Raw genomic sequence first — 43,436 nt, 5'->3', positions numbered from 1 at the left:
CCAGCAGTGCGGCATGATGAAATCCTACCCATCCGCCTTTGCCATGCGTTATATAATCTATGAATGAATTTTCGGCCTCTTTCGTCCACCTATAAGGTGGATAGTCCAGCTGTATAATGACCTTAAACTTGGCTAGATAGTCTTTTGTCATCTTTTCTGTAGTATTGATTTCAGTAACACGGAAGCCTTCTTTTTCACCGGTTTCCTTCAGCCATGCTAATCCCGTATCGGTAAAAGAAGCATGTTGCCCGCCCCTTTCTGTAAGCACCAATACATCAAATACCTGTTTGGTCTGTGCATTTAAATAGGGTATTGTTGCGATTGCCAATACCCACAGGACTACCATATTTCGACATAAGAACTTCGAAATCCTTCGGTTCACATCTTTTTTCATTATGCTATGATCTATTTATCTTTTCTTACTAATATTCCGCCGTTAGTGAAAGCCATTTTCCAGCAGTGGTCATCCAAACTTCTTTGTAGGTCGCATTATTGGCCTGCGGCCAATAAGGAACGTCTTCGTTGTATCGTGTTTGGATACCGACAGGCATCTCACCTACCATCTCCCCCGGAAGCGGACAGTATTGTTGCGCAAAATTGGCTCCTTCGCCGTAAATCAATGATTGTCCAAAAGGGTTCTTACCGACCGTCCAATAGAGCTGTTCTCTTCCGATCTGCAACAGCTTATCATTTTTTAAATATTTGCCCAATAGGGCTGCGGCCTTGCCCTGGCTCAAATGAATTGCCGCATTTCCACGAAAGGAAAACCAGACTGGAAAACGTTTTAAATAATACGCTTCGTCCAATTTAACACCCTGCTTAAGCTGGTCTACAAAATCCTCTTTTGCTTTTTTACCCGCAAAAAGATGTTGTCTTTGAAAGCTGAGCGAATCTTGAGCCTCATCCACACGATAAACGCCCGCGGGCACCATGCCATAAGGAGCGGTATACTTCATAATCTGGAGTAGATAATCGCCATAGGCATGCAATGCTTGCTGCCAGCGCGCTTGATTCGGATGATGAGGTTGCCCTTCTGCTAGCGCGACCAATGCCTGAGCATACACCTGCTCCCGCGATTGATGATTCGCATGGACAACCACCTTTTGCGTTTTATCCCGATAGAAAAATCCTTTCAGGCCATCGGCATCCCCTAGAGGTTCTTTGCGCTGTGCCAACAATACCTCGTCCATGAAATCGGCTGCATGCTGTGCATATCTATCCTGCCCTGTCAATTTATACAGTTGACTCGCAGCCCAGGATGCTGTCGCCATAAATTGACTTTCGGATGTCGCATAGCTATGCTCCCAAAATATCGGAAAATGATCATAACCTTTCTCCCGCCACTTGGCCAATGCAAAATCAAAATCCTCCATGGCCGTTTTTTTAAGTTTCTCACTTAAAGCCGGATCTCGGGTTATACTCATGGCCGCATAGGCCTCGTAGGCCGCAAACAAGAAATTATCAAAAGGACTGTCATGTACACGCGCCTTCATGTCATCCTTATTCCCGATCAGGCCATCTGTCCAGATGACAATGCCGGCACTACTGGCCCTATACCCCTTCCCTAAGCGGGTTTTCAATATAAAATCTATGCCCCATTCAGCCTCTTCCATAAGCCGTAAATAAAGTGCCTGATTATCATCTTTCACTTTATTGGCCATTTCCAATAGCGAGAATACGACATCGCCTGTCTGCAGGCTCTGTTGTGAAAGATCACCTGCATCATGCCAGCCGCCATTATAGGCGAGTCTAAGTCCTTCAAAACTAGCTCCGATATCGGCATGACAGGAGCCATGCTTTTCCGACACCGGGTGCCCGTGTCTTAACCGCTTCGATCACTGCGTCCGAATCAATTTTGTATTTCTTCATCAACTCAGCTGGCGTACCAGACTCTCCGAAAGTATCGTGTACTGCAACAAATTCTTGAGGCGTTGGTCTTCTTCTTGCCAACATTCCTGCAACAGATTCGCCTAAACCACCTAGATAATTGTGCTCCTCAGCTGTTACAATTTTACAAGTTTTTTCAACAGACTTTAGAATGATTTCTTCGTCCAAAGGTTTGATGGTGTGGATGTTGATGATTTCGCAAGAGATGCCTTCTTTTTCTAAAGCATCAGCAGCCAAAAGACTTTCCCAAACCAAGTGACCTGTTGCAACAATCGTCACATCTGTACCTTCTTGCAAAAGAATACCTTTTCCGATTTCGAAAGGCATATCTTCTGGAATGAAAACTGGAACTACAGGACGACCAAATCTTAGATAAACTGGACCTTCGTGCTTCGCTGCTGCCAAAGTCGCAGCTTTAGTTTGGTTGTAGTCACAAGGATTGATCACAGTCATACCTGGAAGCATTTTCATCATGCCGATGTCTTCCAAAACTTGGTGCGTTGCGCCATCTTCACCCAAAGTAAGACCTGCGTGAGAAGCTGCTATTTTTACATTCTTGCCAGAATAAGCGATAGATTGACGGATTTGGTCGTATACACGAGATGTTGCAAAATTCGCGAAAGTCCCAGCAAAAGGAATTTTTCCATTGATAGTAAGACCTGCTGCCATACCCATCATATTGGCTTCTGCGATACCAACTTGGAAGAATCTTTCTGGTGCTTTCTCAATGAATTTTTCCATTTTAAGAGAACCAATAAGGTCGGCACAAAGTGCAACAACATTAGGATTAGTATCTGCTAATTCTGCCAATCCAGCTCCAAAGCCTGATCTTGTATCTTTTTTGTCTGTATATGTATATTTCATGAGGATTTCTATTTTTTAAAGAATCGTTAAACCCAATAAGTTTGTAGTATTCTTTTTTGTTTCGATTATTAGATTTTAGTAGTCAGCTATTTCGTCAAGTTGAAGTTGTTGAAGTGCACTTGCCAATTGCTCGTCGTTTGGCGCTTTACCATGCCAAGCGTGAGAACCCATCATATAATCGATACCTTGTCCCATTTCTGTGTGAAGTAGGATAGCAATAGGTTTTCCGTTTCCAGTTTCGGATTTTGCTTTTTCTAAAATTGCAATAACCGCTTCTAGGTCGTTTCCATTTTTTTCTTCAAGAACCAACCATCCGAAAGCTTCTAGTTTTGCGTGAAGATCACCAAGACTCAATACATCATCTGTATCACCGTCGATTTGTCTTCCGTTGTAGTCGATTGTTGCAATGATGTTGTCAACTTTTTTAGCTGCGCCATACATCAAAGCTTCCCAAATTTGACCTTCTTGCAATTCGCCATCACCATGAAGTGTGTATACAATTGACTTGTCACCATCCAACTTTTTAGCTTGTGCAGCGCCCAAAGCGACAGAAAGTCCTTGTCCTAAAGAACCCGAAGCGATACGGATGCCTGGTAATCCTTCGTGTGTTGTTGGGTGACCTTGTAATCTAGAATTTAATTTTCTGAATGTTGCCAATTCTGGAATCGGGAAGAAATCAAATCTAGCTAATGTACTGTAAAATACCGGAGAAATATGTCCGTTTGATAAGAAGAATAAATCTTCGTTTTTACCTTCCATTGTGAAAGGTAGTTTGTAGTTCATTACTTTTCCATAAAGGGCTGTGAAGTATTCTACACATCCTAAAGATCCGCCTGGATGTCCACTGTTAACTGCGTGAACCATTCTTACAATGTCTCTTCTGATTTGTGTACTCAAGCTTTTTAGCTCTTCGATATTTTTACTCATTTTTAAATTTTTTCGTGTTGCGAATTTACGATTTTAGTTTTTGTTTCAGAAACTTAACAGGTGTTAATTGCTTGTTAATTTAGACTTTAGCAACCTTCATTCATGCCGACCAAGATTTCGACAACGATATTGTTTTCCATTTTGAAAGTTAGGTAAGTGCCAGCATCATAATCATTTAATGTAAAAAATGATTGCTTGTCAGTTTTACCGTTTTCATCTTTATATTGATGAACTTCGAAATTAGCGTAATTTCTGTATGTGTCAATTAATTGATCTCTTGTGTTACCAACGCCCATTCCGCTTTTTGTTTTGAATTTTGGACTTTTCGTTTTAAGTGAATAGATTTGTTTCTGCATAGGCTTTTTGTCATCAACCCATTGGTCCATAAGCGATACTTCCACAGTTTCACCATTAAGGCTTACTTTGTTGGTTTTGTCATAGTCATCATAAGATTGAAGCGCTTTTTTAGCAATTTTATCCGCTTCAGTTTTTGGCATAAAGACTTTAAAATCACCAATTCTCAAAGTTGAAAGTTCAAAATTTTGTGCAAAGATAAATTGACACATTCCTAAAAGTAAAAAGATGCTAAGCTTTTTCATATTCGATAGTTCTATTGTTTTTAATTAAATATAATCCAATGAAAGTTAATAGTCCGTTTAACACAATTAACTCAACGCCAATGCGGTAAGATGTGTAATTGGTTACTAGATAATTGATAATGTAAGTCAAAACTGGCGCGATTAAAGTAACAGCCAGAATGCTTCCTTTTTTTGAAATTTGATATTTAGTAAAGATTCCGAAAGCAAATAATCCAAGAAGAGGTCCATACGTGTAACCTGCAACTTCCATGATGAGATAGACGATTGATTTATCATTAATTGCTTTAAAAATCATAATTAAAATAAAGAAAACAATCGTGAAAGTTAAATGCACCTTCATGCGAAGACGTTTTTTCTCTTTTTCAGACTTTGTTTGGTCTTCGTTAATGTTAAGTATATCCACACAATAAGAACTTGTAACCGCAGTTAAAGCGCCATCAGCTGACGGAAATAAAGCCGAAATAAGTCCAATAATAAAAATCACTGAGATGAAAATTGGAAAATAACCTTGCAATGACAGAGCAGGGAAGAGGTCGTCGCCCATAATGTTGGTCACACTTCCTGCGGCATCTTTCATCCCAAAAATATTTTGTATCGTTTCTTGACCGTTAACCAATTTGGTGATTTGTGCATATTCGGCGCCGTTTTGCATCGCAAATAGATACAAAAGTCCACCAAGAAATAAGAATGCAAAATTGACTATCAGCAATGTTCCTGCAAAAGTCAACATGTTCTTTTTAGAATTTTTAAGATTGTCAACAGAAATATTTTTTTGCATCATTTCTTGGTCAAGTCCTGTCATCGCAATCGTGATAAACATACCACCAATAATGGTTTTTAGGAAAAATGTTTTAGAATTAATATCCGTATTGATAAGGTGTGTATAGTTCTGTTTTTCTAAAAGTGAATAAGCATCTCCCATCGAAATACTAAGATGGTTAAGAATGTAAATAATACAAGCTGCCAAGCTGATAATCATAAACGAAGTTTGCAAAGTATCTGTGATGACAATGGTTTTAACACCGCCTTCAAACGTGTAAAGCAATACCATTAAAAGTAAAACTAAAGCCGTTACCCAAAATGGAATTCCGATTTGTTCTAATAAGAAAATTTGCAAAACATTTACTACCAAATATAATCTTGCAGTTGCGCCAATTGCTCTAGAAATAATGAAAAATACGGAGCCAATTTTGTGAGCTTCAACATTGAATCGTTTACCCAAATATGTGTAAATTGATGTCAAATTCATTCGATAATAAAGCGGAAGCAAAATAGCTGCAACGATGAAGTAGCCAATGAAAAAGCCGACAACCATCATATAATATTCGAAGCCTCCAAAAGGATAAGCGCCGTCAGTCATCTTACCAACCGTACCTGGAACAGAAATGAAAGTCACACCTGAAAGACTCGTCCCAATCATCCCAAAAGCAACGAGCCACCATTTACTTTTTTTGTTCCCGATAAAGAAAGATTGATTGTCAGAATTACGACTTGTAAAATAAGAAATCACGAGTAATCCGATAAAATAGGCGAATACGAATATTAGTAGTAAAGTTGCAGAACCCATTCTTAAAATTTAATTAAAAACAAAAATAAACTATTGCGGCGATTAATTGCCATTCCTGAGCTAGCTTTTTTAGCTAAATGGCTAATTCTAGTGAGTTTTCAGAAAAGCTAAATTTCGATTAATTGTGTGTGAATCCGTTTCTTGTAGTTTTTTGGATGTAGATTTTTGTATTATAAACTTTGTTAAAAATTAGTTTTAAATAATTATTGATGTTAATTTTGCAACAATGAAGACTTGGAATTTACAACGCCAATTTGTTAAAAGCTTAACTGTGTTATGTTTAAGCTTTGGTATTGTGATGGCTTCTTGCGGTATCAAAATCGCATTAACCCAAAGTCTCAACATCGAAAATTACTGTGGGCAAAGTCTAAAATCTATTGGTAGTTGTACTTTTACAGCTTTAGAAAATAAGCAGGAAAAAGTCTCGATTCAACAAAAGAAAACGGAGGATTTTAGCTTCGCTGTTTTTTCTAAAAATCTTTTCCAAGAAAATCTTCAACAGAAAACTTCGAGAACCGATTTTCCACTGTCGCGCTCGGTTCCGCTGTATATACTTTATCAGCAGCAGCGTGATGCACTTTTATCATAATTCTTTTATTCGTTTTTCTATTAAAATTTGAATCCATATTCAAATCAGAAATCATTTTAAATAAAGTATTATGAATCCGAAAATTAAAAATATAATGAGAAAATCACTTAATATCATGTTAATTGGACTTGCGATGTCCGTTATTTTTGTTCCTGAAGCTAAAGCTTATGTTCAACAAGGTTTGATGAAGTTAGGTTTCTTCCAACCAAAACTAGAATTACCAAAAGAGATTACTGGAAATACCGAGGAACCAAAACTTGTAAAAGAGTCTAATTTCCAAATGTCTTTTGTTGATTCAAAAGGAAAAACTTTAAGCCTTGCAGAGCTAGAAGGAAAAGTTGTTTTTATGAATATTTGGGCGACTTGGTGTGGTCCTTGTATCGCAGAAATGCCATCTATCCAAAAGCTTTATGATAAATTTAAAGATAAAAAAGATGTTGCGTTTGTAATTTTGGAAGCAGAATCTAACAAGGATAAGGCTGTTAAATTTATGGCAAACAAAAACCTAGATTTGCCAGTTTATTTTCCGAATGGCGCAATCCCAACAGATTTTTTCCGTGGAAGTCTTCCGACGACGGTAATCTTTGATAAAAATGGAAATGTTGCCCATATCACAGAGGGAATGGCAGATTATTCTGGTGATGATATTGTTGACTTCCTCAACGAAGTTCGAGCAATGAAGTAAGAAATTTTTCTAAAAAATAAAATCCGAGTTTAATGCTCGGATTTTTTATTGGGTAACATAAGATTGGTGATCCACCAAAGTCCAACAGCAGCAATCGCTAGGACGATTCCAGAACCAATCCATAGTGTGTTAAATCCTAGTTCGCTGGCAACATTAGTTCCTAAAATCGGCGTGATAATAAATGAAAACGAAAATGCCATGCCGTTAAGTCCCATATAAGCGCCTTTGTTGCCACCTTCCGAACGCTTTGCTGTCACCGTTGACATAAAAGGAAGTGCTAAAATTTCACCAACGCTCAAGATGGTCATGGATAATAACAAAATAATAATGTGATGGTCTATCGCTAACAAAGAATATGAAATCCCACAAGCTAAAGCACCAACAAATAATGATTGTGCGATTGTAAAATGTTTTTCGGCAAAGTTGACAATCAGCATTTCCAATACAACGATAATGAATCCACTATAACCCAAAATATAACCAATGCTGGTTTGGTCAAGATGCGCTACTTCTTTATAGAAAATCGGTATCGTATTAAAAAATTGGAAAAAACAAATTGAAAACAACATACAAAGCAGGGAAAAGATTATAAATTTTACATCTGTATAAGGTGATCTGCCATCTGTTTTAACAATATTTTCTTCTTTTCTAAGTTTTTGTTTAGCTTTAAAAATGATGTTTCTTTTTCTAAAAAATACAACATACATAATGCCGGCAATTAATGCTGCAACAGCATTAACACCAAACAAAAAGTTGTAGGAAATTGCAGATAGAATGCCACCAAGCGCAGGACCAATCGAAAAACCAAGATTAATCGCCATTCTATTTAATGAAAAAGCACGCGTTATATTTTCAGGTTTTGCATATTTGGTAATCGCCACAGAGTTGGCAGGACGAAAGGATTCGCTGATGATGCTTTGTATTAAAATAATAGTCATCATCCCTTCCAAAGTTGGAAAGAATGGAATAAGCAAAAATAAAGGCGCACTCAAAAACAAACTAAAACTCTGGACACGATATTCCCCCAATTTATCTGTGAGATAACCGCCAATCCAAGAACCGATAACCGAGCCGATGCCATAAAACATCAACACCAATCCCGCTTCTTTTAATTTGAATCCTAATTTGTCTGTCATGTAAACACCTAAAAAAGGTAGTACCATCGATCCTGATCTGTTGATTAACATGACGATCGATAGCATCCAAGCCTCCTTGGACAAACCTTTAAAGGAATCTACATATACTCTGAAAAGTCCCAATATTCTGTATTTTTTGCAAAGTTAGGATTTATGGATTGGATATAAAACCGAAAGCGACCTCAATTTTGAAGTCGCTTTTTAATATTCGGTAATGTTGGATTAGTAGGCTGTTTCGTGGACTTTAACCGCACGACCGCTTGGATCATTCATTTTTTTGAAAGCTTCATCCCATTCCAATGCGATTGGTGTAGAACATGCCACCGATGGAACCGACGGCACACAAGATGCTGCACTGTCACTTGGGAAATGTTCCTCGAAAATACTTCTGTAGCGGTATTCTTCCTTACTCATTGGCGTGTTGATTGGGAAGCGGTATTTTGTGTTGGCCATCATTTCGTCACTTACCGTTTCTTCTGCAACTTGCTTCAAAGTGTCGATCCACGAATATCCAACACCATCACTGAACTGTTCTTTTTGACGCCAAGCAACACTTTCTGGTAAAAGGTCTTCGAAAGCTTTTCTTAGCACCCATTTTTCCATGCGCTCAGAAGTAATCATTTTATCTTTTGGATTAATGGTCATTGCAACATCCATAAATTCTTTATCCAAAAATGGAACACGACCTTCAATGCCCCAAGCCATCAAAGATTTGTTGGCACGCAGACAATCATAAAGATGAAGTTTTCCTAGTTTTCGAACATTCTCTTCATGGAAAGCTTGTGCAGATGGCGCTTTGTGGAAATATAGATAGCCACCAAATAATTCGTCGGAGCCTTCACCAGATAATACCATTTTTATTCCCATAGATTTAATCGCTCTTGCCAAAAGATACATCGGCGTCGATGCACGAATCGTCGTAACATCATAAGTTTCTAAATGATAAATAACATCGCGAATTGCGTCCAAACCTTCTTGTACAGTATATTTAACTTCATGATGAACAGAGCCGATATGTTCTGCAACTTTTTTTGCAGCTACCAAATCTGGAGAAGTTTCTAGTCCTACCGCAAAACTGTGTAATCTTGGATACCAAGCTTCTTGCGTGTCGCCACTTTCGATGCGTTGGCGCGCAAATTTTGCTGTCACTGCTGCAATAATACTAGAATCCAAACCACCAGAAAGCAATACGCCATACGGAACATCGCTCATCAATTGTCGATGCACGGCGTCTTCTAAGCTTTTTCTAATTTTTGAAATATCAGTTTCATTGTCTTTAACATGGTCAAAAGATTCCCAATCGCGATGATAGTATTTTTGAGGTTCGTGACCCTCTGAACTGAATAGCAAATGTCCAGCAGGAAACTCTTCGATTCTGTTGCAGAAACCTTCTAAAGCTTTTAGTTCTGATGCGACATAATAATGTCCTTGTTTGTCCCAAGCTTGATAAAGCGGAACAATTCCCATGTGATCGCGACCGATGAGGTATTCATTTTTTTCGATATCATAAAGTGCAAAAGCAAAAATTCCATTTAATTTTTCTAAAAAATCTTTCCCATATTTTTGATAAAGTGGCAAGATCACTTCGCAATCAGATTTTGTTAGAAAACCGTATTCTGGAAATTCTTTTCTAAGTTCTTGGTGGTTGTAGATTTCGCCATTAACGGCCAAAACCAGTTTTCCGTTGGTGGAAAACAATGGTTGTTTTCCAGAAGTTGGATCGACAATCGCTAATCTTTCGTGAGAGAATATTACTTTTTCGTTTTGGAATATTCCCGACCAATCTGGTCCACGATGTCTGATTCTCTTGGACATTTCTAAAATCTGAGGTCTTAGAGTTTCCGTTTTTTGTTTTGCATCAAACAAACATACAATTCCGCACATAATTTTATCGTTTTTGAAGTTTTGATTAATATTTATGCGTCAAAATTATATAAGTGATTATTTTTATGCAATGAAAATATTTATTTAGTTAATAAAAACTTAATAATAATTTAAATTTCGGTATTAATTTCGTTTTGTTTTTGATTTGTGCTAATATTTGCGAAATATATTTTTCCTTTGAGAAAGTATTTATGTGTAGCATAGTTTTAAAAAAAATAACAAAAAAGTTTGCTTTTAATAAAAAATGCGTTAAATTCGCTACCGTTAAGAATGAGAATTATCTGTTTTGATTTCTTAACATAGATCAATGGATTAGAGTTTTATAACTCTTAATTTAGGATCTCAATAATTTTTTTCATCATTTGTGTTTTTGCCTCCACCTCGTGTGGAGGTTTTTTTTATGCCCAAATACCGATGGATAAAAGGCTGTTACGGGTAGACTTCCTTGATGATTCGTTGTAATTCTTGATGTTCCGCAGGTGTCATTTTTTTCCAAATAAATCCATTTTTCAAGTCTTGACCTATTTTTTGGGGAAAGACACCAACTTTTTCGTAGTCGCGAAGATAGTCGGGAGAGATGGCAGGTAATGCTGTATCAAAAGAAAATGGATAATCTTTTACAATATTGAATTTCAGATTCCCGATTTGATAAGTTTTGTATTTGTTTAAATTAAAATTTGCTGGTCGTAGAAACTGCAACTTTTCCCAACCCATCATCATATTACCCAGATTAAAACTCGGAATGCTGCTTTGTAAACTTTTAGGAAATGTCAAGAAAACTAAGATTATCGCAGAAAGTCCTACAAAACCTAGTTTTGCAAATGGATACCAAGTTTTTGAAAATAATAAAATCCCTGTTACTAAAAATACATCCAAAAATAATCGGTATTGCGCTGAGAATACCAGAATCAAAAAGCTTTTGATGAAAATACAAATTACTAAAAGACTGATGATTTTTTTCTTTTTTAAAAAAGCAAAAACGCCCAACACGATTAAAGTTAAAACAAATAATTTGTGAATAACACCTTTGATGCCATCAAGATTGATCCAATTAATAATGTAATCTGCGCAACTAAATTTCTGTATTTCTTGGTACTTGTATTCTAAATCATAGCTTAACTCGGTGCTGGTTTGTTTAGAAAGTTCTAATAACTGGTAATTCGGTTGCCAAGCTAATCCAAGATCTGGAAAACCAATTGGGAAAAATGGATGTCCAAAAACCCAAATATTTTTAATTAAATAAATAGATAAAAAGCAAACTGCTGGTAGTAAAGCGAGAAGTTTATTTCTTTTAATTAACCAAAAATAAATGAAGCAAAATATGACTAGCCAAAAGGAAGTTGGTTTTATACTAAATGCAAAACACGACAACATAAGCAAAAATTTTGCATGTCGCGATTGGTTCAAAACTTCTTTAACAATGATAAAGCTTAATACTAATGTTGGTAAATCTGGACTCGGAGATTGCGCGAATAGAAAAAATATTGGCATAAATAGTAAACCAATCCAAGCGCGGGTTTCGAATACATAGATTAAAAAAACAAACAGTAGAAAAGTATTTAACCTTAAATAAGGATCAACAAAATTTGAAAAGCCTGTTTGCAAAATATGCCAAGGCGAATATTGTCCCAAAAGCATATCGAGATTAGAAATGCCTTTTACCAAACCATATTCCTGAATCCATTTGATGGTCGGGACATAATATCCAAAGTGATCGAGAATGAAAGGGTAATAGCACCCTACAAGTACAATAGTTACTAAACAGAAATAAAAAAAACGCGACTGTCTTTTTAAAAATGAACGACAACGATGATAGGATTTAAAGTATATAAAACTTAGTATTCCTAAAGCTGAAAATGTAATTTCTACAAATTTATTAATAGGAAAAAAGAATGCGATAGCAGTCCAAATAATTGCTGTAATCGACAGACCAATTAAAATTGTAGTGCTAATTTTTTCTTCATAAAATGGCAACAATTTTTGATACAGATTTCCTAATCCATAAGTGATTATAAACAGCAAAGTTGTTGTCAGTAGAAGATACAGCATAAAAAAAGATTGCCTAAAATTAGACAATCTTTTCATAAAAATATATAACTAACTACTACTTTCTTTGTACACGACCAGATTTTCTGTCTTCGGATCTACCGATGGCATAACCTGTTGCACCACCAGCAACACCACCAATTACAGCGCCAAGACCTGGGTTTTTTCTAGAAATAACTGCACCTGCTACTGCACCACCAATAGTCCCAATAATAGTACCTTTAGCTGCAGAGCTCATTCCTTTTTTCTGTGGAGCAGTGGTTGTTGTACCAGAAGATGCGCCAGCATTTGAGTTCCCAGAAGTGCTAGCATAACCATTATTGCTATAACCAGAAGAACCATAGCTTCTTTTTGTTTTGGTTTTCGTCTTAGGTGCTACTGCTGTATTTTGTACCAAAGCTTTTTTGTTGTCATCTGCTTTGGCGATGCTATCTTTCATTTTGGTTTTCTCGAATTCCATTTTTTCTTTTTCGATAGCTAATTTTTGTTTTTCAATGTCCAATTGTCGAGCTTGATATTCTATCTTTTGTTGTTCTAGTGAAGCTTCAACTTTCTTATCGTCTTTATTACAAGACACGACTAACATTAACGCTGCGAATCCGCTTAAAAATATCTTTTTCATAACAATCTCCTTTTATAATTACTCCTTTAATATTAATAACGGAATAATTTTGTTTATCGTCTTTAGTAAGACAATTACGATTCCAAAGAGGTTAAAAGAAATGTTAAAAATCTTAAATTTTGTTAATAAAAATAAAAAAAGCTCCGAAATTTCGGAGCTTTTTTGAGTATTGTATTTTTTAGAATAACTCTTTTCTGATAATGTTTTGCGAGCGTTCTGGACCAACAGAAACAAGATAAACATTGATGCCCAAATATTCTTCGATAAATTCGATGTAGCGTTGAGCAGTTTGTGGAAGCTCATCATAACTTCTTACCTTTGTAATGTCTTCGTCCCAACCGTCAAGTTCTTTGTAGATTGGCTCGTAGTTGTACAACTTAGTTGTCGAAGAAGTGAAATAGTCGATGATTTTTCCATCTTCAGTTTTGTAATGCGTTGCAATTTTTAATTTGCCAAGACCAGTAAGAACATCAAGTTTTGTAATGACAAGGTTGTTGATTCCGTTAATCATACAAGCATGCTTCAAAGAAACCAAATCTAACCAACCAGTTCTTCTTGGTCTACCAGTAACCGCACCGAACTCACCACCAATTTTTTGAATTTCAGCACCAAGTTCGTTATCCAATTCTGTTGGGAAAGGTCCATTACCAACACGGGTACAATAAGCTTTTGCAACACCAATTAGGTTCTCCAAAGCAGTTGGTGGAACACCTGCACCTGTACAAACACCACCAGTTGATGGCGACGACGAAGTTACATAAGGATAAGTTCCAAAGTCGATATCTAGCATTAATGCTTGTGCACCTTCAAATAATACATTTTTACCTTCTTTGATGGCTTCGTTAAGTTCTAATTCTGTGTCAACGATTCTATCTTTTAATTTTTCACCAAGTTCTAAAAACTCGTTGTAGATTTCGTCAAAAGATAAAGTCGGTTTGTCGAAATATTTCTCGAAAAGACTGTTTTTAACCTTTAGGTTAGCTTTGATTTTTTCAGCAAGAATCTCTGGATTCAAAAGGTCAATCATACGGATGCCAACTCTTGAGATTTTGTCCTCGTAACAAGGTCCAATCCCTTTTTTAGTTGTACCAATTTGATTTTCGCCAGACAACTCTTCCTCACGATAAGTATCAAGCAAAATGTGGTAAGGCATGATAACATGCGCTCTACGGCTGATAAAAACATGATCAGTTTTTTGACCTTTGTCTTCGATTTGTTTTATTTCACGCAAAAAGGATTTAGGATTTACCACAACACCATTTGCTAAAAAGCATTTTCCGCGGCATTGTAAAACACCCGATGGTAATAATTGTAATACGAACTTTTCGTCACCAACATATACCGTATGACCAGCGTTGTCACCACCTTGGAAGCGCACAACATAGTCCGATTTTGCTGATAAAACGTCGGTTATTTTTCCTTTTCCTTCATCTCCGTATTGGAGACCTACAACTACGTAAGTTGACATATATTTTTACTTTTTTTATTAGATTTCTACAAATTTACTTTTAATTCAGAGCTTTACAAAATTATATTAAAGCTAATTTTTAAATTATTTTTTAATAGTCGCTAACTACATTTTTTTTCCCATTAGAAAATCTTATCTTTGAGTATCAACAAAAATAAAATTACAAAATGCCGGAGTTTCTTCATCCCGATAAAGACAATTATTCGCCTGAAGAGTTGATGAGTGAGGAGCAGATACGTCCCCAGTCGTTTCAAGATTTTGCGGGACAACGTAAGACTTTAGAAAATCTAGAAATCTTTGTCGCAGCAGCCAAAAATAGAGGTGCTGCATTGGATCACGTACTTTTACATGGACCTCCAGGTCTTGGTAAAACGACGCTATCGCATATTATTGCAAATGAGTTGGGTGTAGGTTGCAAAATTACTTCTGGACCTGTGCTTGACAAACCTGGAAGTCTCGCTGGTTTGTTAACCAATTTGGAAGAGAATGATGTTTTGTTCATCGATGAAATCCATAGACTTTCGCCAGTTGTAGAAGAATACTTGTATTCGGCGATGGAGGATTTCAAAATCGATATCATGTTAGAAACTGGTCCCAACGCGAGAAGTGTACAGATTGGGTTAAATCCTTTCACTTTGGTTGGTGCAACGACAAGATCTGGTATGTTGACAAAGCCTTTGTTGGCGAGATTCGGGATTCAATCGCGTTTAGAATATTATAATATCGAGTTGTTGTCGACGATTATTATTAGAAGTGCCCGTGTTTTGGGGATTAAAATCTATGAAGATGCAGCGATAGAAATTGCAAGACGCAGCCGCGGTACACCAAGAATTGCGAATGCTTTGCTGCGTCGCGTCCGCGATTTTGCAGAGATAAAAGGTAATGGCGAAATCGAAATTAAGATTACAAAATATGCTTTGGACTCTCTAAATGTTGACGAATTTGGATTGGACGAAATGGACAATAAGATTTTGTTGACGATGATTCAGAATTTTAAAGCAAAACCAGTTGGCATCAGTGCTTTGGCGACTTCCATTGGAGAAAATCCCGAAACTTTGGAGGAAGTTTATGAGCCTTATTTAATTCAGGAAGGTTTTATTATCAGAACACCGCGAGGTAGAGAAGTAACCGAAAAAGCCTACAAGCATCTTAATCTTTCGGTGCCACGCAAACCAGATACTTTGTTTTAAGATGATGAAAACCAGAGCGACTTTTGTGTTTTTAAAAATAATAGATAGAAAAAGCTAAAAAGTGTTTATACCTAAAAATTATAGAAGTGAAGATTTTTCTTTACTGCAACAAATTATATCAAACAATGCTTTTGGACTTTTGATTTCTAGTAAGGAGCAATTGTTGGCGACGCACGCTATGTTTATGATGCATGGAGATGCTGAAAATTTTTTGCTGGAAAGTCATATTTCTAGAGCAAATCCACAAGCGAAACTTTTGAAAGATGGCGATGAAGTGTTATGTGATTTTTTAGGTGCACATACCTATATTTCTTCATCATGGTACGAAAAGACGAATGTGTCAACTTGGAATTATCAAGCCGTTCAGATTCGCGGAAGGATAAAATTAATGAATGATGATGAGCTTTATCAACATTTGGATCGATTAACTAACAAGTATGAAACTTCTCAAAAATGTCCGATGTTGGTTAAAAATATGGGTGACGATTTTGTAAGAAAAGAAATGAAAGGTGCTTTTGGAATATTTATTATTCCTGATAAAATATATATTGCAAATAAGCTTAGCCAAAATAGAAACGACCAAGATTACAATAATATTATAAAAGAACTACAACAGTCAAATGATGCTAAAGCAAAAGAAATTGCTAATCAAATGACGCTAAATAAAAAAAGTTAGAACTATGAAGTTATATCCCATACAATGTGGAAAATTCAAGCTAGATGGTGGCGCAATGTTTGGCGTTGTCCCAAAATCAATTTGGAACAAAACCAATCCTGCTGATGAAAAAAATCTTATCGAACTCGGCACGCGCTCTCTGCTGGTTGAAGATGGTAAAAAATTAATCTTAATTGATTGCGGTCTTGGGAATAAACAAGATGATAAATTCTTTGGTCATTATTCGCTTTGGGGTGACGATAATTTGGATAAAAACCTTTCAAGATATGGTTTTGTAAGAGAGGATATTACAGATGTATTTTTAACACATTTGCATTTTGACCATTGTGGCGGTGCAATCGAATGGAATAATGACAAAACTGGTTATCGTTCGGCTTTTAAAAATGCACATTTTTGGACTAATGAAAACCATTGGGATTGGGCGGTTAATCCGAATCCTAGAGAAAAGGCGAGTTTCTTAAAAGAGAATATTTTGCCAATCCAAGAAAGTGGACAACTTAATTTTTTACCAATTCCAAAAACTGGAAATTACGGATTTGCGCCAGATCTAAAGATGGATGTTATTTTTGTTGATGGGCATACGGAAAAGCAAATGTTGCCTGTTATTCAATACCAAGAAAAAACGATTGTTTTTGCGGCTGATCTTATTGCAACAGCTGGACATATTCCGTTGGTCTATGTTATGGGTTATGATACAAGACCTTTATTGACGGTTGCGGAGAAGGAAAAGTTTTTAAAACAATGTGTGGACAATGACTATCTTTTGTTTTTTGAACATGACGCACACAACGAGTTGGCTAGTCTTAAAATGACTGAAAAAGGAGTACGATTGGATCAAACATATTCTTTCAACGAAGTTTTTGGATACTAGATGGAAGAGCAGAGGACAAGGAATATTATTGGACTGACTGGTGGTATCGGATCGGGAAAGAGTAGTGTTGCAGAGATTCTTGAGAAAGAAGGTTTTGCGGTTTACTATTCCGACGATCGCGCAAAAGATATTGTTAATGAAGATGAAGTTTTAATTCAAAAAATAAAAGAATTACTAGGAGAGGAGGCTTATGTTGACGGCGTTTATAATCGGAAGCATGTTGCGGATATTGTTTTTAATGATAAGTTAAAACTGGAGCAGCTAAATCATTTGATACATCCTGCGGTAGCTATTGATTTTGAAAACTGGGTTATAAATCATGACGCACGATTCTTGTTTAAAGAAACAGCTTTATTGTTTGAGCTTGGACTTCACAAAAAATGTTTTAAAAGTCTTTTGGTGACGGCTGACGAAAATACAAGGATAAAACGCGTGATGGATCGTGATGGTAAAACATACCGCGAAGTCGAAAAGGTCATCGAAAAACAAATGCCAGAGCGCGAAAAAATAAAAAAAGCAGATTTCGTAATTTATAACAATTCGAATTTTAAAGATTTAGAGATTGCAACAAAGGATTTTCTTGTTAAGCTAAACGCGATTTAAAATCTATTTTCCAGATCAAAGTATAAAAAAGCCCTTTCAATACTGAAAGGGCTTAATTTATTGATAAAAACTAATTATTAGTTCTTGATAAATTTAGTTTGAGATTTTTGACCATTAGACTCAATAGTGATGATGTATACACCTTTATCTAATTTAGAAACCTGAACTTTTCCGTCAGTCGCACCGTTTGCTACAACTTGACCAGCCATGTTAACGATTTGGTAAGTCGATTTTGAAGTAATGTTTGAGATGTTAATAACATCAGATGCTGGGTTAGGATATACTTGTAACTTGTTATTAGTTTGTACATCGTTAACAGCTAAAGTTCCGATGTTAAGGGAGTAGTCCTCAACTTGTCCATAAGTAGACGTTCCACAAGGTGTTGCGTTTGGACCAGAAGACGTATCATGTACTCTTACTCTCATTCTTGTTTTACCAGTTTTAGCACTTGCTGGAATTGTGATTTCACCAGTCCAAGGTGATTTCTTCTTAGTAGTGACTAATACTTGTTCGCCGGCATCGTCAAAGCTACCATTACCATCAAAATCAATCCAAACAAGTACTTGGTCAGTAGCATAAGATGTTGCTCCAGTTGCAGTAAATGTATAAGATTGTCCTTTTGCAACATTACCCACGACAGAAGTAAAGTCTTCATATCCAACTGCTGCTGTAGAAGATTTATTAATATCAGCAAAAGTTACATTGTCAATCTTTTCGTATGATGCATTAGTTGCAGAAGCAGAGCAATATTCTATTCCTTTTGTCTTAAAAGTAGCATTGGCAAATGCGCCAACTGTACCACTACATACTGCCGCAACACTTATGTCATAAGAAGTATCAAGTGTTAATTGATTCATCAGATAGGTAGCTGATGTTAGACCATTAGCTTCTGTCCAGTTAGTATCTGCAGATTTTTTATACTTGAAGTTGTAAGTTGCTCCAGAAATTGGTTCCCAAGCCGTTTGTGCACTTGTCTGTGTGATACCAGTTGCTGCAAGACCTGCTGGAGCAGTCTCATCGCATCCAGCCATTAAAGCAACGGTTGCACTAGATACTGCGTAGAAAACGTTTCCTAATGCAGATACTCTTATCTTAATGTTATCTCCCGATGCTAATGCTAAGTTCGGAAAGAAGACATTTGCTGATCCTGTATTTGGCGTTGAAGCAAGCAATGTTGTCCAAGTTGTACCATTGTCTTTTGTAAAGTCAATTTTTACATTTGCAACATTATATGGTGCTGCGCTTGTATTAACAACATCCCATATGATAGGAGATGATCCATTTATGTACGCTTTAGTTGTATTAACTTTAAAAGGACCGTCATTACCTACAGTTACTTTTTGCGCACCAAATTGTGTTTGTTGTTGCTTAACGTCTGGATTGTTGTCTCTAACTGTAACTCGGAAGTTCATTGGTCTTGCAACATTTGATACAGCTTCCCATTCTGTAGCACTACTCAAAGATCCTGCAAGTACCATAGATTCTTTCGGGAAATATCTTGTAGGACTTGAAGTTCCTGTGATTGAACGGAATTTTGGTCCTTGAATATTATCGCCAGTAACAGACGTAACAACTGCAGTCGCTGCGTCATATTGTTCCCATGTGTAAGTTAATGCATCATTTTCTGCATCAGTTGCAGAAGCTTTTAACACAAAGGCTGTACCTTTAGGAATTGTAACATCTGGCATTGCAGCAACTACAGGAGGATTGTTCGTAATTGGAGAGTTAACATCGCAAGCTTGTGTATTGACGTAATCTTGTACCTGCTTAACACTAATTGCGTGGAAGTATGGGTCAGAATGCATTTGCACATTTGCACCTGCTACGATACCTGCATAGCCCATAATTGTAGATCCAGATCCAGGTTCCATGTGTGCTACGCTTCCTGCATGGATACCATGCGCGAATGTATGCCAAGCACCAAATTGATGCCCCATTTCGTGTGCTACAAAATCAATATCGAAATTATCGCCTTCAGGACCTCCTGTTCCTGGAGATGTATATGCAGAGCCTTTTGAGGTGCTATCATTCGCAGGAGCTGCATCACGACAAACATTACCAATGTCGCCTGCAGATCCACCTCCACCTGATCTACCAAATAAATGACCTATGTCATAAGCTGCATTACCAATGGTATTGGTTAGGTTTGTTTGAAGTTCTTTATTCCAAAGACTTTGGAGTCCTGCTCCTGATGAGGCAGGGGAGTAAGGATCAGTATTGGGGTCTGTATAGATGAGTTGCGGAAAATCTTGAAGATTTAAGTGAATGGCAAAATCTCTTTCGAAAACACCATTAACACGTGTCATCGTTGCATTAATGGCAGTTAACGCTTGTGGAACTCCTCCAAAATATTGTGTGTATTCGCCAGTAACAGAAATAGCTAATCTATAAGTACGGTATTTTTTGTCACTTGCTTTCGAGAAATCTCCTAGTTGATTACTGAAATCAGAGTTTTTCGCTAATTTTTCAAGATCTTGTTTTGATGCAAAAGACTCATTTACTTTACATTCAAAAGCTTTCTCTGTTGAATTCTTTTGAGTCTTTGGGAAAACCCCATATATTGTTTTTGCAGCATTTTGTGGCTCAATAAACGAATACTGTCCGTTTTGGTAAAGCATCGACTGGAAGTCATTTGGTGCTGTACTAAATCTTACATACTTGGTTGGATCGTCAACGCCAACGCCACTGTAAGATCCTAACTCATATTTATCAGCTATAGATTGTACTACCACAGGTAGACTATAAACTGCAAATTTTTCCATCTTACCATCTAAAGTTGGTAATGACACAATAACAGGCTTTGCTCCTTTACCCATTTCTTGCGCCCCTTTCAGTTGAGAACGTAATAGGTTTAGGTCTAATGAATAATAATGCTTGGCATTAACTTCTGAGCGTAGCTTTTCACCTTGCATAGAAGTAGGACTCCATTGTGCAAATGCTGTAGTGAAAAGTCCGCAAGCTAAAATACTAGTAAAGATTTTTTTCATAAACTTTTATTTAGTGATATTATTAATGCAACTAAAATACTAATATTTTTTTAACATATATTAAAAAAAAATAAAAAAACGCTTAGAAGCTCTAAACGTTTTGATTTTATCCTTAAAGAATTAATTTATCTTTTCGTGGTTAACTTACTATATACGAATAGTAGTATGACCGCACCCACAATTGAAAATACCCAATTCGAAAAACTCCAAAAACTATCAGGTTTCGCGAATCCAATAAGTCCTGCGATAAAACCGCCCAGCATACTTCCCAGTATACCGATAATAATTGTGATTAACCAACCAGAAGGGTCAGCACCAGGTCTTAACATTTTTGCGATAGCTCCGGCAATAAGCCCGAAAATTATCCATCCTAACCAGCTCATAATTTAATTTTTTTTAGTTAATAATTTAATGATTGTGTGTTTTGTAGAAAGAAAGATTATTTCTTCTTGAAAAACGAATCAACAAATTCTATACCATTAAATAATTGCAGGTCATGCATTTTTTCACCAACACCAATGTACTTAACAGGAATCTGAAATTGGTCAGAAATACCAATGACAACACCGCCTTTCGCTGTGCCATCAAGCTTGGTAACAGCTAAAGCATTAACTTCGGTTGCAGCAGTAAATTGTTTTGCTTGCTCAAAAGCATTCTGTCCAGTAGAACCATCCAACACTAATAAAACTTCGTGTGGCGCATCTGGAATAACCTTTTGCATAACACGTTTAATTTTAGAAAGCTCGTTCATTAAATTAACTTTGTTGTGAAGTCTTCCAGCAGTATCGATAATAACGACATCCGCATCTTGTGCAACTGCCGATTGTACAGTATCAAAAGCAACAGAGGCAGGATCAGATCCCATTGCTTGTTTTACGATTGGTACACCAACACGTTCGCTCCAGATAACCAATTGGTCAACGGCTGCAGCACGGAAAGTATCCGCTGCGCCAAGAACAACTTTTAAACCTTGAGATTTAAACTGATGTGCAAGTTTTCCGATAGTTGTCGTTTTACCAACACCATTAACACCTACAACCATAATAACGTAAGGTTTTTTGGTTGCATCAATATTGTCGGTTCCGGCGTGGGGATTATCTAGTAATAGAGCTGAAATCTCTTCACGAAGAATTTGGTCCAATTCTGCAACGTTAACATATTTGTCACGGGCAACACGATCTTCAATTCTTTTGATAACTTTGATGGTCGTTTCGGCACCAACATCAGAGGCGATTAACACCTCTTCAAGATTGTCAAGGACTTCGTCATCCACAGTACTTTTACCAACGACTGCACGAGAAATTTTATCAAAAAATCCTTCTCTAGATTTTTCAAGTCCTTTGTCAAGACTTTCTTTTTCTTCTTTTTTAAAAATTTTTTTGAACCAACTCATTTCTGAAAATTGCGAATTTTAAAATTTTGATTTTAGATTTTTACATTTAACAATCTTGGAAAAGAATGTCCATTATTTGTTTTGCAAAATCTTTTCACCAAAGATAATAAAAAAACTACCCAAAAATTGAGTAGTTAATTTATACAATTACAAATCTTGTAGAATTATTTTTTCAAATAAGCGTCTACGTCGTCTGCATTCATTACTTTTTCTTCGAAAACGTAAGCTCCTGATTTTGGAGATTTTACCATTTTCACAACTTTAGTCATCTTTTTAGATGAACCATCTTTAAGGGTTGCTACAACTTTCTTTGCCATTTTAAAATATCTTTAATGGATTAGATTACTTGATTTCTTTGTGTAGAGTGTACTTCTTAAGAACTGGGTTAAATTTTTTAAGCTCCAATCTTTCAGTAGTGTTCTTTTTGTTTTTGGTAGTGATGTATCTTGACATACCAGCCATACCTGTTTCTTTGTGCTCTGTGCACTCTAGAATTACTTGAACTCTGTTACCTTTTTTTGCCATTGCTTAAAATTATTTAATAAATCCGTTTCTTACAGCTCTTTCAATAGCTTCTTCGATTCCAATCTTGTTGATTACTCTTAATCCGTGAGCAGAAACTCTTAAAGTTACATGCTTATCATGCTCAGGAAGATAAAATTTCTTCTCTAATAAATTAATCTCAAAACGTCTTTTCGTTTTGTTGTTTGCGTGAGAAACATTGTTTCCTACCATTGCACGCTTACCTGTTATTTGGCAAATTCTTGACATATCTCGATGTTCTTTTTACTATATGATATTTGAGGTTGCAAAATAACGAATTTTTTTTCGCATTGACAAATCTTTTTAAAAATAAATAGAATATTCTATGTTAATTTTTTCCAAGCTTTTGTCAAGCTCTATATAATGCTAGTTTTCAACAAAGAATTTCACATTATCGATTGGTGTTCCGAGCATTGCGATAGAACCTTTTATTAAAATCGGACTTTCTATAAGGTCTGGCGTTTGGTGCAAAGTTTCAAAGATGTTGTCATCTGTAAGCGCTTCGATTTTGGCGCCAATTTTTTCTTTCCAAGTATTGATTCTATCAAGGAAATATTGAGGCTTTATGTTTAGTTTTTTAACTAAATTCTTAAGCTCCAAAACACTTAGTGGATGCGTTTTTAGATCAATTAATTGAAACTTGATATTATGCTCGTCCAAGTAAGCGAGAATAGCTCTAGATTTTGGGCAATTGCTGTTGTATATAACCTCTAACATAATAAGGTTTTTTAAGGATTTTTTTGAAACAATAAAGTGTCAATCTTCATTTTTGGCAGCTAGCCATATCCTTCAACTTGCCGAAATAGATTCTAGAACAAACCGTTAAGTTGACTGTCAATTCTTTCTAAAATTGAACCGAAATCTTCTGGTTTTTCCACGAAATCTAAGTTGTCAACTTCGATAACAAGAAGCTTTCCTTCTTTATAATTAGAAATCCAACTGTCGTATTTTTGGTTAAGTTTTGACAAGTAATCAATGCTGATACTGGTCTCATATTCGCGTCCTCTTTTTGCAATTTGACGCACCAAAGTTGGTATTTCGGCTTTTAAATAAATCAGCAAATCTGGTGCCGAAACAAAGTCCTTCATCAGGTTAAAAACTGATAAATAATTTTTGTAATCGCGCTCTGAAAGTAGATTCATCTCAGCAAGATTTTCTGCAAATATATGAGCATCTTCATAGATGGTTCTATCTTGGATAACATTCTTTCCGCTATCACGGATTTCTTTAACTTGACGAAATCTACTTCCTAAAAAATAGATTTGCAAAGCAAACGACCACTTTGACATATCGCTATAGAAATCGTCCAAATATGGGTTGTGGTCAACGTCTTCGAATTGCGCTTCCCACTCATAATGTTTAGAAAGCATTCTTGTTAAAGTTGTTTTTCCAGCGCCAATATTTCCAGTTACAGCAATATGCATGATTGTTATTTTCTTCTAAGTTATTGATTATTAAGGCTGAGTGTTTTCTGACTCAGGCTTGTAAAGATAGAGTTTGTTTTTGCTGCGAACCAAAAATCCTGACTTGTTTTTATCCACAATTTCTGAGTCTTGTTTATAACTTAGTTTTTTAACTTTTTTATTGGTAGAATATTGGATGAGTTCAGGTTTTGTAAAAACTAAAATCGTTTCATTATCGCGCTTTAATTTTGTCGGTTGGTTCAGTTCGATTTTATCTAAAATTTCGCCTCTTAGGTTTAAAACTAAAAAAGAATCTTTCTTTAATACATAGACTTTGTTTTCGTAAACCAACATATCCAAAACATCTTCCATATTATAATAGAAAGGAAAACTATTGACAGTCGTATTAGTTCGGTAATTGTACTGTATTAGTTTTTTCGAACTATCATCAAGAAGCCACAGGCTTTGCAAATCTTCTACATAAGCACTTCTTACAAAATTGAAATTGTTAGACAAACGAATGTTTTGTATGTCATTAAGGTTAGCATCTGTTAGTTTGATTTCTTGTGTGTTTTCTGAGAAAAAAACAATATTAAGCGGATTGCTAATCGATTGTGCTCGATAAGGACGTGCTAACATGAGTTGAGCGTTTTTCTTGCCAAGACTATCGTATTTTGTGAAACTAAGATTTTTTTTGTTGTATAGATAGATGTTGTCATAATCGTCAAAATAGATACCTTGACTGTCTTTTAGGTCGAGACTGTCGGATTTTATTTCCTTTTGGCTAAACATCCAAAAAGGCAGCAGGCAAAACAAAAACAATAAGTTTTTCATTTAATCATAAATAAGATTAGCGATTTCTGATTCAAAAATAAATAAAAAAGTCCAAGCATTACCTTGGACTATATTAAATATATTGTATCAAAAAATTATTTGATTTTTACTTCGTAGATTTTTGGCCAATTTTTCCCAGTTACCAACATGTTTTCACCTTTAAAGGCGATTCCGTTTAACACATTGTCGGTTCCTGTGGTGTTTTCTTTAGCGATAGTTGTGAAATCCATTTTACCTATAACTTCACCAGTTTTTGGATCGATTTTTAGAATGTAAGGTTTCATCCAAACGTTAGCATAGATATAACCATCGTGGTACTCTAGCTCATTAAGTTGGTCGTAGGTTTCGGTATTTCCAGCAACGGCAATTTCGCGAACGATTTTAGTGGTGTCTTTTGGATCAATAAAATAAATATTCTTACTTCCATCAGAAAGGATTAAATATTGTCCATCATAAGTTAAACCCCAACCTTCTGCAATTTCTGATGGATATTCAAATTCTGAAATAAGTTTAAGACTAGCTTTATCATAAATAAAACCTTTTTTATTCTTCCATGTCAATTGATAGACTTTGTCGCCAAGAATTGTACTTCCCTCTGCAAAAACGTCTGGTGTATTTTTAGTTGCTACAAGCGGCGTTGTTGAGCCAAGTGTATATTTCAGGATTTGAGAAGCGCCGTTTTGCCCATCGCTTTCGTAGATTGTGTTACCATCAATTTGGAAACCTTGTACGAAGTTTTGTGGATTGTGCGGATAATCTGCAACAATGTCGTAACTAATGCTGGATTCTGGATTTTTAGCATAAACATTAATGGTCGCGTCTTGTGTTAAAACTTGACCATCTTTCTTTTTAATGTTAAATGTAACCGCATTGTCACCTAAGCTGAAAAATTTAGGATCGATAACCAAATTAGTGGTTTCCTTTTCTCCGAAATTAATGCTAATGCTTTCTGCGTTATCTAGAACCTCTTGCGGAATAGTAAGCTTATCACCAAAATGATAACCTTTGCTTTCCATAGAGATATTGTAATCGTTAAGTGTGTTAAGTATTTCTTTGTCCTTATTACATGATACCAACATCATGAAAGTAACTGCCGAAAGGATGAAATATTTTTTCATATTCGAATTTTATAAATTTTTAAACATCAAAATTACAAAAATTAAAAAACTAAGTTGTATAAATTTTTTTTAAAACTGTAGAAGACGTAATTTTGTAAAATAAGCAATTTTTTCAGCATGGTAAGTATTGTTGTGGCGATGGGAAAAAATAATGCCATTGGAAAGGATAATCAACTTCTTTGGCATCTTCCTGAAGACCTAAAACATTTTAAAAATCTAACTTCTGGTCATCCTATTATTATGGGACGCAAAACTTATGAAAGTATTGGCCGACCACTTCCTAACCGAACTAATATTGTTGTTAGTAGAAAGGATGATTGGTTCGAAGAAGGGATTTTGATTGTACCAAGTCTAAAGGAGGCTTTGAAGCATGCGAAAAAAATCGATAGCGAGGTTTTTGTTATTGGTGGTGGTAATATTTATGCACAGACAATTGATTTGGTAAACAAGTTGGAAGTGACAATTGTTGATGGCGAAATGGATGCTGATGTTTTCTTTCCTAAAATCGATTCTAAAATTTGGGCTGAAACCAAAAGAGAATGCCATAGCAAAGATGAAAAAAATGCTTTCGATTATTGTTTTGTAACCTACGAAAGAAAGGAAAGTCTTAGTAAGTAGATGGATTATCCAAGTAAAGTTTTGGCTAAAGCGGTTGATGAGATTTCTGGACTTCCCGGCATTGGGAAAAAGTCAGCATTGCGTTTGGCTTTGCATCTTCTAAGGCAGCCAAGTTCGCAAGGTATTGCTTTGGGAAGTGCAATTCAGAATTTGGTAACCGATATTAAATATTGTAAAGATTGCCATAATTTTTCGGATAGTGATATTTGCGAAATCTGTGCAGATGACAAAAGAAATACTGAAGTCCTTTGTGTTGTAGAAGATGTTCGCGATGTGATGGCGATAGAAAATACCTCAAAATTCAAAGGGAAGTATTTGGTGCTTGGTGGTAAAATTTCGCCAATGGAAAGTGTTGGCCCTGCGCAATTGCATATCGATAGCATCGAAAAAAAACTAGAAACTGGCGAAGTTACAGAGTTGATTTTTGCTTTGAGTGCAACAATGGAAGGTGACACGACGGCTTATTATATTTATAAAAAGTTTAAACATTTTAATGTTCAGTTTTCGAGTATTGCACGCGGAATTTCCGTTGGTGATGAGTTAGAATATGCTGACGAAATATCGTTGGGAAGGTCGATTGTTAATCGTTTGCCTTACAACGAAAAACTATAGAAGAGGAATTTGATGGTAAAAATAAGTGTTGTTATTGTTCATTATAATGTTGCGGATTTGCTTCGCAATTGCATTCTGTCGATTAATAAATACTTTGCAGATGTTAATTTCGAAGTCGTTGTTGTTGATAATCTGTCTCCAAATGATGATTGGAAGAATTTAATTCAAGAATTTCCGCAAGTTAATTTTATCGCTTCTCAAAAAAATCATGGTTTCTCGATTGCGAATAATATTGGTGTCGAACATGCAAAAGGCGAATATGTTTTAATCTTAAATCCTGATACTGAAATCGAAGGTTTCTACATTAAAGAACTTTTAGATTTTGCAGATTCTAAACCAAAGTTTGGTTGTCTTGGGGTAAGAATGCACGATAAACAGGGTGTTTTTTTACCAGAAAGCAAACGTTCTGTGCCAGATATGCGCAATTCTTTTGAGAAGTTATTCACGCCTTTTTCTAAAAATTCAAAAACTAAATCTTACTATCGAAACGATATTGGCGAATTTGATATTGCTGAATGTGAGGTTTTTACAGGTGCTTTTTTAATTGTAAAAAAAGCGGTTTATCAAGAGGTTGGCGGTTTTGATGAAGCTTACTTTATGTACGGCGAGGATATTGATTTGTGTTACACGATTGCGCAACACGGCTATCAAAATTTTTATTACGGAAAGTATTCTATCCTGCACTACAAAGGCGAAAGCACGATGAAAGACGAAGTTTATCTTCAGAGGTTTTATGGCGCAATGCAAATTTTCATCGAAAAGTATTACAAAAAGCAAAAACCTTTACAATATTTTGTCTTGAATTTAGGTCTTAAATTAAGACATTCTTATGCTAAATCGCAGCTTCCTCGCTAGGTTTGCTTTCGTGTGGGTAGGTTGATTCTTCCGCAAATTTTCTCAATTTTTTCATTTCATCTTTAGAAAGGCGTTGTCCAATTTGTGCGGCAATGTATGTTCCTAATATTAAAGCTAAGGCAACAAACGAAGCTGACAATGCCCAAGGGAAATCACTGCCTTTAATCTGTTTTTCAACATAATATATAGTGAAGAAAGTCATCCAGAGAATCGAAAATATAAAATACAAAAACATGAAGAATGTCCATACAGCGGGACTTGGACCAAATATGCCGCGAATGTAAGTTTGTTCATCCTCTATTTCGGTTCTTAAGGCTAAGTTCGGTTTCCAATAATTATGATTATCGTTTTTTACAAAAATGGTAGCCACTTCACGATTGATATTTCCTGTGAATTCGTCGTTGTTTTCCTTTAGATAATCCTTTATATTTTGCGTGTATTCTTCGGGTGTCAGCTTAGTTTTTAGCTTGAATCTAACTCTCGTTCGGATACTTGTAAGCGTGTCTATCTCTTCCATATTATTGCTCTTCGTAAGGGATTGGGTCTTTTAGTTTAATATTGAAAGTCATTGGTAATTCATTTCTTAATATTTCGATTTTGATGTCTTTGCCCTCTTGTGATTTTAGGATTTTATTAATTTTAGATAAAGTCATATTTGATGTTAGTTGGTTATCAATTTTTACCAAAACATCAGCTTTTTGTAATCCTGCAAGTTGCGCTGGTGAATCTTTTCGAGTACCAGCAATCACGAATTTCGGTTTTAAAGTAAATTTGTACTGAAAATCATCTTGTGCTTTGTATGCTAATGTTCTGCCAGAAATATTGTCATCGGACGCTCCTGTTTGCTTCTTGGTTTCCACTTTCACAAGGTCTTGCTCCCAAGACATGCCGTCTTGTCTAACTTCGATACCGCTGAGATCAAATAAAAAAGGATCATCGTAGTATTTGTTTTTTTTGAAATAAACTTTCTTATTGCTGTAGTCAAAAATTGTATTAAATCTCCTGATGATTTCTGCGCCGATGGAGCCTTTTCGGTTCGGAACCAATTGTAAATGTGCAATTGAAGTTGGATCTGGCATCGCAACTAAAGGTGTTTTGAATTCAAAGTTTCCAAAATATAAACCGTGAATCCTACTTCGTTTACCATAAATATCACCACTAAACCCAGCACCCAAATAATCATCAATATTTGGTCGATTGTAATTGAATCCCGGAATTAATGTTGGGAAAAGCCAAACAGAATCCGCGTTTCCAGAATCTAAAAGTAGTTTAGAGCTTTTCTTTTCGTGCGTCATTTCGACATCTGCAAACATATAAGGTTTGTTTAACTCGATGCTAAGGTCAAAATCCTCGAATTTTTTAATTCTATTGTTAAACTTTTTTTGACTGTTGTAGATGATTAGTTTTTGAGAGACATAATCAATTTCGATGGGATAGTTTTTGAAAAGTTCATAGCCAATAATCCCATTAACAGAATAGCCAAGACTTGGAGAAATATTAAAATCTTCGTTTAGGATGATATTAAGTTTGTGTCCACGGTCAATGAATTTGTCATCGATGTTAAAAATGTTGTTGATGGATTTTAGAGCTTCGATGTCGATGTTTTCACCAAGTCCAGAGAATTTTATTTTTTCAACATTATTAAAATTTACTTTTTTATTATCAAGGCTAAATAAAACTGTTTCCGAAACGCCTGTATCAACCAAAAAATTTAGCGGAACGCTGTTGATATTGATTGGGATGATAATAAGGTTGTTGACGTTGACGAATTTTATTTCGACTTTATCAACTTTGGAATCATAGAATTGAAATCCACTTTGCGCAAATAGCAAAATCTGAATATTTAAAAATACAAATGTAATAAAGGATTTCATGATGTTAAAATACTAATTATTTATTGAAAATCGCTTTTTATATTTAATATTATTTATGAAATGTTGAATTGGTGTTAATTTGATTGATTTGTATTTTATTATGAATCGAATTGTTAAAATTTGATTTTGTTGATTATTTATTTGTTAAATGGTATTCTTTTTGGTTTGCTAGTAATTAATATTAAATATTATTGAAGAGTGGATTAATTTTTAAATATTACTAACAATTAAATTTTATGAAATGGAAAATTTATTAAAGGAACTTCAAAAAAGAAGTTTAGGATTAGATGAAGTGGTTTTCGAAAACCGAAACAAAGCTTATGGTGCTTATCAATTAAGACACGACTACAGTCACAATTTGTCGAAAGCAATGTTTTTCGGGATTGGATTATTTATCAGTGTAGCTGCTCTTCCGTTTATTATTAATTCTTTTAAAACAGAACAAGTTGCTGATGTTTTGCCGCCAACTGGCCCTACAATCTTAAGAGACGTAAGCCAACCTGAGGTTGTTCCACCACCGCCTGCGGCAACACCACAAGCGCAACCAACAGTAAAAACAGTTGAGCATATTGTACCAACACCAACACGAGAGGTTAAACATGAGAAAACTTTGGCTTCAAAAAAAGACTTAGATAATGCTGCGATTGGCTTGCAGACTCATGAAGGTCCAGTATCACCGACGCCTTACGTTCCGATTGTGCCACCAAATATTATTCCTAGTCATGTACCAGTAACGGTACCTGTGCCGCAAGTGCCGATTGTTAAAGATGTTAATGAAATCCCGAAAAAAGTTGATTTTGAAGCGAGCTTCAAAGGAGGTTTGGATGCTTTCCGAAAAGCTGTTGGCGAAAACGTTAATACGAATGCTGTTGATCAAACTGGTGTGGTAAGTGCTGTTGTTACCTTTATCGTAGAGCGAGATGGTACTATTTCTAATGTGAAAGCAAAAGGTACAGATGCTGATTTTAACAAAGAGGCAGAACGTGCTATTAAGAATATTAAAACAAAATGGACACCAGCAAAATTAGATGGTGAGTTCGTGAGATCTTATTTTAAAATTCCGATTTCTATCCAGATTGAATAATTCCCTCTTTTTTAATTATTTAAACGGGCTCGATATATTTATCCACATTAATTTCAAAATGTGGATAATTTTTTTTTATGTCTATCTAGCTGAAATTTAATTAATTAAGGATTCTGAAAACATCCTTGTGGAAATGACATTTTAAAAAAGTGTATTTTTGAAAATTAATTGAATTTTATGGCAAAGATTATAGGTGTAGCGAATCAAAAAGGTGGTGTTGGTAAAACAACAACTGCTGTTAACTTAGCATCAGCTTTAGGTGTTTTAGAAAAGAGAATCCTCATTATTGATGCGGATCCACAGGCGAATGCAACCTCGGGTTTAGGAATCGAAGAAGTTAATTCCTCGACTTATAACTTGCTAGAACATAGTGCTGAAGCTAGAAAGTGTATTTTGCCAACAAGTTCGCCTAACGTTGATATTATCCCATCGCATATCGATTTGGTAGCTGCCGAAATCGAATTAGTAGATCGCGAAAACCGTGAATACATGATGCGTAAAGCTTTGGAATCGGTTAAAAAAGATTATGATTACATCATTATCGACTGTGCACCAAGTTTAGGTTTAATTACAATTAATGCCTTAACAGCGTCTGATTCTGTGATTATTCCGATTCAATGTGAGTATTTTGCATTGGAAGGTTTGGGCAAATTATTGAATACCATCAAAAACGTTCAAAAAATTCATAATCCTGATTTGGATATCGAAGGTCTTCTTTTAACAATGTATGATAGTCGTTTGAGATTGTCCAACCAAGTGGTAGAAGAAGTTAATTCGCACTTTCCAGAAATGGTTTTCGAAACGATTATTAGCAGAAATGTTAGATTGAGCGAGGCGCCAAGTTTTGGGGAAAGCATCCTAAAATATGATGCAGAAAGCAAAGGGGCGATTCAGTACATTCAGTTAGCTGAGGAAGTTCTATTGAAAAATGAAAAATTAGTAAAATCTTAGTGATTAAAGTTTTTTACTAAGAGCTTGTTTGGTTTATTATTTCTAAAATTTTAGACCGACTCAAAATCTTATTTAAAATATGAAAGATAAAAAAAGAGCAATGGGTAGAGGTTTGGGAGCTATCCTCAACGCCGAAAGCAAAAGTCTTATCAATACTGCGCAAGATGCTGGTGCAGAAGATTTGGTAGGAAGTATTGTTGAGGTTGCTATCGAAGATATTTACCCAAATGCCAACCAACCAAGAACTTATTTTGACGAAAAAGCTCTGAATGAGTTGGCACAATCTATCACGAATCTTGGCGTTATCCAACCAATTACGTTGCGTAAGGATGGCGAAAAATTCGAGATTATTTCTGGTGAACGTCGTTATCGTGCGTCAAAGTTGGCCGGATTAACAAGTATTCCGGCATATATCCGTTTAGTAAATGACCAAGAGTTGCTAGAGATGGCGCTTGTGGAGAATATCCAACGTGAGAATCTTGATGCAATAGAAGTTGCTTTAACTTACCAAAGATTATTAGAAGAGATTGGATTGACGCAAGAAAAATTAAGTCAACGTGTTGGTAAAGAGCGTAGTACGATTACCAATGCAATCCGATTGTTGAATTTGGCGCCAGATATCCAGAATGCGATTAGAAGTGGGCAGATTTCTGCTGGACATGGTCGCGCTATTATTAGCGTTGAATCTGAGGACGATCGCAAGAAATTGTTTGACAAGATTTTGTTAGAGCATCTTAATGTTCGTCAAGCAGAAAAGATGGCTACACTTCTTAAAAATCCTGAGAAAAAGGAAAAAGTAGAGAAGGTTGTTAGTCTTCCGAATCATATCAAAAAAGCTCAAAAAGCTTTGTCAGATATTTTTGAAACCGAAGTGGAAATTAAATCTACTGCAAACGGAAAAAAAGGAAAAATCGTTCTAGATTTTAAAAATGAAAACGAATTAGAATTCATTCTTTCTAGATTAAAAATAGATGAAGTATAGAATTTGTTTGCTTTTGATGTTGTTGCTTTCGGGATTTAGCTTTGCTCAAATTACGTTCGACACCATCAGAACAGATACAGTAAAAGCCAACACAGGAATTAAAAAATCCGACAAATCGGATGTTCAGATTCTTGATGAAATCAATCAAAAAAACGCAACACAAGGCGTTGTCAAATACAGTCCTATGAAAGCAGGGCTGTATTCTGCTGTTTTGCCAGGACTTGGTCAATATTACAATAAGAAATATTGGAAAATCCCAATCGTTTGGGGAGCCGTTGGTACGGGTGTTGGTATTGCGCTTTGGAATCAAAAGAATTACAATCGGTACAGAAATGCCTTTGTAGCAGAACTTAACGGACAACCACACGAGTTTTCGAATATTCCTGGTGTGGACAAAAATGTCTTAGGAAATGCCCAAGACCAATACAAAAGGCAGCGCGATTATGCCATCGGCATTGCAGGACTTATCTATATTCTTAATATTGTTGATGCCGTTGTTGATGCGCATTTGTACGAAGGTCGCAAAGATCCAGATTTGGCAATTACACCAGTTGTAATTCCAGATCAATATAGCGTTCAGCCATCCAAAGCTGGACTAAGTTTTAATTACAGATTTTAAAAAAGTAAACATGAAAATTGCATTAGTAGGATATGGAAAAATGGGGCAAATCATCGATGATATTGCTCAGCAAAGAGGCCACGAAGTTGTTGCGCGACTTAAAGAAACGCCAACTGTGGGAACACTAAACAATGCAGACGTTGTTATTGAATTTTCTAATCCTGAAGCTGCTTTTAAGAATATTAAATTTTGTCTAGAGCAACAGATTCCTGTCGTTTGTGGAACAACTGGATGGTTGGACAAAAAACCTGAAATCGAAAAAATCGCTGTTGACCAAGGTACAGCTTTTATATATGGTTCCAATTTTAGTTTGGGGGTTAATTTGTTTTTTGCAATTAATGAAAAATTAGCGCAGTTAATGCATCCATTCAAAAGCGAATACAATTGTCAGTTAGAAGAAATTCATCACATTCATAAAAAAGATGCGCCAAGTGGAACTGCGATTTCCATTACGGAAGGGATTATTAAAAATTCTGATTTTGAATCTTGGAAGTTGGAAGAAACACATGGAAAAGAGTTAGGGATTTTTGCAATTCGCGAAGATGAAGTTCCTGGTACACACAGTGTTTATTACAAATCCAATGTTGACGAAATTGAATTAAAGCATAGAGCATTCAATAGAAAAGGATTCGCGCTGGGTGCGGTTATCGCTTCTGAATGGATTGTTGGCAAAAAAGGCGTCTTCGACATGAAAGATGTTTTAGGTTTGTCGTAAAATTGTAACATTTTTTATATTTGTTTACTAATCATTAAAAAATATCAAATCATTAAATAAAAATCTATGGATTATATCTTACAATATAGCATTTATGTCTTGATTGTTAGCGTGCTGATGGGGCTTTCGACATGGAAGCTTTTTAAGAAAATGGGCTACAATCCGCTTTTTGCATTTATTCCATTTTATAATTATCTCATTATTCAAAAAGAAACAAAACATCCGAAATGGTGGGTTGTGCTTGCTTATTTTCCAATTGTTGGACCGATTATGATGTCGGTTTTTCATATTTTCTTGATGAGAAAATTTGGAAAGTCTAATTTTGTAAATGCTTTATTGACGGTGATTCTGCCATTTATTTATATGGCTACTGTTAATTATTCTAAGGATCCAGAAATCGAAGAAGAAGATATTGAAGAAGAAGGCAAAAAGAAGGAAACTTTCATTGGTTCTGTGACTTTTGCAGTTGTTTTTGCAACAATCATCCACACGTTTATTACGCAACCTTTCGGGATTCCAACAGGATCGATGGAAAGAACCTTGCTTGTTGGAGATTTCTTGTTTGTAAATAAACTTAATTATGGTTACAGAATGCCAATGCGTCCTGTTGCTTTGCCTTTCTTGCAAGGGACAATTTTTGATGCTGGGCAAAAAGGAAATCCAAAAGATGACCCTAAATCTTATGTGGAAGCCGTTAAATTACCATACTTAAGATTGCCAGGTTGGGAAAAACCAGAGAAAAATGATATCGTTGTTTTCAACTATCCAGATGACTCTGTACACGTTGCAACGGACAGAAAAGATCCTTATGTTAAGCGTTGTGTGGCTGTTGGTGGTGATGTTGTAGAATTCCGCGCTGGTAGATTATTTATCAATGGTAAACCAGAATTTGTAAAAGGTGATCAAGAAATTCAGCACAAATATTTGGTTAGAAGTTCTTCTCAATTGGATATTCCTGGTTTGTATAAAACTTTCGGATTCTTACCAGTTGTTGAAGGTCAAGATGATAAAGGTTTTATTTATCAATTCCAAGGTTTAACGGATAAAATCAGAAATGAAATCAAGCAAATTCCAGGTGTTGAAAGCGTGGAAGAAGATGTTATGAAGCAAGGTTTGGCTTCGGTTGCTTATTACAAGTATGCAACAGATGCAAGTGGAAATTATATGCGTGATGCTAATGGTTATCCAGTGCCTGCTTCTAGAATAGACTCGACAAATAGTATTTTCCCAATTAACAAAGCTTGGAATCAGGATTGGTATGGTCCACTTACAATTCCTAAAAAAGGTGATGTTATTACACTTAATCAAGACAATTATCCAGAATACCACAGATTAATCAGTGTTTACGAACATCATAAATTGGAAAACAAAAACGGAAAATTCTTTATCGATGGTAAAGAAACCAACCAATATACAGTTCAACAAGATTATTATTTTATGATTGGTGATAACCGTGATGCGTCGTTGGATGCACGTTTCTTTGGTTTTGTTCCAGAAGAAAATATTGTTGGAAAGCCAATGTTTACGTGGTTGAGCGTGCAAGGACTTTTCCCTGATGCTAACTCTAGCTATCAAGCCGACAAAAAAATCCGTTGGGACAGAATGTTCAAAGCTGCTAACACTGGAGAAGCTAACAAAACTTCTTATTGGTGGGTTGCTGTGGTAATCTTGGTGGTGTTCTTTGGATGGGATTACATCATGAAGATGTTTAAAAAGAAAAAAGAAGACGAATAAAATTTCTAAATAAATTCTAAGAGTCTGTTTCAAAGTATTATTAAGGTATCTTGATGAAAATTTTAAAGCAGACTCTAATTTAGGTTCAAAATTTTAAGCATAAAAGCTAAGATTTTGAACCTTTACTTTAATATAAAGAAAGATGAAGACTATATTACCTCTGTTTTACTTTCCGCCAATTTCTTGGTTTAAAGAATTTCTGAATGCGGATAATGAAGTTGTTTTAGAACAATTTGAAAATTTCCCGAAACAAACTTATCGTAACCGAACGAATATCTATGCGGCAAATGGTAAGTTATCTTTGATAATTCCAATTCAGCATAAAGGCAAACAGTTGTATAAAGATGTTAAGATTTCTTATGCTGAAGATTGGCAAAAGCAACATTGGAAGTCTTTGACATCGGCTTATCAAGCTTCTCCTTATTTTGAATATTACGAATTAAAGTTGGCTAAAATTTTCAAAGAACAGCCGTTAACTTTATTTGACTTAAATTTGAATTGTTTAAAAGTTGTTTTAGATATTTTAAAAACTGAAAAGGAATTTAATCTTTCAACAGAATATGAAGTTTTGCCTAAAGATGATGATTTCAGAAGTAGATTCTCTGCAAAGCAAGAAACTGATGGGCGTTTTCCAGAGTATTATCAAACCTTTTCGGATAAAGATGGTTTTTTGAAAGATCTTTCGGTCTTAGATTTGATATGTAATCTCGGGCCAGAAAGCCGAGCTTACATTAATAATTTATAAACTTTATATAATATGAAAAAAATCGCAATTGCAATTTGTTATTTAACAGGATTCGGATGGGCGCTAGCTCAGAATACGCCATTGACAGATAAAGATAAAGATTTGATGACATGGTATCATAAGGATTTTGCAACCACGAAAGTCTATGGAGTTAATACACAGAATGCATATAAATATTTGGAGTCTAAAGGTCTGAAACCCAAAACGGTAGTTGTTGCTGTATTAGATAGCGGAGTACAAGTTGACCATCCTGCTTTAGCTCCAAATATGTGGAAAAATCCAAAAGAAATTCCTAATAATGGTATCGATGATGATAATAATGGTTATGTTGATGATGTCTACGGGTGGAATTTCTTAGGAAACAAAACCAAAGATGTTGATGTAGATAATTTAGAAGTAACAAGAGTTGTTAAAAAATACAAGCCTATTTTCGAAGGTGCAGATTCTACGCAGAATAAAGCGAACCAAGCTAAAATGCCAGAAGACTTCGCAATGTACATGAAGGCTAAGGATGTTTTTACTAAAAAAGGTACTGAGGCTAAAGAAGGTTATCAAACTTATTCGATGATTGAGCAAGTTATTCCCAATGCTGAAAAACTTTTGGAGGGAAAAACTTTAAGTGCTGCAACATTAGCAACTTTGACGCCGACAACGCAACAAGATGCTATGGCTTTGCAAGTCCTAGCGCAACTTGCTCAGAATAAAGATATGCAAGGGAAATCAGGTAAGGAAGTTGGTGATTTTTTAAGAAAAGATATTAAAGAAGCTTTAGATTATTTTAAAAATCAAGCTGAAAAACAATATAACTTAGACTACGATCCTCGTGCCGAAATGGTTGGAGACAACTACGATGATTATTCTGAAAAGAGTTATGGTAACAACCGTTATCAAGGACCTGACGCTTTGCATGGTACACACGTAGCTGGTATTATTGCTGGCGTACCACAAGGTAAAGAAGTTCAATATGGTGTGGCAAGTCGTGTTGCTAAAATCATGACAGTACGTGCGGTGCCAGACGGTGATGAGAGAGATAAAGATGTTGCGAATGCTATTCGTTATGCTGTTGATAACGGTGCTAAAGTAATGAATATGAGTTTTGGAAAACCTGTATCACCTGGTAAAACTCATGTTTGGGACGCTATGAAATATGCAGAAAGCAAAGGGGTATTAATGGTGAAAGCAGCTGGTAATGATAATGAAAATCTACAAGAGCATGCTTATTTTCCGACTAATTTTAAATCTCAATCGGACGACAAACCATTTGTGACCAATATGATTGTTGTAGGTGCTAGTACTAATGATAATGCAGCTTTGCGTGCAGGATTCTCTAACTACAATCAAAAAATGGTAGATGTTTTCGCACCTGGTGAAGAGATTTATTCTTCTGTGCCGACTTCTACTTATAAATACGAACAAGGAACATCAATGGCTTCGCCTGTTGTTGCTGGTGCTGCGGCAGTATTGTTAGCATATATGCCAAATCTTACACCGGCACAAGTTATCGAATCTTTAACGAAGTCTGTCAATAAAAGTACAGCCAATGATTTTGCTAAGCAATCTATTGCGGGTGGTGTTATCGATGTTAAAAAAGCAGCAGAATATGCTTATACGCATTTTTATGATGGCAAAAATCAAACATCTACACAAAAACAACCTGTAAAGGCGACTAAGAAAATAATAAAAAAAAGTGTTAAAAAATAAAACTTTTTGATATATAAGCATTTAATTAAGAAAATGTCAAAATTATTTTGACATTTTTTTTTGTAATCTGATTTTGGCATAGTTTTTAATACTTATAGAACATCTAATTGTTTTGACTATGAAAAATTTACTTTTATTAGGAGTTTTAGGAACGAGTTTGTTCTTAACTTCATGTAAGACAGCTAACGCAGCAGATTCTAATACAGTTTCGGCTAAAGAAGCACAAACAAGAAGAGCGGAAGCTTTGAAAATGAAAGGAACTTGGGAAATTACAAGTGTGGACTATGACAAGTCTTATAAGATTAAACCTTTTGATGAAGGTGCAGATGCACAATGTTTTGTGGGAAGTCAATGGAAATTAATTCCTAACAATTACACTGGTAGCTACACAATTAATGGTGGTGGCGCTTGCCCAACAGTAACGCAACCAATTTCTTTTGAGGTTACTAAATTCAATGAGTTTAAATTCAAAAAAGTAATGACGGGTGAAAAAGCTAAGCAAGTAACCGCAGGTTATGTAATGGAGCTTCAGAACCTATCTCAAAGTAATTTTACTTTAGTTCAGAATGTAAATTTTGAAGGAAGTCCAATCAAGGTATATTACAATTTTCAAAGAGTACAATAAACAAGAAAATAAATTATGAAATACTTTAATAAAACAAATATTGCAGCTTTATTTATTAGTTCAACTTTAATGTTGACAAGTTGCGAAAGTGTAAAAAATGCTAACAATACTCAAAAAGGTGCAGCAATTGGTACTGCCGCTGGTGCGATTTTGGGTGGTATTCTTGGTAATAATATTGGTAAAGGAGGTAATGCGCCTTTGGGAGCAGTTCTTGGTGGTGTTGTTGGTGGTGTTGCTGGTGGTGTAATTGGTAACAAAATGGACAAACAAGCCAAAGAAATTAAAGAAGTTCTTCCTGGTGCTGAAGTAGAAAGAGTTGGTGAAGGTATTAAAGTAACTTTGCACGAAAACACAGTTAACTTTGACTTTAACTCTTCTAATTTAACAACTTTAGCTAAGTCAAACTTAGATAAATTGGTAACCGTTCTTAGTAACAACCCTGATACCAATATTAATATTTATGGACATACAGACAGTATTGGTACAGATGCTGTTAATATGAAGATTTCTCAACAAAGAGCTGCTGCAGTTAAGAATTATTTTGTAGCACACGGTATTGCAGCATCAAGAATGTTCACTGAAGGGTTGGGTAAAACAAGTCCTGTAGCATCTAATGATACTGATGCTGGTAGAGCGCAAAACAGAAGAGTTGAGTTTGCAATTACTGCAAATGAGAAAATGATTCAAGATGCCTCACAAGGTAAATAAGAATTAAAAACATAAAACATAGAAAAACCGCAAGTTGCGGTTTTTTTATTATCAGATAATTCTTAATTTTGGGATCTAATAATACAAATGGGAAAATATCTAAAACTTATTCGAGTAGAACAATGGGTCAAAAACTTATTTGTTTTCCTTCCTTTATTTTTCTCTGGAAATATTACTAATGTTGATTTATTTGTAAAAAGTGTTTTTGCGTTTATTGTTTTTTCGTTTACTGCAAGCTCTATCTACATCATTAATGATTATATGGATATTGAGTCGGACAAAAAACATCCAGAGAAAAAAAATCGCCCTTTAGCAAGTGGTGTTATTTCTAAAGCGACTGCAATTACAATCTTTTGTGGACTTATAATTACAAATGTTTTATTAATAGTTTTTGGATCACAATATTTCCATGAAGATCTTACAAGATTTACCTTGATTATTGGAGGTTATTTTGTAATGAATCTACTGTATACCTTCAAACTAAAACACGTTGCAATTATTGATGTTTCTATTATTGCAGTTGGATTTGTACTTCGAGTTCTAGCTGGAGGTTATGTTACAGGACTTAAGATTTCGCAGTGGGCAATTCTATTGACTTTTGTTCTAGCAATGGTTTTGGCAGTTGGAAAACGACGTGGAGAATTGATTAATGCACAAGTATCAGGAAGAACTCGAAAAGCCTTAGACGGTTATAATATTCAATTTGCAGATATTGCACTTTGTATTTGTGTGACTTTGGCGATTGTTTGTTATTTGATGTTTACCTTATCACCAGAAGTACAACATAGATTTCATGAACGTGTATTCTACACAGTGTTTTTTGTGATTTTTGCTTTTTTGAGATACTTGCAGCAAACTCTTGTTTATAATAAAACCGAATCACCAACAAAAATTGTCTATAAAGACCACTATATTCAAGTGACACTTGTAATGTGGCTTCTTACTTTTTTGTTGCAGATATACTATAAATAATTATGAAACCGAACTTTGTTCAAAAAGTTTCCAATTGGGGAAATTATCCAATTGTGGAAGTTGAAATGAAATCTGAAGATTCGCTTTCACAAATTAAAAATTTTGTTGCAGATCGCAATGAAGTTATTGCTAGAGGTAATGGCCGTTGTTATGGAGATGCATCTTTAGGCAAGCATGTTTTTTCAACGAAAAGATTAAATAAGTTTTTAGCATTTGATAGACTTAATGGTGTTATCGAATGTGAATCTGGTGTTTTATTATCAGATATTTTGGACGTTGTTGTCCCACAAGGTTACTTTCTTTATGTAACACCAGGTACCAAGTTTGTTAGCATTGGAGGAGCCATCGCATCAGATGTTCATGGTAAGAATCATCATGCAGAAGGTTGTTTTTCTGAGTATGTAATAGAGTTTAAAATTCTTAATGAAAACTCCGAAGTTATAGTATGTTCTCGAGAAGAAAACTCAGATTTGTTTTGGGCAACGATTGGCGGAATGGGACTTACAGGAATTATTCTTTCTGCCAAAATCAAACTTAAAAATATTGAAACAGCTTACATTCGACAAGAAAGCATAAAAGCGGATAATTTGGATCAGATTTTCCAGCTATTTGACGAAAGTGAAGATTGGACTTATAATGTTGCGTGGATTGATTGTTTACAAAAGGGTAAAAATATTGGACGCTCTATTCTTATGCGTGGAGAACATGCATTAAAGGCTGAGGTTACTAAGTCGAAAGGTCAAAATCCTTTGCGTTTAAAACCGAAATTCAGTCCGAATGTGCCTTTTTATTTTCCTGGTTTTGTGTTGAACAGTTTATCGATTAAACTATTTAATTGGCTTTACTTTAGTAAACAACGCTCAAAGCACGTTAATTCATTTGTAGATTACGAGACGTTTTTCTATCCTTTGGATGCTATCAAAAACTGGAACAGAATCTATGGTAAAAAAGGTTTTATCCAATACCAAATGGTCATTCCAAAAGAGAAAGGTAAAGAAGGTATGAAACGTATTTTAGAATGTATTGCCAAAAGTGGGAACGGTTCATTCTTAGCGGTACTCAAGTTATTTGGTAAAGACAATCCACAAGCTTACAACTCTTTCCCGCAGGAAGGTTATACTTTGGCTTTGGATTTTAAAGTTAATTCTAAACTTAAAAAATTAATTGCGCAATTAGACGAAATTGTAGAAGAATTTGGTGGTCGAATTTATCTTACCAAAGATAGTATGAGCAAAAGTAGCTTGACGGATTATCTCAAAAATGTTGAGAATTCCAAATTTATGTCAATGCAACATCAACGTATCCATAATCCCTCTTAATTCTACAAAATGATAGTAATAGGTGCTAATTCGGAAGTGGCGCAAGCTTTTGTGGAATGCTGCTTAAAGAAAGGTGAAAAATTTAAAACTTTATATTTATTAAGTTCAAATACGGCGACTTCGGAGAAGTTTGCAAATCATATTAATGTTAAATATCTTCAACATACCGAAGTTTTAGAATTAGACGTTCTAAAAGAAATTGACTACAAAAATTTTGATCAAATTGACTCGGATTTGTTGTTTTGTGCGAGTGGTTATCTAGGTTTAGGAACTGAGGAAGGTCTTTATGATGATAAAAATACAGAACGCATCCTTGATATTAATTTTTCTAAATTAGTACCAGTTCTCAATCATTTTGCAAAAAAAATGGAGTCCAAAAGACAAGGAACGATGATTGTTCTATCATCAGTTGCTGGAGATAGAGGGCGTCAAAGTAATTTTATTTACGGAAGTGCAAAAGCTGGTCTTACGGCTTATCTAAGTGGATTAAGAAATTATTTGTTCGATAAAAAAGTTCATGTTTTAACAGTTAAGCCTGGTTTTATGGCTACGAAAATGACAGAAGGTTTACTACTCAATCCGACTTTGACTGCAACACCAGATCAAGCGGCAAGCTCAATTTATAAAGCTTATAAAAGCAAAAAAAATACAGCTTATGTTTTGCCAATCTGGAGTATAATAATGATGATCATCAGGAACATTCCTGAGTTTATATTTAAAAAATTAAAACTTTAATTGTTTTAAAAATGAAAAAACTGTACGTATTCGATTTTGACGGAACGCTAACCTACAAAGACACGATGTTTTTGTATCTTAAATATTTCAACCCGTCGAAGTATAGATTTCAGTTTTTGAAGCATGCACCGCTTTTTGCTTTGGTTAAACTAAAACTCGCGGATCCAGAAACAGTGAAGAAAAGCTTTATCGCTTCAATTCTAAAAGGTCAAACAGAAACAAAACTTAACCAAGTTGCGAACCAATTTTTTAAAGACCAATACCCAAAGCTCATTCGTGATAATGCGTTAGATTTTATTGATAATATTAAAAAAGAACAAACGGATTCTTATATTGTCACAGCGTCGCTAGATATTTGGGTTCGACCATTTGCCGAAAAATTTGGGATGCAATTGTTAGCAACCAAAGCTGATTATCAAAATGGCGTATTTACAGGAAAATTTGCAAGCAAGAATTGCAACGGCGAAGAAAAAGTGGTTAGAATAAAAGAGGCAATTAATGGTCAAAAGTTCGATAAAACCATAGCTTTTGGAGATACTTCCGGAGATAAGCCAATGTTAAAATGGGCAAATGAAAGTTTTTATCAATTTTTTCACTAATTTCGTATCAACATAAATGAGGCACATCGCTTCATTTTTTTTTAAAATTTTTTAGTAAAAATGGAAAAGGTATATTTAGACAACGCAGCAACTACG

At 35.4% G+C, this 43,436-nt stretch carries 46 protein-coding genes; 23 read left to right on the top strand and 23 right to left on the bottom strand.

Going from position 1 to position 43,436, the window contains the following annotated elements; all coding sequences use genetic code 11:
- The 6 genes from Q1V95_RS02830 to Q1V95_RS02805 all read right to left on the bottom strand — a co-directional run.
- On the bottom strand, positions 1–346 hold a 346-nt coding region (locus Q1V95_RS02830; RefSeq protein WP_300670063.1), incomplete at its 3' end, for a ThuA domain-containing protein.
- 76 nt (positions 347–422) lie between these two features.
- Positions 423–1,808 carry a glycoside hydrolase family 9 protein gene (locus Q1V95_RS02825; protein WP_300670061.1) on the bottom strand — a complete coding sequence of 462 codons (1,386 nt, stop codon included), beginning with the start codon at positions 1,806–1,808 and terminating at the stop codon, positions 423–425.
- Positions 1,765–2,751, bottom strand: a complete 987-nt coding sequence (locus tag Q1V95_RS02820) for a transketolase C-terminal domain-containing protein (RefSeq protein ID WP_300670059.1) — start codon at positions 2,749–2,751, stop codon at positions 1,765–1,767. The genes Q1V95_RS02825 and Q1V95_RS02820 overlap by 44 nt, the downstream gene beginning before the upstream one ends.
- A gap of 75 nt (positions 2,752–2,826) precedes the next feature.
- Positions 2,827–3,678 (bottom strand): transketolase, encoded by an 852-nt coding sequence (locus Q1V95_RS02815; protein ID WP_300670057.1) that lies wholly within the window; start codon positions 3,676–3,678, stop codon positions 2,827–2,829.
- Between the two features lie 86 nt (positions 3,679–3,764).
- Complete coding sequence (locus Q1V95_RS02810) at positions 3,765–4,277, bottom strand: hypothetical protein (RefSeq protein WP_300670055.1); 513 nt, start codon at positions 4,275–4,277, stop codon at positions 3,765–3,767.
- Complete coding sequence (locus tag Q1V95_RS02805) at positions 4,264–5,844, bottom strand: sodium:solute symporter (protein WP_300670053.1); 1,581 nt, start codon at positions 5,842–5,844, stop codon at positions 4,264–4,266. The genes Q1V95_RS02810 and Q1V95_RS02805 overlap by 14 nt, the downstream gene beginning before the upstream one ends.
- Before the next feature lie 226 nt (positions 5,845–6,070).
- On the opposite strand from Q1V95_RS02805, the gene Q1V95_RS02800 reads away from it, so the two are divergent.
- Together Q1V95_RS02800 and Q1V95_RS02795 are read left to right on the top strand one after the other, a co-directional pair.
- Positions 6,071–6,433, top strand: coding sequence for a hypothetical protein (locus tag Q1V95_RS02800; RefSeq protein WP_300670051.1), 363 nt, complete (start codon positions 6,071–6,073; stop codon positions 6,431–6,433).
- Between the two features lie 94 nt (positions 6,434–6,527).
- On the top strand, positions 6,528–7,118 hold the full coding sequence (locus Q1V95_RS02795; RefSeq protein WP_300670049.1) for a TlpA disulfide reductase family protein: 591 nt from the start codon (positions 6,528–6,530) through the stop codon (positions 7,116–7,118).
- A gap of 29 nt (positions 7,119–7,147) precedes the next feature.
- Here Q1V95_RS02795 and Q1V95_RS02790 read toward each other — a convergent pair whose 3' ends face one another.
- The 5 genes from Q1V95_RS02790 to Q1V95_RS02770 form a co-directional block, all read right to left on the bottom strand.
- A complete protein-coding gene (locus Q1V95_RS02790) occupies positions 7,148–8,320 on the bottom strand; it encodes an MFS transporter (protein WP_300670065.1) in 1,173 nt (390 codons plus the stop codon).
- Between the two features lie 156 nt (positions 8,321–8,476).
- On the bottom strand, positions 8,477–10,138 hold the full coding sequence (gene asnB / locus Q1V95_RS02785; protein WP_300670047.1) for an asparagine synthase B: 1,662 nt from the start codon (positions 10,136–10,138) through the stop codon (positions 8,477–8,479).
- Positions 10,139–10,567: 429 nt separating this feature from the next.
- On the bottom strand, positions 10,568–12,187 hold the full coding sequence (locus Q1V95_RS02780; RefSeq protein ID WP_300670045.1) for a hypothetical protein: 1,620 nt from the start codon (positions 12,185–12,187) through the stop codon (positions 10,568–10,570).
- A gap of 55 nt (positions 12,188–12,242) precedes the next feature.
- Positions 12,243–12,806, bottom strand: a complete 564-nt coding sequence (locus Q1V95_RS02775) for a YMGG-like glycine zipper-containing protein (protein ID WP_300670043.1) — start codon at positions 12,804–12,806, stop codon at positions 12,243–12,245.
- 178 nt (positions 12,807–12,984) lie between these two features.
- Positions 12,985–14,274, bottom strand: coding sequence for an adenylosuccinate synthase (locus Q1V95_RS02770; RefSeq protein ID WP_300670041.1), 1,290 nt, complete (start codon positions 14,272–14,274; stop codon positions 12,985–12,987).
- A 167-nt stretch (positions 14,275–14,441) separates the two neighbouring features.
- Between Q1V95_RS02770 and ruvB the strand changes: the two genes are divergently transcribed.
- The 4 genes from ruvB to coaE all read left to right on the top strand — a co-directional run bounded on the left by ruvB (position 14,442) and on the right by coaE (position 17,614).
- On the top strand, positions 14,442–15,464 hold the full coding sequence (gene ruvB, locus Q1V95_RS02765; protein ID WP_300670039.1) for a Holliday junction branch migration DNA helicase RuvB: 1,023 nt from the start codon (positions 14,442–14,444) through the stop codon (positions 15,462–15,464).
- 61 nt (positions 15,465–15,525) lie between these two features.
- Entirely contained in the window at positions 15,526–16,140 is a 615-nt protein-coding gene (locus Q1V95_RS02760) for an FMN-binding negative transcriptional regulator (protein WP_300670037.1), read from the top strand.
- Between the two features lie 4 nt (positions 16,141–16,144).
- Positions 16,145–17,011, top strand: coding sequence for an MBL fold metallo-hydrolase (locus Q1V95_RS02755; RefSeq protein WP_300670034.1), 867 nt, complete (start codon positions 16,145–16,147; stop codon positions 17,009–17,011).
- Positions 17,012–17,614 (top strand): dephospho-CoA kinase, encoded by a 603-nt coding sequence (gene coaE / locus Q1V95_RS02750; protein WP_300670032.1) that lies wholly within the window; start codon positions 17,012–17,014, stop codon positions 17,612–17,614. It begins immediately after the preceding gene.
- Positions 17,615–17,691: 77 nt separating this feature from the next.
- Here the strand turns inward: coaE and Q1V95_RS02745 are convergent, their stop codons facing one another.
- From Q1V95_RS02745 to Q1V95_RS02700, 10 genes are all read right to left on the bottom strand, one after another.
- A complete protein-coding gene (locus Q1V95_RS02745) occupies positions 17,692–20,601 on the bottom strand; it encodes a reprolysin-like metallopeptidase (RefSeq protein WP_300670031.1) in 2,910 nt (969 codons plus the stop codon).
- Between the two features lie 125 nt (positions 20,602–20,726).
- Complete coding sequence (locus Q1V95_RS02740) at positions 20,727–20,984, bottom strand: GlsB/YeaQ/YmgE family stress response membrane protein (protein WP_300670029.1); 258 nt, start codon at positions 20,982–20,984, stop codon at positions 20,727–20,729.
- 56 nt (positions 20,985–21,040) lie between these two features.
- The gene (ftsY, locus tag Q1V95_RS02735; RefSeq protein WP_300670027.1) at positions 21,041–21,994 is read right to left on the bottom strand and encodes a signal recognition particle-docking protein FtsY; all 954 of its coding nucleotides are present in this window, start codon (positions 21,992–21,994) and stop codon (positions 21,041–21,043) included.
- A 164-nt stretch (positions 21,995–22,158) separates the two neighbouring features.
- Positions 22,159–22,311 carry a DUF4295 domain-containing protein gene (locus Q1V95_RS02730; protein WP_300670025.1) on the bottom strand — a complete coding sequence of 51 codons (153 nt, stop codon included), beginning with the start codon at positions 22,309–22,311 and terminating at the stop codon, positions 22,159–22,161.
- A 25-nt stretch (positions 22,312–22,336) separates the two neighbouring features.
- Entirely contained in the window at positions 22,337–22,519 is a 183-nt protein-coding gene (rpmG, locus tag Q1V95_RS02725) for a 50S ribosomal protein L33 (RefSeq protein WP_079666092.1), read from the bottom strand.
- A 9-nt stretch (positions 22,520–22,528) separates the two neighbouring features.
- The gene (gene rpmB, locus Q1V95_RS02720; RefSeq protein ID WP_300670021.1) at positions 22,529–22,765 is read right to left on the bottom strand and encodes a 50S ribosomal protein L28; all 237 of its coding nucleotides are present in this window, start codon (positions 22,763–22,765) and stop codon (positions 22,529–22,531) included.
- Between the two features lie 138 nt (positions 22,766–22,903).
- Complete coding sequence (locus Q1V95_RS02715) at positions 22,904–23,254, bottom strand: ArsC/Spx/MgsR family protein (protein WP_300670019.1); 351 nt, start codon at positions 23,252–23,254, stop codon at positions 22,904–22,906.
- A gap of 92 nt (positions 23,255–23,346) precedes the next feature.
- Positions 23,347–23,961, bottom strand: a complete 615-nt coding sequence (locus Q1V95_RS02710; protein WP_300670018.1) for a deoxynucleoside kinase — start codon at positions 23,959–23,961, stop codon at positions 23,347–23,349.
- Positions 23,962–23,991: 30 nt separating this feature from the next.
- Positions 23,992–24,774 (bottom strand): hypothetical protein, encoded by a 783-nt coding sequence (locus Q1V95_RS02705; protein ID WP_300670017.1) that lies wholly within the window; start codon positions 24,772–24,774, stop codon positions 23,992–23,994.
- A 95-nt stretch (positions 24,775–24,869) separates the two neighbouring features.
- Positions 24,870–25,892 (bottom strand): glutaminyl-peptide cyclotransferase, encoded by a 1,023-nt coding sequence (locus tag Q1V95_RS02700; protein ID WP_300670015.1) that lies wholly within the window; start codon positions 25,890–25,892, stop codon positions 24,870–24,872.
- Between the two features lie 117 nt (positions 25,893–26,009).
- On the opposite strand from Q1V95_RS02700, the gene Q1V95_RS02695 reads away from it, so the two are divergent.
- From Q1V95_RS02695 to Q1V95_RS02685, 3 genes are read left to right on the top strand one after another with little or no spacing between them, the layout of a single operon-like run.
- Entirely contained in the window at positions 26,010–26,510 is a 501-nt protein-coding gene (locus Q1V95_RS02695; protein WP_300670013.1) for a dihydrofolate reductase, read from the top strand.
- The gene (gene recR, locus Q1V95_RS02690; protein WP_300670011.1) at positions 26,511–27,122 is read left to right on the top strand and encodes a recombination mediator RecR; all 612 of its coding nucleotides are present in this window, start codon (positions 26,511–26,513) and stop codon (positions 27,120–27,122) included. It begins immediately after the preceding gene.
- 9 nt (positions 27,123–27,131) lie between these two features.
- Positions 27,132–27,977 carry a glycosyltransferase family 2 protein gene (locus tag Q1V95_RS02685; protein ID WP_300670009.1) on the top strand — a complete coding sequence of 282 codons (846 nt, stop codon included), beginning with the start codon at positions 27,132–27,134 and terminating at the stop codon, positions 27,975–27,977.
- Here the strand turns inward: Q1V95_RS02685 and Q1V95_RS02680 are convergent.
- Positions 27,955–28,494, bottom strand: a complete 540-nt coding sequence (locus Q1V95_RS02680) for a hypothetical protein (protein WP_300670007.1) — start codon at positions 28,492–28,494, stop codon at positions 27,955–27,957. The two genes, Q1V95_RS02685 and Q1V95_RS02680, sit on opposite strands and share 23 nt — an antisense overlap.
- Before the next feature lies 1 nt (position 28,495).
- Complete coding sequence (locus Q1V95_RS02675; RefSeq protein WP_300670006.1) at positions 28,496–29,851, bottom strand: PDZ domain-containing protein; 1,356 nt, start codon at positions 29,849–29,851, stop codon at positions 28,496–28,498.
- A 241-nt stretch (positions 29,852–30,092) separates the two neighbouring features.
- Here Q1V95_RS02675 and Q1V95_RS02670 point away from each other — a divergent pair, with 241 nt between their 5' ends.
- The 14 genes from Q1V95_RS02670 to Q1V95_RS02605 all read left to right on the top strand — a co-directional run bounded on the left by Q1V95_RS02670 (position 30,093) and on the right by Q1V95_RS02605 (position 43,340).
- A complete protein-coding gene (locus tag Q1V95_RS02670; protein WP_300670004.1) occupies positions 30,093–30,935 on the top strand; it encodes an energy transducer TonB in 843 nt (280 codons plus the stop codon).
- A 177-nt stretch (positions 30,936–31,112) separates the two neighbouring features.
- Positions 31,113–31,886 (top strand): AAA family ATPase, encoded by a 774-nt coding sequence (locus Q1V95_RS02665; RefSeq protein WP_300670002.1) that lies wholly within the window; start codon positions 31,113–31,115, stop codon positions 31,884–31,886.
- A 79-nt stretch (positions 31,887–31,965) separates the two neighbouring features.
- Positions 31,966–32,868, top strand: a complete 903-nt coding sequence (locus Q1V95_RS02660) for a ParB/RepB/Spo0J family partition protein (RefSeq protein ID WP_300670000.1) — start codon at positions 31,966–31,968, stop codon at positions 32,866–32,868.
- Entirely contained in the window at positions 32,858–33,487 is a 630-nt protein-coding gene (locus tag Q1V95_RS02655) for a DUF5683 domain-containing protein (RefSeq protein ID WP_300669998.1), read from the top strand. The genes Q1V95_RS02660 and Q1V95_RS02655 overlap by 11 nt, the downstream gene beginning before the upstream one ends.
- A gap of 10 nt (positions 33,488–33,497) precedes the next feature.
- On the top strand, positions 33,498–34,202 hold the full coding sequence (gene dapB / locus Q1V95_RS02650) for a 4-hydroxy-tetrahydrodipicolinate reductase (protein WP_300669996.1): 705 nt from the start codon (positions 33,498–33,500) through the stop codon (positions 34,200–34,202).
- A gap of 66 nt (positions 34,203–34,268) precedes the next feature.
- Positions 34,269–35,936: a signal peptidase I gene (lepB, locus tag Q1V95_RS02645; protein ID WP_300669994.1), complete on the top strand. Its 1,668-nt coding sequence runs from the start codon at positions 34,269–34,271 to the stop codon at positions 35,934–35,936.
- A 142-nt stretch (positions 35,937–36,078) separates the two neighbouring features.
- Positions 36,079–36,681, top strand: coding sequence for a WbqC family protein (locus Q1V95_RS02640; RefSeq protein WP_300669992.1), 603 nt, complete (start codon positions 36,079–36,081; stop codon positions 36,679–36,681).
- A gap of 12 nt (positions 36,682–36,693) precedes the next feature.
- Complete coding sequence (locus Q1V95_RS02635) at positions 36,694–38,382, top strand: S8 family serine peptidase (protein WP_300669990.1); 1,689 nt, start codon at positions 36,694–36,696, stop codon at positions 38,380–38,382.
- Between the two features lie 118 nt (positions 38,383–38,500).
- Positions 38,501–39,007, top strand: a complete 507-nt coding sequence (locus Q1V95_RS02630; protein WP_300669988.1) for a lipocalin family protein — start codon at positions 38,501–38,503, stop codon at positions 39,005–39,007.
- 15 nt (positions 39,008–39,022) lie between these two features.
- Positions 39,023–39,715, top strand: coding sequence for an OmpA family protein (locus tag Q1V95_RS02625; RefSeq protein WP_300669986.1), 693 nt, complete (start codon positions 39,023–39,025; stop codon positions 39,713–39,715).
- 87 nt (positions 39,716–39,802) lie between these two features.
- Positions 39,803–40,687, top strand: coding sequence for a UbiA prenyltransferase family protein (locus Q1V95_RS02620; RefSeq protein ID WP_300669984.1), 885 nt, complete (start codon positions 39,803–39,805; stop codon positions 40,685–40,687).
- Positions 40,688–40,689: 2 nt separating this feature from the next.
- The gene (locus tag Q1V95_RS02615; RefSeq protein ID WP_300669982.1) at positions 40,690–42,006 is read left to right on the top strand and encodes an FAD-binding oxidoreductase; all 1,317 of its coding nucleotides are present in this window, start codon (positions 40,690–40,692) and stop codon (positions 42,004–42,006) included.
- A gap of 9 nt (positions 42,007–42,015) precedes the next feature.
- Positions 42,016–42,741 (top strand): SDR family NAD(P)-dependent oxidoreductase, encoded by a 726-nt coding sequence (locus Q1V95_RS02610; protein WP_300669980.1) that lies wholly within the window; start codon positions 42,016–42,018, stop codon positions 42,739–42,741.
- Between the two features lie 11 nt (positions 42,742–42,752).
- A complete protein-coding gene (locus Q1V95_RS02605; RefSeq protein WP_300669978.1) occupies positions 42,753–43,340 on the top strand; it encodes an HAD family hydrolase in 588 nt (195 codons plus the stop codon).
- Positions 43,341–43,436: the final 96 nt, after the last annotated feature.

The organism is Soonwooa sp. (genome assembly GCF_030151385.1).
Classification (GTDB): domain Bacteria; phylum Bacteroidota; class Bacteroidia; order Flavobacteriales; family Weeksellaceae; genus Soonwooa.
This window is presented reverse-complemented; position numbering and strand designations above follow the sequence as displayed.

Bases quoted from the DNA above. Each gene is read 5' to 3' on its own strand.
- Q1V95_RS02620 (WP_300669984.1), top strand. From the start codon at position 39,803: ATGGGAAAATATCTAAAACTTATTCGAGTAGAACAATGGGTCAAAAAC.
- Q1V95_RS02805 (WP_300670053.1), bottom strand. From the start codon at position 5,844: ATGGGTTCTGCAACTTTACTACTAATATTCGTATTCGCCTATTTTATC.
- Q1V95_RS02640 (WP_300669992.1), top strand. From the start codon at position 36,079: ATGAAGACTATATTACCTCTGTTTTACTTTCCGCCAATTTCTTGGTTT.
- recR (WP_300670011.1), top strand. From the start codon at position 26,511: ATGGATTATCCAAGTAAAGTTTTGGCTAAAGCGGTTGATGAGATTTCT.
- Q1V95_RS02605 (WP_300669978.1), top strand. From the start codon at position 42,753: ATGAAAAAACTGTACGTATTCGATTTTGACGGAACGCTAACCTACAAA.
- Q1V95_RS02700 (WP_300670015.1), bottom strand. From the start codon at position 25,892: ATGAAAAAATATTTCATCCTTTCGGCAGTTACTTTCATGATGTTGGTA.
- dapB (WP_300669996.1), top strand. From the start codon at position 33,498: ATGAAAATTGCATTAGTAGGATATGGAAAAATGGGGCAAATCATCGAT.
- Q1V95_RS02675 (WP_300670006.1), bottom strand. From the start codon at position 29,851: ATGAAATCCTTTATTACATTTGTATTTTTAAATATTCAGATTTTGCTA.
- Q1V95_RS02715 (WP_300670019.1), bottom strand. From the start codon at position 23,254: ATGTTAGAGGTTATATACAACAGCAATTGCCCAAAATCTAGAGCTATT.
- ftsY (WP_300670027.1), bottom strand. From the start codon at position 21,994: ATGAGTTGGTTCAAAAAAATTTTTAAAAAAGAAGAAAAAGAAAGTCTT.
- Q1V95_RS02800 (WP_300670051.1), top strand. From the start codon at position 6,071: ATGAAGACTTGGAATTTACAACGCCAATTTGTTAAAAGCTTAACTGTG.
- asnB (WP_300670047.1), bottom strand. From the start codon at position 10,138: ATGTGCGGAATTGTATGTTTGTTTGATGCAAAACAAAAAACGGAAACT.
- Q1V95_RS02770 (WP_300670041.1), bottom strand. From the start codon at position 14,274: ATGTCAACTTACGTAGTTGTAGGTCTCCAATACGGAGATGAAGGAAAA.
- Q1V95_RS02630 (WP_300669988.1), top strand. From the start codon at position 38,501: ATGAAAAATTTACTTTTATTAGGAGTTTTAGGAACGAGTTTGTTCTTA.
- Q1V95_RS02810 (WP_300670055.1), bottom strand. From the start codon at position 4,277: ATGAAAAAGCTTAGCATCTTTTTACTTTTAGGAATGTGTCAATTTATC.
- Q1V95_RS02670 (WP_300670004.1), top strand. From the start codon at position 30,093: ATGGAAAATTTATTAAAGGAACTTCAAAAAAGAAGTTTAGGATTAGAT.
- Q1V95_RS02615 (WP_300669982.1), top strand. From the start codon at position 40,690: ATGAAACCGAACTTTGTTCAAAAAGTTTCCAATTGGGGAAATTATCCA.
- Q1V95_RS02665 (WP_300670002.1), top strand. From the start codon at position 31,113: ATGGCAAAGATTATAGGTGTAGCGAATCAAAAAGGTGGTGTTGGTAAA.
- rpmG (WP_079666092.1), bottom strand. From the start codon at position 22,519: ATGGCAAAAAAAGGTAACAGAGTTCAAGTAATTCTAGAGTGCACAGAG.
- Q1V95_RS02625 (WP_300669986.1), top strand. From the start codon at position 39,023: ATGAAATACTTTAATAAAACAAATATTGCAGCTTTATTTATTAGTTCA.
- rpmB (WP_300670021.1), bottom strand. From the start codon at position 22,765: ATGTCAAGAATTTGCCAAATAACAGGTAAGCGTGCAATGGTAGGAAAC.
- Q1V95_RS02820 (WP_300670059.1), bottom strand. From the start codon at position 2,751: ATGAAATATACATATACAGACAAAAAAGATACAAGATCAGGCTTTGGA.
- Q1V95_RS02635 (WP_300669990.1), top strand. From the start codon at position 36,694: ATGAAAAAAATCGCAATTGCAATTTGTTATTTAACAGGATTCGGATGG.
- Q1V95_RS02780 (WP_300670045.1), bottom strand. From the start codon at position 12,187: ATGCTGTATCTTCTACTGACAACAACTTTGCTGTTTATAATCACTTAT.
- Q1V95_RS02655 (WP_300669998.1), top strand. From the start codon at position 32,858: ATGAAGTATAGAATTTGTTTGCTTTTGATGTTGTTGCTTTCGGGATTT.
- lepB (WP_300669994.1), top strand. From the start codon at position 34,269: ATGGATTATATCTTACAATATAGCATTTATGTCTTGATTGTTAGCGTG.
- Q1V95_RS02745 (WP_300670031.1), bottom strand. From the start codon at position 20,601: ATGAAAAAAATCTTTACTAGTATTTTAGCTTGCGGACTTTTCACTACA.
- Q1V95_RS02815 (WP_300670057.1), bottom strand. From the start codon at position 3,678: ATGAGTAAAAATATCGAAGAGCTAAAAAGCTTGAGTACACAAATCAGA.
- Q1V95_RS02710 (WP_300670018.1), bottom strand. From the start codon at position 23,961: ATGCATATTGCTGTAACTGGAAATATTGGCGCTGGAAAAACAACTTTA.
- ruvB (WP_300670039.1), top strand. From the start codon at position 14,442: ATGCCGGAGTTTCTTCATCCCGATAAAGACAATTATTCGCCTGAAGAG.
- Q1V95_RS02705 (WP_300670017.1), bottom strand. From the start codon at position 24,774: ATGAAAAACTTATTGTTTTTGTTTTGCCTGCTGCCTTTTTGGATGTTT.
- Q1V95_RS02695 (WP_300670013.1), top strand. From the start codon at position 26,010: ATGGTAAGTATTGTTGTGGCGATGGGAAAAAATAATGCCATTGGAAAG.
- Q1V95_RS02680 (WP_300670007.1), bottom strand. From the start codon at position 28,494: ATGGAAGAGATAGACACGCTTACAAGTATCCGAACGAGAGTTAGATTC.
- Q1V95_RS02730 (WP_300670025.1), bottom strand. From the start codon at position 22,311: ATGGCAAAGAAAGTTGTAGCAACCCTTAAAGATGGTTCATCTAAAAAG.
- Q1V95_RS02795 (WP_300670049.1), top strand. From the start codon at position 6,528: ATGAGAAAATCACTTAATATCATGTTAATTGGACTTGCGATGTCCGTT.
- Q1V95_RS02660 (WP_300670000.1), top strand. From the start codon at position 31,966: ATGAAAGATAAAAAAAGAGCAATGGGTAGAGGTTTGGGAGCTATCCTC.
- Q1V95_RS02790 (WP_300670065.1), bottom strand. From the start codon at position 8,320: ATGCTATCGATCGTCATGTTAATCAACAGATCAGGATCGATGGTACTA.
- Q1V95_RS02610 (WP_300669980.1), top strand. From the start codon at position 42,016: ATGATAGTAATAGGTGCTAATTCGGAAGTGGCGCAAGCTTTTGTGGAA.
- Q1V95_RS02755 (WP_300670034.1), top strand. From the start codon at position 16,145: ATGAAGTTATATCCCATACAATGTGGAAAATTCAAGCTAGATGGTGGC.
- Q1V95_RS02775 (WP_300670043.1), bottom strand. From the start codon at position 12,806: ATGAAAAAGATATTTTTAAGCGGATTCGCAGCGTTAATGTTAGTCGTG.
- Q1V95_RS02740 (WP_300670029.1), bottom strand. From the start codon at position 20,984: ATGAGCTGGTTAGGATGGATAATTTTCGGGCTTATTGCCGGAGCTATC.
- coaE (WP_300670032.1), top strand. From the start codon at position 17,012: ATGGAAGAGCAGAGGACAAGGAATATTATTGGACTGACTGGTGGTATC.